General features: G+C 70.4%; 46 protein-coding genes and 1 pseudogene (2 of these 47 cut by a window edge). 18 read left to right on the top strand and 29 right to left on the bottom strand.

Annotated features, from left to right (window positions below):
- Positions 1-528, top strand: the 3' portion of a protein-coding gene (locus tag miv_RS20725; protein ID WP_053220765.1) for a LuxR family transcriptional regulator. 210 nt of this gene lie to the left of the window's left edge; the window shows 528 of its 738 coding nt (coding positions 211-738); its start codon lies beyond the left edge, outside the window; its stop codon occupies positions 526-528.
- Positions 529-559: 31 nt separating this feature from the next.
- Here miv_RS20725 and miv_RS20720 read toward each other — a convergent pair whose 3' ends face one another.
- From miv_RS20720 to miv_RS20710, 3 genes are read right to left on the bottom strand one after another with little or no spacing between them, the layout of a single operon-like run.
- Positions 560-1,639 (bottom strand): hypothetical protein, encoded by a 1,080-nt coding sequence (locus miv_RS20720; protein WP_048425924.1) that lies wholly within the window; start codon positions 1,637-1,639, stop codon positions 560-562.
- An 8-nt stretch (positions 1,640-1,647) separates the two neighbouring features.
- The gene (locus miv_RS20715; RefSeq protein ID WP_131800150.1) at positions 1,648-2,316 is read right to left on the bottom strand and encodes a hypothetical protein; all 669 of its coding nucleotides are present in this window, start codon (positions 2,314-2,316) and stop codon (positions 1,648-1,650) included.
- A 26-nt stretch (positions 2,317-2,342) separates the two neighbouring features.
- Positions 2,343-2,921, bottom strand: coding sequence for a hypothetical protein (locus miv_RS20710; protein WP_207178609.1), 579 nt, complete (start codon positions 2,919-2,921; stop codon positions 2,343-2,345).
- Positions 2,922-3,819: 898 nt separating this feature from the next.
- Here miv_RS20710 and miv_RS20705 point away from each other — a divergent pair.
- Positions 3,820-4,482: an acyl-homoserine-lactone synthase gene (locus miv_RS20705; protein WP_058617795.1), complete on the top strand. Its 663-nt coding sequence runs from the start codon at positions 3,820-3,822 to the stop codon at positions 4,480-4,482.
- Positions 4,483-4,589: 107 nt separating this feature from the next.
- Here the strand turns inward: miv_RS20705 and miv_RS20700 are convergent, their stop codons facing one another.
- The 10 genes and pseudogenes from miv_RS20700 to miv_RS20655 form a co-directional block, all read right to left on the bottom strand.
- A complete protein-coding gene (locus miv_RS20700; protein ID WP_048425927.1) occupies positions 4,590-5,255 on the bottom strand; it encodes a response regulator in 666 nt (221 codons plus the stop codon).
- A gap of 459 nt (positions 5,256-5,714) precedes the next feature.
- Positions 5,715-5,957 (bottom strand): hypothetical protein, encoded by a 243-nt coding sequence (locus miv_RS20695; protein WP_207178608.1) that lies wholly within the window; start codon positions 5,955-5,957, stop codon positions 5,715-5,717.
- A 298-nt stretch (positions 5,958-6,255) separates the two neighbouring features.
- A pseudogene (locus miv_RS20690) lies at positions 6,256-7,313 on the bottom strand (transposase).
- Positions 7,314-7,422: 109 nt separating this feature from the next.
- A complete protein-coding gene (locus miv_RS20685) occupies positions 7,423-7,821 on the bottom strand; it encodes a hypothetical protein (RefSeq protein ID WP_207178606.1) in 399 nt (132 codons plus the stop codon).
- A 178-nt stretch (positions 7,822-7,999) separates the two neighbouring features.
- Positions 8,000-8,293, bottom strand: a complete 294-nt coding sequence (locus miv_RS20680) for a hypothetical protein (RefSeq protein ID WP_048425929.1) — start codon at positions 8,291-8,293, stop codon at positions 8,000-8,002.
- 18 nt (positions 8,294-8,311) lie between these two features.
- Positions 8,312-10,558 carry a DNA topoisomerase IV subunit A gene (gene parC, locus miv_RS20675; protein ID WP_207178604.1) on the bottom strand — a complete coding sequence of 749 codons (2,247 nt, stop codon included), beginning with the start codon at positions 10,556-10,558 and terminating at the stop codon, positions 8,312-8,314.
- A gap of 96 nt (positions 10,559-10,654) precedes the next feature.
- Positions 10,655-11,395 carry a DNA repair protein RecO gene (gene recO, locus miv_RS20670; RefSeq protein WP_048425931.1) on the bottom strand — a complete coding sequence of 247 codons (741 nt, stop codon included), beginning with the start codon at positions 11,393-11,395 and terminating at the stop codon, positions 10,655-10,657.
- Positions 11,396-11,471: 76 nt separating this feature from the next.
- Entirely contained in the window at positions 11,472-12,164 is a 693-nt protein-coding gene (locus miv_RS20665; protein WP_244748630.1) for an HAD family hydrolase, read from the bottom strand.
- Positions 12,165-12,281: 117 nt separating this feature from the next.
- Positions 12,282-13,850, bottom strand: a complete 1,569-nt coding sequence (locus miv_RS20660) for a PAS domain-containing sensor histidine kinase (protein WP_207178602.1) — start codon at positions 13,848-13,850, stop codon at positions 12,282-12,284.
- A 391-nt stretch (positions 13,851-14,241) separates the two neighbouring features.
- Complete coding sequence (locus miv_RS20655; protein WP_207178600.1) at positions 14,242-14,967, bottom strand: SGNH/GDSL hydrolase family protein; 726 nt, start codon at positions 14,965-14,967, stop codon at positions 14,242-14,244.
- Between the two features lie 198 nt (positions 14,968-15,165).
- Here miv_RS20655 and miv_RS20650 point away from each other — a divergent pair, with 198 nt between their 5' ends.
- Complete coding sequence (locus miv_RS20650; protein ID WP_207178598.1) at positions 15,166-16,131, top strand: chemotaxis protein CheA; 966 nt, start codon at positions 15,166-15,168, stop codon at positions 16,129-16,131.
- Positions 16,132-16,209: 78 nt separating this feature from the next.
- On the opposite strand, the gene miv_RS20645 is transcribed toward miv_RS20650, so the two are convergent.
- The 4 genes from miv_RS20645 to miv_RS33745 all read right to left on the bottom strand — a co-directional run bounded on the left by miv_RS20645 (position 16,210) and on the right by miv_RS33745 (position 21,211).
- The gene (locus tag miv_RS20645) at positions 16,210-17,958 is read right to left on the bottom strand and encodes a calcineurin-like phosphoesterase C-terminal domain-containing protein (protein ID WP_207178596.1); all 1,749 of its coding nucleotides are present in this window, start codon (positions 17,956-17,958) and stop codon (positions 16,210-16,212) included.
- 316 nt (positions 17,959-18,274) lie between these two features.
- On the bottom strand, positions 18,275-20,407 hold the full coding sequence (locus miv_RS20640; protein ID WP_244748628.1) for a methyl-accepting chemotaxis protein: 2,133 nt from the start codon (positions 20,405-20,407) through the stop codon (positions 18,275-18,277).
- Positions 20,408-20,582: 175 nt separating this feature from the next.
- The gene (gene arfB / locus miv_RS20635; RefSeq protein WP_048425936.1) at positions 20,583-21,008 is read right to left on the bottom strand and encodes an alternative ribosome rescue aminoacyl-tRNA hydrolase ArfB; all 426 of its coding nucleotides are present in this window, start codon (positions 21,006-21,008) and stop codon (positions 20,583-20,585) included.
- 68 nt (positions 21,009-21,076) lie between these two features.
- On the bottom strand, positions 21,077-21,211 hold the full coding sequence (locus miv_RS33745; protein ID WP_280529452.1) for a hypothetical protein: 135 nt from the start codon (positions 21,209-21,211) through the stop codon (positions 21,077-21,079).
- Here miv_RS33745 and miv_RS20630 point away from each other — a divergent pair.
- Positions 21,201-23,699: a ligase-associated DNA damage response DEXH box helicase gene (locus tag miv_RS20630; protein ID WP_244748626.1), complete on the top strand. Its 2,499-nt coding sequence runs from the start codon at positions 21,201-21,203 to the stop codon at positions 23,697-23,699. The two genes, miv_RS33745 and miv_RS20630, sit on opposite strands and share 11 nt — an antisense overlap.
- A gap of 50 nt (positions 23,700-23,749) precedes the next feature.
- On the top strand, positions 23,750-24,463 hold the full coding sequence (pdeM, locus tag miv_RS20625; protein ID WP_207178594.1) for a ligase-associated DNA damage response endonuclease PdeM: 714 nt from the start codon (positions 23,750-23,752) through the stop codon (positions 24,461-24,463).
- A 343-nt stretch (positions 24,464-24,806) separates the two neighbouring features.
- Here the strand turns inward: pdeM and miv_RS20620 are convergent, their stop codons facing one another.
- The 4 genes from miv_RS20620 to miv_RS20605 all read right to left on the bottom strand — a co-directional run bounded on the left by miv_RS20620 (position 24,807) and on the right by miv_RS20605 (position 30,641).
- A complete protein-coding gene (locus tag miv_RS20620) occupies positions 24,807-25,244 on the bottom strand; it encodes a DUF3429 domain-containing protein (RefSeq protein WP_207178592.1) in 438 nt (145 codons plus the stop codon).
- The gene (locus tag miv_RS20615) at positions 25,244-25,987 is read right to left on the bottom strand and encodes a TIGR02186 family protein (RefSeq protein ID WP_207178590.1); all 744 of its coding nucleotides are present in this window, start codon (positions 25,985-25,987) and stop codon (positions 25,244-25,246) included. Before miv_RS20615 ends, miv_RS20620 begins: the two co-directional genes overlap by 1 nt.
- Before the next feature lie 80 nt (positions 25,988-26,067).
- On the bottom strand, positions 26,068-26,991 hold the full coding sequence (locus miv_RS20610) for a sulfite exporter TauE/SafE family protein (protein ID WP_207178588.1): 924 nt from the start codon (positions 26,989-26,991) through the stop codon (positions 26,068-26,070).
- Positions 26,992-27,143: 152 nt separating this feature from the next.
- Positions 27,144-30,641 carry an SEL1-like repeat protein gene (locus miv_RS20605; protein WP_207178586.1) on the bottom strand — a complete coding sequence of 1,166 codons (3,498 nt, stop codon included), beginning with the start codon at positions 30,639-30,641 and terminating at the stop codon, positions 27,144-27,146.
- A gap of 601 nt (positions 30,642-31,242) precedes the next feature.
- Here miv_RS20605 and miv_RS20600 point away from each other — a divergent pair.
- The 9 genes from miv_RS20600 (at position 31,243) to miv_RS20560 (ending at position 41,309) form a co-directional block, all read left to right on the top strand.
- Positions 31,243-31,590: a MerR family transcriptional regulator gene (locus miv_RS20600; RefSeq protein ID WP_244276290.1), complete on the top strand. Its 348-nt coding sequence runs from the start codon at positions 31,243-31,245 to the stop codon at positions 31,588-31,590.
- A gap of 222 nt (positions 31,591-31,812) precedes the next feature.
- A complete protein-coding gene (locus miv_RS20595; RefSeq protein WP_207178584.1) occupies positions 31,813-33,606 on the top strand; it encodes an acyl-CoA dehydrogenase C-terminal domain-containing protein in 1,794 nt (597 codons plus the stop codon).
- A 31-nt stretch (positions 33,607-33,637) separates the two neighbouring features.
- Positions 33,638-33,892 carry a hypothetical protein gene (locus miv_RS20590; RefSeq protein ID WP_207178582.1) on the top strand — a complete coding sequence of 85 codons (255 nt, stop codon included), beginning with the start codon at positions 33,638-33,640 and terminating at the stop codon, positions 33,890-33,892.
- A gap of 68 nt (positions 33,893-33,960) precedes the next feature.
- Positions 33,961-35,169, top strand: coding sequence for an acetyl-CoA C-acetyltransferase (locus miv_RS20585; RefSeq protein ID WP_207178580.1), 1,209 nt, complete (start codon positions 33,961-33,963; stop codon positions 35,167-35,169).
- Positions 35,170-35,174: 5 nt separating this feature from the next.
- Positions 35,175-35,699, top strand: coding sequence for a DUF2059 domain-containing protein (locus miv_RS20580; RefSeq protein ID WP_048425958.1), 525 nt, complete (start codon positions 35,175-35,177; stop codon positions 35,697-35,699).
- A gap of 22 nt (positions 35,700-35,721) precedes the next feature.
- Positions 35,722-37,923, top strand: coding sequence for a 3-hydroxyacyl-CoA dehydrogenase NAD-binding domain-containing protein (locus tag miv_RS20575; RefSeq protein ID WP_207178578.1), 2,202 nt, complete (start codon positions 35,722-35,724; stop codon positions 37,921-37,923).
- Positions 37,924-38,602: 679 nt separating this feature from the next.
- Positions 38,603-39,361: an SDR family NAD(P)-dependent oxidoreductase gene (locus miv_RS20570; protein ID WP_207178576.1), complete on the top strand. Its 759-nt coding sequence runs from the start codon at positions 38,603-38,605 to the stop codon at positions 39,359-39,361.
- Between the two features lie 11 nt (positions 39,362-39,372).
- A complete protein-coding gene (locus miv_RS20565; RefSeq protein WP_058617727.1) occupies positions 39,373-40,251 on the top strand; it encodes a beta-keto acid cleavage family enzyme in 879 nt (292 codons plus the stop codon).
- Positions 40,252-40,520: 269 nt separating this feature from the next.
- On the top strand, positions 40,521-41,309 hold the full coding sequence (locus miv_RS20560; RefSeq protein ID WP_048429908.1) for a lytic murein transglycosylase: 789 nt from the start codon (positions 40,521-40,523) through the stop codon (positions 41,307-41,309).
- An 85-nt stretch (positions 41,310-41,394) separates the two neighbouring features.
- On the opposite strand, the gene miv_RS20555 is transcribed toward miv_RS20560, so the two are convergent.
- From miv_RS20555 to glmU, 5 genes are all read right to left on the bottom strand, one after another.
- The gene (locus miv_RS20555; RefSeq protein ID WP_244748624.1) at positions 41,395-42,567 is read right to left on the bottom strand and encodes a DUF2778 domain-containing protein; all 1,173 of its coding nucleotides are present in this window, start codon (positions 42,565-42,567) and stop codon (positions 41,395-41,397) included.
- Positions 42,568-42,850: 283 nt separating this feature from the next.
- On the bottom strand, positions 42,851-43,111 hold the full coding sequence (locus miv_RS20550; RefSeq protein ID WP_048429894.1) for a hypothetical protein: 261 nt from the start codon (positions 43,109-43,111) through the stop codon (positions 42,851-42,853).
- Positions 43,112-43,188: 77 nt separating this feature from the next.
- Positions 43,189-44,538: a S8 family peptidase gene (locus miv_RS20545; protein ID WP_207178574.1), complete on the bottom strand. Its 1,350-nt coding sequence runs from the start codon at positions 44,536-44,538 to the stop codon at positions 43,189-43,191.
- A gap of 463 nt (positions 44,539-45,001) precedes the next feature.
- The gene (gene glmS, locus miv_RS20540) at positions 45,002-46,828 is read right to left on the bottom strand and encodes a glutamine--fructose-6-phosphate transaminase (isomerizing) (RefSeq protein WP_058617725.1); all 1,827 of its coding nucleotides are present in this window, start codon (positions 46,826-46,828) and stop codon (positions 45,002-45,004) included.
- A gap of 509 nt (positions 46,829-47,337) precedes the next feature.
- Positions 47,338-48,681: a bifunctional UDP-N-acetylglucosamine diphosphorylase/glucosamine-1-phosphate N-acetyltransferase GlmU gene (glmU, locus tag miv_RS20535; RefSeq protein WP_207178572.1), complete on the bottom strand. Its 1,344-nt coding sequence runs from the start codon at positions 48,679-48,681 to the stop codon at positions 47,338-47,340.
- A 195-nt stretch (positions 48,682-48,876) separates the two neighbouring features.
- Here glmU and miv_RS20530 point away from each other — a divergent pair, with 195 nt between their 5' ends.
- A complete protein-coding gene (locus miv_RS20530) occupies positions 48,877-50,469 on the top strand; it encodes an OpgD/OpgG family glucan biosynthesis protein (RefSeq protein WP_048429890.1) in 1,593 nt (530 codons plus the stop codon).
- A gap of 29 nt (positions 50,470-50,498) precedes the next feature.
- Positions 50,499-52,619 carry a glucans biosynthesis glucosyltransferase MdoH gene (gene mdoH, locus miv_RS20525; protein WP_207183574.1) on the top strand — a complete coding sequence of 707 codons (2,121 nt, stop codon included), beginning with the start codon at positions 50,499-50,501 and terminating at the stop codon, positions 52,617-52,619.
- Positions 52,620-52,784: 165 nt separating this feature from the next.
- Here mdoH and miv_RS20520 read toward each other — a convergent pair whose 3' ends face one another.
- Positions 52,785-54,032 (bottom strand): DNA topoisomerase IB, encoded by a 1,248-nt coding sequence (locus miv_RS20520; protein WP_207178570.1) that lies wholly within the window; start codon positions 54,030-54,032, stop codon positions 52,785-52,787.
- Positions 54,033-54,155: 123 nt separating this feature from the next.
- Here miv_RS20520 and miv_RS20515 point away from each other — a divergent pair, with 123 nt between their 5' ends.
- Positions 54,156-55,307 carry a glycosyltransferase family 4 protein gene (locus tag miv_RS20515; RefSeq protein ID WP_244748623.1) on the top strand — a complete coding sequence of 384 codons (1,152 nt, stop codon included), beginning with the start codon at positions 54,156-54,158 and terminating at the stop codon, positions 55,305-55,307.
- Positions 55,307-55,954, top strand: coding sequence for a class I SAM-dependent methyltransferase (locus miv_RS20510; RefSeq protein ID WP_048429887.1), 648 nt, complete (start codon positions 55,307-55,309; stop codon positions 55,952-55,954). Before miv_RS20515 ends, miv_RS20510 begins: the two co-directional genes overlap by 1 nt.
- Positions 55,955-56,002: 48 nt before the next feature.
- Here miv_RS20510 and miv_RS20505 read toward each other — a convergent pair whose 3' ends face one another.
- Both miv_RS20505 and miv_RS20500 read right to left on the bottom strand, forming a co-directional pair.
- Entirely contained in the window at positions 56,003-56,842 is an 840-nt protein-coding gene (locus miv_RS20505; protein WP_058617720.1) for an ABC transporter permease, read from the bottom strand.
- 7 nt (positions 56,843-56,849) lie between these two features.
- Positions 56,850-57,671, bottom strand: partial view of an ABC transporter permease gene (locus miv_RS20500; RefSeq protein WP_082711190.1) — the 3' portion only. It continues 99 nt past the right edge of the window; only the last 822 of its 921 coding nucleotides appear in the window; its start codon lies beyond the right edge, outside the window; its stop codon occupies positions 56,850-56,852.

The following is a 57,671-nucleotide window of genomic DNA, read 5'->3' as shown; positions in this document are numbered from 1 at the left end:
GTCGCGCGCGGCTACGTCCAGCACGACCCGGTGATGGCGCAGGTCCGGCGGACCACCGCGCCGTTCCTGTGGTCGGAGGTCGAGGTCGAGCGCGACGCCGCCCTGGCCCGGCGGGTCATGGACGAGGCCCCGGCCTTCGGCCTCGGCGACGGGCTCTGCGTGCCCATCCACGACATCGACGGCACCGAGACCGCGGCCTCGTTCGGCGGCGCCCGCATCGATCTCTCGGACGAGGCCAGGGCCGGGCTGCACCTGCTCGCCATCTACGCCCACCTCGCCTCGCGGGGCCTCGGTCCCGCCCTGCCTTCCCGGATCGCGCGGCCGGAGGGTGCCCCGCGCTGCACCCGGCGCGAGATCGAGTGCATCCGCTGGGCCGCCGCCGGCAAGACCGGCTGGGAGACCTCCGAGATCCTGTCCCTGTCCCAGCGCACGGTCGAGGATTACCTGAGCAACGCCGCCCGCAAGCTCGGCGCGGTCAACCGCGTGCAGCTCGTCGCGCTCGCGATGCGGGCGGGATTGATCGAGTGATGCTTCCGAAAGGGATCGTCCGGAAACGGTATCATGCCACCTTTTCGGCCTTCAGCGGTGTCATCAGGGGCGTACTCATCGAGACCGACGGGACCTCGGCACACAAGCTCATGCTGAAAGGCTCCGGCGCCCAGGCCTGAAACCGCATGACTCCTGGAATACGGGGGTTCAGTTCGTGGAGGAGATCGTCGAGAGCGTCGGCGACGAAGTCGTTGAGGATCTTTCCGGCCAGGTAACCCGCACCGAGGAGAACGACCGCCCCCAAGACGGGGCCGAGGGAGAGCGCACCGACCAGCGCGAGGCCCGCTGTCTCGCCGACCCAGGCCGCCGCGACGCCGAGACCGAGCCGGGCGGCTCCGACAGTCACCGTCCGCGTCGGATCCCAGGCCTCGCTCGCGTCCTGCGCGATCAGTACGACCGTCAGGACCAGCTGCGCCGGACGGACGACGCCTTGCAACGCCTTCACGGCGGTGCCGAAAGTGCCGGCCTTCCCCGATCGGTCGATGACCTGCTTGAGGACGTCGATCTTCTCGCTGTCGCTCATCGCTTCGTAGGGACGACCGTTGCTCACTTCGGCTACGAAGCGCGCAAGATCCTTCTTGACCACCGGCGAGACGAAAGACTTACAGACCTTGCCGGCCTGCCGATTGATCTCGGCCGCCCTGCCGGCATTATGCCAGAACGTCATCTCGCGGGTGATCTCCCGCATCGCGATCGCCTCGATCGCGAGGCTCTTGATCGCTGCGACGTCGTTCCCCTGGTGCTGAACTCGGTCGAGAAAGAACTTCGCGTTCTCGCGAATCGCCTGGATGTATTCCCGCCTCGCCTGGAAGTTGGAGATGCTTCCGACGGCCGAGAGAAGGCTCCCCTTCGCGTAGCGTTGGACATCGTCAACGACAGTCCGCGACGGGGCGGACGACCCGGCGTCGTGCCGGCCGTCCAGGTCCCTCAGGAGGCCCAACGCCTCGCTCGCGCCCTCGTCGATCTGTCGCCCTGCGCGGAGGCAATCCCCGGGTGCGAGACAACCGCTCAGCAGCAGAACCCGCTCGCGATCTCGGGTAAGGCCGACCAATCGGTGAAGGTCGGGCTCGGGCGAGGCCGTCACGCTCATGACTACACCTACTGGAGCGTATCGGAACGGCCGATGACGATGTCGGTGACGGGGCTCGTCCCGGCCGCCGTCAGCACCACCGCAACATAGTCGTGATCGACCTCGAATGGTCGTTCCTCGGCCTTGCCGGTATGCTCGGCCCGCGCGGATGCTCCACCACCATTGGTCAGGTTGCGCATGATGCCGAGATTGGTCTCGGCGTCGTAATGCCCGGGTTTGCGGATTTCGGCGCAAACCGTGTTCTTGTGGCTCGACGAGAACGGTCCGTCCCAGAACGGAACGTCCCAGCCGCAGAAGATGTCGGTCGGAACCTCTTCGGTCCTATACACGATACCACCAGCGACGCCTTCGAAGCGTGCAGCATGCACGACGAGGGCGATCGACCATTGTCCGTTCTCGATCACCAGATCGAGCGGGTATTTCCAGACCTTGCCGTGCCAATGCACGTCGGAGCGCAGGAACAGACGTCCGCCGGAGGCATTGAATACGCGCAGCAGCGTGGATGCACCGGAGGCGTACTCGTCCTTCATCCCATTGACGACTTTCATCACCTCGAAGTCGGTGGAGCCTCGCTGCTCCAGGGCGTAGGAGGACAGGAGCGTTGCGGTTGCCTTCGCATCGCGATAGCGCGCGTCGGTCTTCAACGTTGCAGAAGTGACGGCTGGCCCGAGGATCATAGGTTGCCTCCCGATGACGATTAAAATCAAGCAAATGGATATTGATTGCTTGTCGTATATAGTCCGTCGACAACAATTGTCTTACCCAGAAATCCGCGCATGATCGCCGCCACCCGATCGTCTCGCGAAGCCGCCATCGGCTGCGCTTTGCCCGATTCTTCACCTGTGCGCTTCATGGAAACGGAGCATCCGACAACCCCGCAACGCCAATGCGTCGTTATCCCGGAATCATTTCCACGATATCCAATGGTGAAATTGCCGTACACAATGTTGTTGGGAGCAACCTCATCCTTGGAAACAATGACACTCCACTGCCCTGGATCGACGATGTAGTCAGGCGGGTACTTGGCGATGGACGCTTTTCCCGTGTAGCTATCGCGATCCAGCCACAGTCGCTCGTCGCTGGCGTTGTAAAGGCGGAACGCGATCGAACCATCGCCCAGTTCGCCCAGCATCGCGTTGACGTGGCGCATCAATTCGAAGTCGCGCAGACCACGTCTTTCGAGAGCGATTCTGGCAAGGTCGTCGTTCGTGATTGTCTGGGCGTCAGCATATCGAGGGTCGAGCTTGATCTGTTCTCGAACCAAGGGAGTTGAGAATAGCATCGATCGTCCTTATTCGATAAGTCGATGAATATAAAGATACGCGATGACATCGCCTGCGGCAACCGATTTCCATCATCGGCAATTTACAAAAAATAGTTGCAAAATATATTCAATAAATTTTCTTATATTAACATTTATGTAAAAAAATTGTCTTTGGGCATCGCCTAACGAGGGCGCAGATGGGAATGATATCTTCCTTGGGGCGTCGCGCCCGCGACCACGCGATGGCGCCGTGCGGTGGACTGGCCTCGCGCCGGAGCGAGATCGAGAGCATCGCATGGGCCAGCGGCGCGACCGGCCGCGAGACCTGCGAAGTCCGGTCCCTGTCCCAGCGTACGGCCGAGGACGACCTGTGCGATGCCGCCCACACGCTCGTCGTCGTCGAACGCGGCCCCGCGTCGCCCAGGCGTTGCGGACGGGATCGATCGACCAGAGCGTTTCTGGACGGGGAAATGCCGACGCGCCGAAAGACGATGCCGGAAGACCGAGGAGCCGGGTTAGCACCCGATCGGTCTCGGCGAGCCCGCGAGGGCATGCCCCGCCGTCCAGAGCGGTCGCCCGTGCCGTCACGGCACGCGGGTACCGGAAAGACGATCGGGCTCGTCCCGCCGCGGTGACGCAGGGAACGCGACGGGGTTCGGATCACGGCCGGCCTTCGCGAGCTCCCTCCTACCCGAGAAACCTTCGCCGATTCGACAAAATCGCACCTTGAGTTGCATAATAGACCGATCTCCAGAGAAAAATACTTTTTTCTACAATTCACTGACGTTTCTATGTCGTATCCACACGCCCTGATCGCCATCCAGAACAAGACCATGCCGATCTCCCCGTAAATTTACGGGCTATCTCATTCTAGGTTCAAAGCTCAAGAAGTGCTCCAGAGCAAGGAGCCCTGATCTTGATCACGATCGTCGATCGCGACAACTGCCGCGACCACGCGGCGCTTCTCGACAGGATATACTGTTTTCGACACCGTCTCTTCGTCGAGACGATGCGGTGGGAGGCGTGCCGCAAGCCCGACGGGCGCGAGCGCGACCAGTTCGACGGGCCGGACGCCATCCACGTCGCCGGGATCGACGACGGCGAGGTGGTATCCTATTCGCGCCTGCTGCCGACGACCCGGCCGCATCTCCAGACCCACGTCTACCCGCAGCTGCTGCAGGGCGCGACCGCGCCGAGCGGGCCGCGCATCTTCGAGTGGACGCGCTGCGGTGCCGCGCCCTGGCGTCGCGCCTCCGCGACCGCCAAGGACCCGATCGCCGGGCGCCAGTTCGTGGCGGTGGCCGAGCTGACCGGACGGCTGGGCCTCGACGGCTACCTGATCCAGGCGCATCCGATCATGATCACCCACCTGGCGACCATGGGCTGGGACACCGAGCCGCTGGCGCTGCCGATGATGTACGACGGCAATCCCCTGGTGCCGTTCTTCGCCCGCTGGACGCCGGCCACCGCCGACACCACCCGGGCGGTGTTCGGGCTGGAGGGCACCGCCTACGACGTGCCGCGCGGCTTCGGCCGGAGCGACCGCGACCGGGCGCAGCCGGGCCTGCGTCTCGCCTGAGCGGGGCTTCGACTCGCAAGGGCAGGCGCCAGCTCGCGAGAGCGGCACCGGTTCGCAAGAACCAGCACCGGTTCGCAAGAACCGGCACCGGTTCGCAAGAACCGGCGCTATTCCACCCCGGCGGGGGGCTTGAGGGTGGCGCCGATCCGCGAGGAGACGATCACGGCCTGGGTCCGGCTCTCGACGCCGAGCTTCTGCAGGATCGCCGAGACGTGAGCCTTCACGGTCGCCTCCGAGACCCCGAGCTCGTAGGCGATCTGCTTGTTGAGCAGGCCCTCGGACAGCATCATCAGCACCCGCACCTGCTGCGGCGTGAGGGTGGCGAGGCGGCGCATCAGGTCCGCCGTCTCCTTGTCCTCGGAGGCCGACAGCTCGATGTCGGGCGGCGACCAGTTGCCGCCGGCCAGGACCTCGCCGATCGCCTCGCCGATGCGGTCGACCTCGAGGGATTTCGGGATGAAGCCGGCGGCACCGAAATCGAGGGCGCGGCGGATCACCACCGGGTCCTCGTTGGCCGAGACGATGACCACGGGAATCGCCGGGTGCTGCGCCCGCAGGTAGATCAGGCCGGAAAAGCCCTGGACGCCCGGCATGGTGAGATCGAGGAGCACGAGGTCGATCTCGTCCTCGGCGTCGAGGATCTTGGTGAGGGGTTCGAGCCCGCTCGCCTCGATGATCCGGGCGCCGGGCAGGATCGCCGTCACCGCACCCCTGAGGGCGCCGCGAAAGAGCGGGTGGTCGTCCGCGACGACGATGGTGGTCCCGGAACCCAACTCACTCCCCACCACGGCACCTGCGCTCCCGGCGCTCGTCTTCCGGCGCTCTTCGGCCTGCTTCTAATGTCTCTATAGCTTTTTCCGGCAGGCTTGAAACCTGAGGCCGCGCACTATCCACGCCGGCTCATGCTCCGGCGGATTGCGCAGATCACGGCGTGACGACGCCGGACACGACGCGTCTCGTCAAGAGTCGGGTTGCGGATGAAGGCGGGCTCGGAGGCACGGCCTCGACGAGATGCCGGGAATCGGGGCCGGCAGGCCATGGAGGCAGGGCCAGACGGGACAACCGGGCGATCTCAAGCCGCCGGTTGCCCCCGGCATCCGGAAGGCGCCACCGATCGTCGTCCCGAAAGAGTGTCGTGCGGGGAGGACGGCGCCCTCCCCGCGATATTGGGCGCGACGTCGTCGACGCCGGATGCGGCGCGCCGTGCAACGGGAGCCCGGCGCGGGCGAGGCTCAGTCGAGCGAGCCGGTGCGGGCCGCCGCGACGGGCTCGACGTAGCGCTGCGCCACCAGCTCGGGCTGGGTGGCGGGGCGGCGCGCCGCCGGGACCGGCTGGGGCGTCGTCACCAGGCCGGCCATGGGCTGCGCCGAGGCGGTCTCGCGGGCCATCTCGCGCATGATCGGCGGGAAGACGGTGACCGAGGATGCACGATCCTGCGCATTCGCCGGGAAGGCCGACAAGACAAGCAGAGACAATGCACAATAATTCAGTGCCGACACCATGATAGCCCCGCGATTTGATTGGATTTGATTGAAAAATACACGGCTTCTTGTGCGGCGCAATATGCCGAACGAATATTTCTGTTGGATGCCAGACCATGAACGATAACACGCTTCATGCGTCATGCCGGCATTAAAATGCCGACATCGCATGATGATCGATGCGCAACAACAAGCTTTGTGGAGTGAAGCTATCAGCCGGCATCGGAACGGGGTTCATCCGCACTTTCGGTACTGGCGGGCGCTCGTCCAGCTGAGCTCTGGGGGTCTCGGTTCACGCAGCATGCAGCACGCGCTGGCGGAGCAGGTCGAACCTGGCGCGACCATATAAGCTGCGCTTGATCACTTCGAGGCGGTTGACCTGCCCGTCACCCTGGCCGTTGCTCCAGGGCTCGGCGATCGCCGCGCGCACGGCCTCCTCGTCCTGCCGAAGCCCGGTGACGACGCCACCGAGTTCACCGGGAGCGGCAGCCTCCAGTCAAGGTGTCAGTCCGGCGGGATCGTCCCGATGCAGGAGATCCGCGGAGGCGCGGACGTCCTCGGCCGCCCGCTTCGAGCGCGGTGGCGCCGTGCAGAGCGCGTCGGTGAAGGCGCGAACCTCGGGCGACAACACGGCTGGACCGCCCGTCAGCCACCGGGTGATGCGGCGTGTCGAGGGGATCCGGGCGGAAGGCGGTCGAGCCGGGGCCCCCGACTTCTGCCGTGCGGCCCAGCGCCGGACGATGTCGTCGTCGCCCGTGAAGCCCTGCGCGCGCACCTCGCGATGGCGAACGGTGGCGCTGCGTTGACCTTGCTGCCGGCGTGCCTCGCCGAAGGAGATGGTAAGGTCGAGCCGGCTCGGGCCTGGGGCACGGCGGTAGGGCACGAACTGGCCGGCCCGGATCCGGCGACGCACGGCGTTGCGCGATGCTCCGAGACGGCGTGCGATCTCCTTGGTCGCTTGACCTGGTGTCGCCGCCGACAGGCATCGCCGGTCGTCGTGACGAACGAGCACCGGGCCCCCGCCGAGTACCATGCCGATGTCGGTCTGCGCCTCGGCCAATCGTTCGCTTCGGCGCGCTTTGCGTGACCCCAGCCCCGCTGCGGGTTCGGCAAGGATCCGCCCCGGGCAGTGGCCGCAGGGGGAGCGGCGCATGCGCAGGTGCCACGTCACGCTCCGATCTTGCCACGGCGGGTCCTCGAGTATTCGCCAATACGCGCTTGTGAGCGCGCGTCGAGGATCGGTCGCAACTCGGACAGGTTGCGGGGGCGCGGTGGTCTGGGCGGTGATCAGCAATCCGGCCGTTTCAGCGTCAGGTCATCGACGTGAAGGCCGTCCGGGACCAGCGGCATCGACGGGTGCGAGATCGGCCTCGTGCTGCCCTCCGGCTGCCCTGCACATCAACGCGCGATCCCATGAATCCGCACTCACAATGCGGATGAACCCGTGTTCCACGCCTCATCACAGCTCTCGACGACGCAGCGGATAGCCGGCCCGATGCCGTCGTCGCGCCAGTCCGGCAAAGAGCGGTGGAGCGAGGAGCAGAGCCGCGGCCGCCGCTCCGCTCTCCCACAGCAGGAACAGCGATTCGTCCCGCCGAATCTCGTCGAACCATTCCCAGACCGTCCAGAACTCGATCTGGCCCCAGATCAGGGTGACCGGCCACAACAGCAACCATCGGCGACCTCCGCTCGCCGCCGCGAGGGCGGTGATGAGCAGCAGGACGCCGGTGATGATCCCGTACTCCGCGCGTGTCTCGTCGATCTTGTCCGAGACTTCGGCGAGCGCCGGGTCGGCGGCGAGGATGACCGCCAGGACGACGGAGGCGCGACCGGCCATCCGCTTTCCGATGGTCAGCACCGAGCCACCCGCCTCACCGCTCCGGGACGCGCCTGTCGGCTCCGGGGTGGTGCGGCTTCGGCCCGGGCCGTCCGCCGGTCGAGCCGGGCGGCGGAGCGGCGCAGCGTCATCACGCCGAGAGCCGCCGCGCCTCCCACGAGGCAGGGGACCAGAACCAGGGCGTAGGTCGTCAGGCTCATCATCGCAGGGTCGTCAACGTCAGCCTCGCACCGAAGTGTAGACCAACGCCGAGCACGAACCAAACGGCCATCAGCGCGAGGGCGGGCGCAGTGACGCGGCCCGTCGCCATGGCGGCGGTGAGCGGGGCGACGATCCCCGTGATGGCGAAGCCCGCCGCGCCGATATTCATCAGGTTGGCGGTGAGCTTCACCTGCTCGTTGTGGACGAGGATGTCGCGGGCGAGCCGTGCCCGCTCGCGCTCCTCGTCGCCCTCCCCGTCAGCCTCTCCGCCGGGGCGCGGCCCGTTCGCCATGCGCGATCCGGGCCCCGGTCACGAACGGCCGGCTTTGGGGTAGCCCCGCGGCGCCATCGTGCCGGCGGTGCCGCGATGGCCGACCCACTTCGCCAGCTCCTCGCCCGCCACCGTCCGGGTGCGCCCGGCGCTGTCGGGCCAGGTGAGCCCGTCCGCGAGACGGAAGATCACGACGGAATCGAGGGCGCCGTCGCGGTACTTCTGCAGCCGCACGCCCTTGCCGCGGACCATCTCGGGGATCTCGGCGAGGGGGAAGACCGTCATCAGGCGGTTGGTGCCGCAGGCGGCGACGTGGTCGCCCTCCCCCACCTCGACGACGAGGCTCGCCTGCGCCGGCTCGTCGAGGCCGATCACCTGCTTGCCCTTGCGGGTATTGGCGACGAGCCCGTCCGCCGGCGTGACGAAGCCGCGCCCGTCGGTGGTGGCGAGCAGGAGCTTCACGCCCGGCTTGTGCGCCCAGACGGTGACGATCTCCGAGCCCTCGTCCATGTCGACCATCAGGCGGACCGGATCGCCGAAGCCGCGCCCGCCCGGAAGCTTGGCGGCTTCCAGGGTGAAGACCTTGCCGTTCGAGGCGAGCACCAGGATCTTGGCGGTGGTCTCGGTGAGCAGGCTCACCTTGAGGGTATCGTCGCCCTTGAACTGCACGCCCGAGAGGTCGGCGACGTGACCCTTGAGCGCGCGGATCCAGCCCTTCTGCGACACGATCACGGTGATCGGCTCGCGCTCGACCATCGCCTCCGAGAAGTCGATGCCGGAGGTGTCGGGCGGGTTCTCCAGGGTGGTGCGGCGGCGGCCGAGCGGGGTCTCGGGGCCGTAGGTCTTGCGCACGCCGCGGATCTGCTTGGTGATCGCCTTCCACTGCAGCTCGTCGGAGCCGAGCAGGCCGTCGAGGTCGGCCTTCTCGGCGGTCAGCGTGTCGAACTCGCGCTTCAGCTCCATCTCCTCCAGCTTGCGCAGGGAGCGCAGGCGGGTATCGAGGATGGCGTTGGCCTGCAGCTCGGTCAGCTCGAAGACCCGCATCAGCTCGGCCTTCGGCTCGTCCTCCTCGCGGATGATCTGGATCACCCGGTCGAGGTCGAGATAGACGATGAGCAGGCCGCCGAGGATTTCGAGCCGCCGCTCGATCTGGGCGAGGCGGTGGCGCGAGCGGCGCTGCAGCACGACCCGGCGGTGGTCGAGCCACTCGCGGAGCGCCTCCGCCAGGCCGATCACCCGCGGCACCGTCCCGCCGACGAGGACGTTCATGTTGAGCGAGATGCGGCTCTCGAGCTCGGTGAGCCGGAACAGCGATTCCATCAGCATGACGGGATCGACGGTGCGCGAGCGCGGCTCCAGCACCACCCGCACGTCCTCGGCCGATTCGTCGCGCACGTCGGCCAGCAGCGGCAGCTTCTTCTCGTGGAGAAGCTCGGCCATCTTCTCGATCAGCCGGGCCTTCGGCACGCCGTAGGGAATCTCGGTGACGACCACCACCCAGGTGCCGCGGCCGAGATCCTCCTTCTGCCAGCGCGCCCGGACCCGGAAGCCGCCGCGCCCCGTCCGGTAGGCCTCGGAGATCGAGGCGGCGGAATCGATGACGATGCCGCCGGTCGGGAAATCCGGTCCCTTGACGAAGGTGGTCAGCTGCTCCGACGTCGCGTCGCGATGGCCGATCAGGTAGAGCGCCGCGTCGCACAGCTCCGCCACGTTGTGGGGCGGGATCGAGGTCGCCATGCCGACCGCGATGCCCTGCGAGCCGTTGGCGAGCAGGTTCGGGAAGGCCGCCGGCAGGACGACCGGCTCCTCCTCCTGCCCGTCGTAGTTCGGGCGGAAATCGACCGCGTCCTCGTCCATCCCCTCCAGGAGGAGACGGGCGACCTCGGTCATCCGGCACTCGGTGTAGCGCTGGGCCGCCGGGTTGTCGCCGTCGATGTTGCCGAAATTGCCCTGGCCGTCGACGAGCGGATAGCGCTGGGCGAAGTCCTGGGCGAGGCGCACGAGCGCATCGTAGACCGCGACGTCGCCGTGGGGGTGGTACTTGCCGATCACGTCGCCGACGACGCGGGCGCACTTCTTGTAGGCGCTGCCGGGATCGAGGCGCAGCAGCCGCATCGCGTGCAGGATACGCCGGTGCACGGGCTTGAGGCCGTCGCGGGCGTCGGGCAGCGCCCGGTGCATGATGGTCGAGAGCGCGTAGGCGAGGTAGCGCTCCTCGAGCGCCGCCTTCAGGTCGACGTTCTCGATCCCGTCGCGGTCGGAGGGGGGCTCGAAGGGCTTTCCCATGGGCGCAGATCAACTCACGGTTTCGGCGGTCTCAAGACCAGAACATAGCACGAACATCGACCGATGACCAGGAAGCCGGCGGCCGTGCGCGAGGCGTCACTCGGCCCCGGCGGTCCCGTGGGCCACGAACCGGACCCGCTCCTCCGGCTCGGCGACGTCGCGCGGGCCCCAGATGTGCTGGTCGAGGAAATAACCCGTTAAGGTAAAGCCTTGCTTGACCTCCCGGGGCGTCGGCACGTTGAGGCCGCGGCGATCGGGCCGGTCGACCAGGAAGTCGGGCAGCGCCAGCAGCCGGTCGCGCCAGGGCTCGCCGGCCGCCGCGCTCACCGCCCGCCCGCTCTTCGGCGAGACATAGGCGAGGTATTCGTTGGTGCCGGTGGCGGCACAGGCCGAAAGATCGAGGCCGAAGCCGAGTTCGGCGAGCATCGCGAGCTCGAACCGCACCATCAGGGCGGGAGCGATTGCGGGCTCGTGCAGGTGCTCGATCAGCACTTTCGCCATCGCGAACAGGGCGGGATGGGGATCGCGCTCGGGCAGGAGCCGCAGCAGGCCGGCGGCGTAGCCGATGCCGTAGAGCGCGAGGCGCGAGCCGATCAGCCGCGCGCTGGCGCTCTCGATCGGCTCGACCGCATAGGCGCCCAGGCCCTCGTCGAGCCGCGCCCGCCACACCGCCCGCACCAGGTTGCCGGGCTGGAGCACCGGCTGCATCCGCCGCGAGCGCCCGCCATGAACGAGTCCGAGATGGCGCCCGTGCTCGGCGGTCATCAGTTCGAGGACGACGCCGGCCTCGCCGTGCCGCCGCGCCCCGAGAACCAGCCCGTCATCCGTCCACTGCATGAGACGGTCAATAGCCGCTCGGAGGGCGGAACTGAACCGGGTTTCGGCGCGACGTCGATCCGGGGTTGTGATGCCCTCATCCGAGCATTCGGCGAACGTCATGCAGGTCGGGCACGATACAACGGCAAAGACGCCGCATCTCGTCGGTGGCAGGGAGTAAGTCGGGGACCATCACGGTGCACATGCCCGCCGCCGCAGCTGATCTCACCCCGTTGTGGGAGTCTTCCAGGGCCAAGCACTCTTCGGGCTTCACGCCCAACACCTCTGCGGCGCGCAAGAAAGGGTCCGGGGCCGGCTTCCCATGCAGGTAATCGCCAGCGGCGACGATCGCCTGGAAACGACCGTCCAGACTATGTAATTCCAAGTTGAAATCGACATCGGAGCGACTGGACGACGTGCAAATGGCGCGAGGCAAACCCAGCGTGTCGAGCTGCGCCAGCAAGTCCATGACCCCCGGCTTCAAGGCGAGCGCAGGTCTCATGCCGAGCAAATGGCGGTCCCACGCGGTCTCGAACATTTCCACGCCGTCAGGCGAACTGATACGCTCTTGAAGCAATGCCCGGTTCGCGGACCATGGGCGTCCGACCAGAGTGATGAAATCCTCTGTCGAGAATCCGCACCCCAACTCTTCCGACGCCGCCATCATGGCGTTGTGAGAGAGCCTCTCGCTGTCGAAAAGCAGCCCGTCCATGTCGAAGATCACGGCGGCTGGCAGTGCCGATAGGCTGACCGGTCTCATCTGGACATCGACCCCATCTGTCTCAGCCATCGCCTCGCTCAGCCGGAGGGGAGCCTTCCGCCACCGGCAGTCCTTCGAACCGTCAGGTCGAGTGGGTTCGCGCCCTTGGCCCTTCGCCGGCGCCGGCCCTCAGGCCGGCCCCGGCCCTCAGGCCGGCGGCAGCATCACGGCGAACCAGATGCGGGTGCCGCGCCCGGGTTCGCTCGCGACGTCGATCCGGCCGCCCATCAACTCGACGAGGTGGCGGCAGATCACGAGGCCGAGCCCGCTGCCGCCGTAGCGGCGGCGGATCGATTCGTCGCCCTGGCCGAAGGGCACGAACAGACGCTCCTGCTGCGCCGCCGACATGCCGATGCCGGTGTCGCTCACCATGAACAGGATCCGCCCCTCCCCGCCCCGCCCGGTCTCCGGGCACACCGTCAGGACGACCCGGCCCGCCGGCGTGAACTTGACCGCGTTGGTGAGGAGGTTGAGCAGCACCTGGCGCAGGCGCCCGGTATCGCCGAGCACCAGGGCCGGGGTGGCGGGGTCGCGCACGACCTCCACCGCCACGCCCTTGCGGGCGGCCGCTCCCCGGGCCACGGCCGCGGTGCCCTCCAGGAGATCGGCGAGCACGAAGGCTTCCGGATCGAGGGTGACCTGGCCGGCCTCGATCTGCGCCACGTCGAGCACGTCGTCGACGACCCGGATCAGGATCTCGCCGGCTTCCTGCACGGCGGCGAGGTGGCGCAGGGTCTCGGGTTCGCGCGAGCGGCTGAGCATGTGCTCGGTGTAGCCGAGGACCGCGTTGAGGGGGTTGCGGATCTCGTGGCTCATCATCGCCAGGAAGTCCGACTTGGCGCGGTTGGCCTGCTCGGCGCCCTCCTTGGCGTTGGACAAGGCCTGCTCGGCGCGCTTGCGGGGCGTGATGTCGAGGGTGAGGCCGACGATGCGCCCGCTCATGCCGTGGGCGTCGTCCAGGACGCGGCCGAGGCTCTGGATCCAGCGGATGCCGCCGAGCTCCGAGGTCACCCGCACGTCGACCGAGAACGGGGTGCGGGTGGTGACCGCCCGGGTCACCGCATCCCACAGGGTCGCGCGGTCGTCGGCATGGACCAGGCCGGTCCAGGACGAGGAGGTGATCGTGCAGGCCTGGGCCGGGAGGCCGTGCAGGCGGGCGCCCTCCGCCGAGAGGGAGAGCGCGCCGGTGCGCATGTTCCAGTCCCACAACCCGACGCCGGCGGCCTTGTGGGTGAGGAGCAGCAGGTTGGTGGTGGCCTCGAGGGCCTGGTTGTCGGCCACGACGTCGTCGACGTCGGCCGCGGTCATCATCCAGCCGGCGATGTCCGCGCCCTCGCGGATCGGCACCAGGTCGGTCTGGTGCCAGTGCCAGCGCCCGCTGGCATCGCGCAGGCGGATCGTCAGGTCGTAGGGTTGGCCCGAGCGGATCGCCGCGACACGGGCGGCCACGACCCGGTTGCGATCCTTGGGGTGGATCGCCCCGTCCCACGAATCGGGCTCGCCGATCCCGGATCCGACCTCGCGGGCCGCCCGGTTGACGAACGACACCGCACCGGCCGTGTCGAGGACCCAGACTTTCTGCGGCAGGGCGTCGAGGAGGATGTGCGACGGCAGGTTTGCAGGTCCTCGGTGGCGCTCAGGCGGCGCGCGGCCGAGGGCGTTGTCCGGCCGCGAGACCGGAACGCCCTCGATCGGATGCGCGGTGCGCGCCATCATCTGTCTTCCCTCCGACCGCCCCCGGCTCGGGGGAGACCTGCGCTCCTTGCGGAACCGACCTCGATTGGCGCCCCGCTGCCGGACGCCCCGCGCGCACGACCGAATCGGATAAATCCCGATACTGCTTCTGCTAACCTAAGGGCGCGATTTGTCAAAGAGCTCCGGCGAGCATTCCAAAACTTTCCCGTGAAGAATCGCCGCGGTACCATGACCTGTCGGCCGAGCCCTAAAATCACCTGGGCACTTGCCAGCCGGGAGTCGGGAATAGGGTGCACCATCGGTGGCATGGCGCACCTCTACAGTCCCAGGGGATATCCTGGCCGGCGGCGAGGCCCGCAATTCAAGTATAAGTCGTCCCAATTCATGTCCTCGCCGCCGGCCATCCTCTCCGTCACAGCGTGCGCGCCGCAACACCCGGACAGGCGGCGGCTTCGAGGCGCGCGGCGACGCGATCGCGGGAATGTGAGCCGAGCCCGAGATGCACGCCGTCCGGCGACCGGGCGAGGCCGGCCGGGTTGCGTAGGTCGGCGAAGGCGTCAACGAAGCGGCATCCGGCCCGGCGGCACTCCTCCTCGATGATGCCCGAATAGGTGGCGGCGGCGGCGACGTCGTAGAAACGCGTCACGCCGGGCCGGCTGGAATCGAAGGGGGGAATCGGCGTCGCGACGACGGCGTGCGCTCTCGGTGCCAGCTCGGCGAACAGCGCCCGGATCTCGGTCCGAAAATGCTCGGTCGCCTCGGGATTTCCGGCGCGCTGGCGCTCCGTGAGGTCGTTGGTGCCGATCGTCACCACGATCGCGTCCGGCGGCCGCGGCAGCACGATCCATCCGGCCACGGCCCGCAATCCGGCCGTGCGGGTTCCCGCGATGGCGCCGTTGACGGCGGGGTGGCCGCACAGGGTCGGCAGGGAGAGCCGCTCCATCTGCGAATCGCCGAGGAGCAGGCTGTAGGGTCCCTCGACCTGCTTGAGCAGGCCGGAGACCGCGAAGGCCCGCGCCTCCCGGAACGCCGCCACGCCCTGCCCGCCATCGGACCGGTGCCCGAGGACGAGGTATCCGCCGAGTGCCGCCGCCGCCGCGACGGCCGCGATCGCGACTCCAAGAATTGTTTTCCGCACCCGCTGCGTCCGATCCCGACGCCCCCGCTCCGTGCGCACAAGCGCTGACACGTGGGGGCCTGTCAATCGCGGTGCGCGGCCGGTGCCGGATCGTCAACCGCACGTTATCCACAGGTCCGGGGCTTTTCCCCGACATCTTCACGCCTGATTCGGCGGTTCTGTTCATGGTTGAGGGCAGGTCAACGGAGAGCCCGCACCATGATGCCAGTGGAGATCGACCCGTCCGAGGTGCGCACGCCCCGCAACGATGCGTCGGAGCGCGCATTCCCGCGTCTCGGCCGTCCGGCGATGCTGGCTGCCCTGGCCGTGGTCGGGATCGGCGGCTGCGCGGGCCTCGCCGCCGCGGCCTATCCGTCGGTGAGCGCCCTGCTGCGGCCGCGGCCGAGTGAGGTCCATTTCGGCCGCGTCGCCGACATGCCCGAGATCAAGGACGGCATTCCGGCCCTGCGCACGACCCCTCCCCCGACCGTGCGCAAGGTCGAGATTCCGCCGGCGACGCCACCTTCCGCACCCGTCGCCCTGCTCGACCCGAAGCCGGCCGTGCCGCCCGTCCCCCTGGTATCGCCTGCCGCCGACGTGGCCGCGACAGGGACGGCCCTGGTGACGGCGCCGGCGACCGTCGCCAAGGTGCCGGAGACGCCCCGCCAGACCGTCGCGGCCCGGGATGTCGCCACCACACCCCGCGAGGCGGCATTCCCCCGCGAGGCGGCAGCGGGCCGCGAGGCCGTGACGCCCCGCGCGGTGCCGGCGCGTGCGCGTTCGGCGGAATCCACACCGCTGCCCCCGGCCCGGGCAGTTTCGGCGAAGCCCGCCACCCCACCGCGCGAGACGGTGGCCGAGGGGAAGGCCGCGAAGCCGGTCCATGCCCGGGAGGTGAAGGCCGAGACGCCCCGGCCCGCTTCGGCAAAGCTGGCCAGCGAGAAGACCGCCACCGAGAAGCGCCCGGTCGAGCGCGTCGCCGCGGAGAAGCCGGCGCCCCGGCGCGAGAAGCCGGAGGCGCACCAGCGCACCGCTGCCGCCCAACCTCCTGCCGCGGCCCCGGCCGAGGAGCCGACCCGCTTCCTCGGGGTGCCCCTGCCCGACCTCGCCCCGGCCGGCCGGGCGATCAAGGACACCGTGAAGGACACGGTGGACGCCGTGATCTCGTTCCCGAGCCGGCTCTGATCGGCGGCGTCCGATCGGCATCTCGGGAACCACCAGCCTCGCGAGAGCCGGCCGTGACGCGCTTCGGGGCTCGGCTCGCTATCCGGCTCGTGCCGCGCCGTCGACGAGTTCGAGCACCAGCCCGTCGCGATGCGGCCGTCCGTACTCGTCGGTCGCCTCGACGGTGAGGCGGTGGGTGCCGGCCCTCAGGTCCCGCGGCAGCCGCGCGACCCAGAGATGCGAGCACGGCTCGGCCTTCACCCAGCTCTTCTTGGAGGCGGCGTTGCGGGCATAGAGCGCAGCGACGAACGGGTCGGGCCGGCGCGTCCGGGTCATCGGCATCAGCGGCCCGTCGCCGATACGGAACGAAACCCGGCTGCGCGGCCCGCCGTCGAACAGGTTGACCACCACGTTCGTCCCCGCCGCGCTCTCGGCCGGAATCGTGGCGCCGAGAAGCTCGTAGAGCCGTGTGTCGGGCAGCCGGGCGAGGTCGTCGGCGTGGAACTGGCTCTCCAGCACGATCCGCATCTGGCGGCCCGCATCGTCGCTCGCCGGGACGTAGCGGGTGGTGTAGCGCCGGCCGCCGGTGATGCTGAGCACGTGGAAGCCGTGCGGCGTCCCGTCGCGGCTGTCGGCGGTGGCGATCCCGCGCCGGTCCGGCGGGCCGCTCCACCACGAGCCCGAGACGGCGGTGAGGATGTGGTGATGGTGGGCGTCGTCGCCGGTGGCACCGGCCCGGCCGTCCGGGCCGAGGTAATGGTGCTCGGTGGTGTGGGTGTGGCCCGAGACGCTGACCGACGGCCGCCCGGCGAGGAGCCGCAGCAGCTGCGCCCGGTCGGCGGTGCTGTTGGCGGGATCGTCCGGCCCGAGATCGTTCGTCAGCGGGATATGCATCGCCACCACCACGAGGCGGTCGGCGGGGGTCTGCCCCAACAGGTTCTCCACGAAGGCGAGCTGGCGCTCCCCGATCCGGCCCTCGTAGCGCCCGCCCCGTCCCGCATTGGCGGAGTGGGCGCCGAGATAATTCACGTTGTCGAGCATCAGGAACAGCACGCCGCCGTGTTCCAGCGCGTAGTACGGCGCCCCGAAGGTGCGCTTGAAGGTCTCGCGGGAATAATGGGCGTCCGGCGCCTCGAAGTTGAGGTCGTGGTTGCCGCCGAGATGGAACCACGGCACGCCGATCTGCGCGATGATCCGGTTCTGGCGCGGATAGAGCGAGAGGTCGTCGAACAGGATGTCGCCGGTGGTCATGCCGAAGGCGACCGTGTCGAACGCCCCGGGCGTGCCGAGCACCCGGGCGACCGCCGTGTCGCGCACGAAGGTCAGCTCGGCGTGGCTCTCCGGCTGCGGGTCGGTGAACAGCACGACCTCGAAGTCGCCGCTCTCCGGGCGGCGCACCAGGCCGAAATCGACGGAAGCCGGCAGCGGCCCGGTCGGCGCGATGCCGGGATAGCGCAGGGCGAGGTCCGGCGGGGTGCCGGCCGGCTGGTGCAGGCAGGAGAAGTGCGGCAGGCCGTCGGGCCCGAGCGGCAGGGCGAAGCCCGTCGGCTTGACGACGAAGATCACCACCTCGTCGCCGATCGGCAGGGTGTAGCGCCCCTGCGCGTCGGTGCGGACCACCTCGCGACCGTTCGAGACCAGCACGTCGGGCAGCCCCGGATCGTCGGGCCCGCGCCGGCCCTTGGCGCCGCGATCCTCGTAGACGAGGCCGGTGACCTGGGCGGGTCCTCGCCCGTTTGCCGGCCCGTCGGCCGGAGCGCCCTGCGCCAGGGCCGCGAGGGGAGCCAGGGCCAGGGCGGTCGCCCCGGCCAGGGTGGTGCGCCGGGTCAAGGTGGTGTGATCCGTCATCGCGGCCTCGTCGTCCGGTCGGCCCCGTCCGCCGGGGGCGGATCGGGACTGGACCTTTGTCGGTGCCGAGGCAATCACGCCTGCTTGACGGTTCGGTGACGGCCCGACGGGCCTTGAGCGGACTAGAGCGCTTCACGATCGCGTTGCAATCGCGAAGCTCTCTAAGTCTTTGTTTTGCCGTATTTTCTTCGACGAACCGGCATCCACTTCGTCGGAAAATGCTCTAGCGTTGGCAGGCCACCGCTCCGTCCGCTTAGATTCTTGTTTTATCGCAGATTTTTTTCGCCGAACCGGTGACCGCTTCGGCGACATCTGCTCACGCCGCCCGCACGCGCTCCAGGAAGCGGGAGACGCCCTGGCGCAGGTCCTCGGACTGGTGCGACAGGGCCGAGGCCGCGGCGAGCACGTGGTCGGCGGCCGTGCCGGTCTCGCCCGCCGTGGCGGCGACGCCGTCGATGGTCTGCGTCACCACCCGGGCGCCGTTCGCGGCATGCGAGGCGTTGTGGACGATGTCGCGGGTGGCGGCGCCCTGCTCCTCGACCGCGACGGCGATCGAGCGCGTCACGCTGCTGATCTCGCGGATGCGCGTGCCGAAGCCGCCGATCGCCGACACCGCCTGAGCGGTCGAATCCTGGATCCGGGCGATCTGCGAGGAGATCTCGTCGGTGGCCTTGGCGGTCTGGTTGGCGAGCTCCTTGACCTCGGCGGCGACGACCGAGAAGCCGCGCCCCGCCTCGCCGGCACGGGCCGCCTCGATGGTGGCGTTCAGCGCCAGCAGGTTGGTCTGGCCGGCGATGGAGGCGATGATGCCGACCACGTCGCCGATCTTGGCGACCGCGCCGTCCAGCTCCTGCACCAGGGCGGCGGTGCGGCCCGCCTCGTCGGTCGCGGTCCGGGCGAGATCCGCCGAGGCCGAGGCGCGCCGCCCGATCTCGGCGACGGATTGGCCGAGCCGCCCGGCGGCGTCGGCGACGCTGTCGATGCGGCCGGACACTGCCTGGGCGCCGCCCGAGGCCGCGCCGGATTCGTCCGTCGTGCGGGCCGCGACCGCGGTCATCGAGCGGGCGGTCGCCTGGAGCTGGGTCGCCGAGGTGGACACCGTGTCGACCACCTCGCCGACCGTCGCCTCGAGGCGGTCGGCCAGCTCGCGCATCCCGGCGAGGCGCTGCGCCTCCGCCGAGAGACGCGCCTGGGCGGCCTCGTCCTCAAGGCGGCGGGACTGGATCATCGTGGTCTTGAACACCTGCACGGCCGCGGCCATCGCGCCGATCTCGTCGCGACGATCGATCCCCGGGACCACGGCGTCGAGCCGGCCCGCGGCGAGGTCGCCCATGCTGCGGGTCATCGCCCGGATCGGCCGCAGCACGCCGCGGACGATGCAGAGAAGGCCGAGGACCGCCAGGAGCAGGGCGGCGGCGAGGATCGCGCCGTTGCGGATCACCGTCCGCTTCGCCTCGTCCGAGAGGATCCGGGCCCGGTCCACCATCGCGTCGAGGGCGACGTTGGCGAGGTCGACGATGGTGGCCTGGTTGTCGGTGTCGCGCCGGCGCAGGTCCTGGATCGCGATCCCGACCGGCCGTCCGGCGCCCAGGGCCTCGGCGAGGGCGCGGCGCTCCTCCTTGGCGGCGGCGGAGAAGTTGCGCGCCTGCGCGGTCTCGAAGGCGGCCCGGATCGGTCCATCGGGGACACGGGAGACGGCATCGACGGCGCCGGCCCAGGTCTGGTCGACCCGCCCGCGATCCTCGGCGGCCGCGAGCGTGCCGGCGGGCGACCACGAGGCCGGGTTCGCCACGCCGGTCTGGAGGCGCAGGGCCGCCCCGCCGGCCGCCACCCGGGTCGCCCAGGCCGACCGCTTGACCAGCCGGGCCGCCCGCATCGCCGGATCGGAAGAGCTGATCGCCGTATCGACCGCATCCGTCGTCGCCGACAGGCCGTCGAGGAGCGCGCCGTAGGCGGCCGTGGCGTCGGCGAGGATCGAGGCCTCCCGATCGGTCCGGGCCCGGTCCAGGGCGGTGTCGATGCGCGGGCGCAGGGCGACGAGGGCGGCCTGCACCTCGCGCAGCCGGCCGAGGGTGGCGGCGACCGTCGGCTGGTCGGTGCCCTCCAGGGCCGCCACGGTGTCGGCAAAACCCTTGTCCGCCGCCGCGCGTCCCTTGGCGAGGGCGGCCCGCATGTCCGGGGCCGCCGCGGCCTCGGTACCGAGCGCCGTCAGCGCGGTACCGCGCTCGAGCCGGTTCGCCAGCAGCGTGCCCAGGAGGGCGCGGCTGCCGACCGACAGGGTGACCACCTTGCCCGCCTCCGCCTGCTCGCGGGCGGCCCCGACGAGCGCGCCGGTGGCCTGGGCGAGCAGCAGCACACCCATCAACCCGACGACGAGGCAGAGGACCCAGGATACCGACATCCTGGCGAGGGGCGGCCGGGCGGCCGAGGAGGATGCCGAAATCTTCATGGCGGGGTCGCTGCGCAGGACGAGACTGCCGCGAAGCTTGGCCGCCTAAGCGTGAAGCTTCCCCTAAGGCATGTATCCTCGAAGTTCTGACAGATACCGAAATCACCGTGCGCGACCAGGACGACCGCGATCATGACGCCGGGGCGGCGTGACAGTCGCGGTGGCGGCGTCCCCGTCAGTCGAACCCCGGCTTGCCGCCCCGCAACTTCTTCACGTCGCCGCGGCGGCCCTTGTCCTCCAGCCGCCGCTTCTTCGAGGCCAGGGTCGGGCGGGTCGGGCGGCGCGGGGTCGGCGGCACCGCGGCCTCGCGGACGAGGTCGACGAGGCGCTCCCGCGCCTCGGCGCGGTTGCGCTCCTGAGTGCGGTGGTTCTGGGCGGTGATGACCAGGACGCCGTCCGCGGTGAGGCGGCGCCCGGCGAGCTTCATCAGGCGGATCGCCACGGCGTTGGGCAGCGAGGGCGAGCGGCGCACGTCGAAGCGCAGCTGCACCGCGGACGACACCTTGTTGACGTTCTGGCCGCCCGGGCCGGAGGCGCGCACGAAACTCTCGTCGAGTTCGGACTCGTCGAGGGTGATCCAGGGCGTGCATTCGAGACCCACGACGGGCGCTCCCGAGAACCTGTGCGAACGATCGATCGCGCCGCCATCCCACGAAACCGCCCCGCGCGCTACATCCCGGGCGTGCCCAAGACCTCCTCCCCCGCCGCACCGGCCCGCAAGTCCCGCTCGCGCAAGGCGCCCTCCGGCGCGCCGCCCGCGACCGGGACGACTGCGCCCGGGCCGTCGCCCGCCTTGCCTGCCACCTTGCCGGCCACCTTGCCGCCCGCCTTCGCGGATTGGTTCGCGGCGCGCGGCTGGGCCCCGCGGCCGCACCAGCTCGCCCTGCTGGCGGCGGCGCAGAGCCGGCGCTCGGCCCTGCTGGTGGCGCCGACCGGGGCCGGCAAGACGCTCGCCGGATTCCTGCCGACCCTGGTCGAACTGGCCGAGGGCAGCGGCAAGGGGGGCCTGCACACGCTCTACATCTCGCCCCTGAAGGCGCTCGCGGTCGACATCGCCCGCAACCTCGAGGCGCCGGTCGCGGGAATCGGGCTGGAGCCAAGAATCCGGATCGAGACCCGCACCGGCGACACCCCGTCGCACAAGCGGACCCGACAGGTCGCGCGCCCGCCCCACATCCTGCTCACCACGCCCGAGCAGCTGGCTTTGCTGATCGCCCACCGCGAGGCGGCCGAGCTGTTTCGCGGCCTCAAGCGGGTGGTGCTCGACGAGCTGCACGCCCTCGTCACCTCGAAGCGCGGCGACCTCCTGAGCCTCGGGCTGGCCCGGCTGCACCGGCTGGCGCCGGGGCTCTCCACCACCGGCCTGTCGGCGACGGTGCGCGAGCCCGACGCGCTGCGGCGCTACCTGGTGCCGCAATATCCGGACGCGGCGATGGCCGACCTCATCACCGTCGAGGGCGGGGCCCGCGCCGACCTGCACATGCTGGAGACCGGCCGCACCCTGCCGCTCGCCGGGCACACGGCCTGGCAGTCGATGCCGGCGGTCTACGACCTGATCCGGCGCCACAAGCTGGTCCTGGTCTTCGTCAACACGCGGCTCCAGGCCGAGTACACCTTCCAGGAACTCTGGAATCTCAACGACGACGGCTTAGCCATCGCGCTCCATCACGGCTCCCTCGACGCGACCCAGCGCCGGAAGGTCGAGGCGGCGATGGCGGCGGGCGTGCTCCGGGCCGTGGTCTGCACCGCGACCCTCGATCTCGGCATCGACTGGGGCGACGTCGACCTCGTGATCAATATCGGGGCGCCGAAGGGCGCGAGCCGGATCATGCAGCGGATCGGCCGGGCCAACCACCGGATGGACGAGCCGTCCAAGGCCTATCTGGTCCCCGCCAACCGCTTCGAGATGCTCGAATGCCGCGCCGCCCTCGACGCGGTCGAGGAGGCGGCGCAGGACACGCCCGATCCGCGCATCGGCGCCCTCGACGTGCTGGCCCAGCATGTCCTCGGCATGGCCTGCGCCGGAGCCTTCTCGGAGGACGACCTGTACGATGAGGTCCGGGCCGCCTCCCCCTATGCCGATCTGACCCGCGAGGATTTCGCCCTGGTTCTCGATTACGTCGCCACCGGCGGCTACGCCTTGCGGGCCTATGAGCGCTTCGCCAAGATCCTGCGCGGGTCCGACGGGCTGTGGCGGGTCCGCGACGCCCGGACCGCGCAACAATACCGGATGAATGTCGGCACGATCATCGAATCGACCAAGGTCAAGGTACGGCTCGCCCGGCGCAACCGGACCAAGCCCGGCGCCGTGCTGCCGGCGGGGGGCCGGGTGCTCGGCGAGATCGAGGAGGATTTCGCCGAGACGCTGACGGTCGGCGACACCTTCCTGTTCGCGGGCGAGATCCTGCGCTTCGAGGGCCTGCACGAGGACGAGGCGCTGGTCACCCGCGGCGCGCCCGGCACCGACCCGGCGATCCCGAGCTATGCCGGCTCCAAATTCCCGCTCTCGACCTTCCTCGCCGCCCGGGTGCGGGCCCTGATCGCCGATCCGTTCGAGTGGGACCGGCTGCCGGCGCAGGTCGCCGACTACCTGGTGCAGCAGCGCCGCCGCTCGGTGCTGCCCGGGCCGCGCGACCTCCTGGTCGAGACCTTTCCGCGGGCGAACCGCTACTACCTCGCCTGCTTCCCGTTCGAGGGGCGGCTCGCCCACCAGACCCTCGGCATGCTGCTGACGCGCCGCCTCGAGCGCTCCGGGATGCGGCCGCTGGGCTTTGCCGCCAACGATTACGGCCTCGCGGTGTTTTGCACCCGCGACCTGTCGGAGCGCATCGCCCGCGAGCCCGGCTTCCTCGACGGGTTGTTTGCCGAGGACATGCTCGGCGACGACCTGGAGGAATGGCTCGACGAATCGGCGATGATGAAGCGCACCTTCCGCCAATGCGCGGTGATCGCCGGCCTGATCGAGCGCCGGCATCCGGGCCTGCGCAAGACCGGGCGCCAGGTCACGATCTCGACCGACCTGATCTACGACGTGCTGCGCAAGCACCAGCCCGGCCACCTGCTCTTGCGGGCCGCCCGCCAGGATGCGGCAACCGGACTCCTCGACGTGACCCGCCTCGGTATGATGCTTGCGCGCATCCAGGGGCGAATCATCCACAAGGCCCTCGACCGGGTTTCTCCGCTCGCCGTCAACGTCATGCTCGAGATCGGGCGTGAGCGCGTCTACGGCGAGGGAGCGGACGAGATCCTGGCCGAAGCCGAGGCGGCTCTGCTCGGCGAGGCGCTGGCGTGACAGAACAGAGACCGGAGGGCGCCCCGCTCCGGCACAGGAAGACGATCACCGTGGCCGTTTCGCTGAAGCTCGAGAAGACCCACAAGACCCCCGGCGCGACGCTCGCCGGAGAGACCCTGATCCTCGACCTCAGCGGCGCCCTCTGGCTGCCGGAGCATCGGACCCTCGTCGTCTCCGACCTGCACCTCGAGAAGGGCTCGGCCTTCGCCGCCCGCTCGGGCCAGTTCCTGCCGCCCTACGACACCCGCGAGACCCTGGCGAACCTGCACGAGGCGGTGGCCCGCCTCGACCCGGCCCGCGTGGTGTGCTTGGGCGATTCCTTCCACGACGCGCAGGGGCCGGCCCGCCTCGACGTCGCCGACCGGGCGCTCATCGCCGCCCTTCAGGAGGGGCGCGACTGGGTCTGGATCTCCGGCAACCACGACCGGGCGGTGCAGGACGGCGTCGGCGGCCGCTTCGCCGACACCCTCGCGGTCGGCGGATTGATGCTCCGGCACGAGCCGGCGGACAAGCCGGAGACCGGCGAGGTCGCCGGCCACTTCCACCCGGTCGGCAAAGTGGCGATGCGCGGGCGTGCGGTGCGGCGGCGCTGCTTCGTCCTCGACGGCACCCGCCTGGTGATGCCGGCCTTCGGGTCGCTGACCGGCGGGCTCAACGTCCGCGACAAGGTGTTCGACGACCTCTTCCCCGGCGGGTTCACTGCGCACCTGATCGGGGACGGCCGGGTCTTCGCGATCAGCCGGACGATGCTGACGCGGGAGTGAGACGCATGTCGCGAAGTTTGCAGGTTTAGCGCGTCCCCCTCTCCCGTGTGGGAGAGGGGTTAGGGGTGAGGGTGGCTCGGGTTCCGCAATGACCGTGAACCGTCGAGCTGCGCAGCTCGACCTTTGGCGACTTGTTCTGAGCCGTCTCCACCCTGCGCGATCTTCGATCGCCCCTACCCCTCTCTCACACGGGAGAGGGGATCCCGCGATGTATTCCGATCGATCGATTGCAGGCAAAATACTAGAGCACTTCACGATCGCGTTGCAATCGCGAAGCTCTCTAGGTCTTTGATTTTGCCGCATTTTCTGCGACGAACCGGTATCCACTTCGTCGGAAAATGCTCTAAGCAACCGCCCAAACCCCCGCCGCCAGCAACGCCAACCCGGCCACGCCCGACAGCACCAGCCGCAAGCGTCCGAGCCACGCCGGGACCAACCCGCGCCGCGGCAGATCCTGGTCGACGAGACCCCAGGCGAGGACCAGGGCACCGAGCGCTCTGAGGTCCCAGGGGGCCGGCGCGAACAACGCCGCCCAGGCGAGAAGCGAGGGCACCACCGCGACGGCGTAATCGGCGCCCCGCCCCTCCGGCGAGGCGGCGGCCGCACCCCAGCGCAGGCCGCCGAGGAACGAGGCGATGACGGCGCCGTAGGCGGCGAGCAGCGGACGCGGCGCGACCCCGAACGGCGATTGGCCGAGGATCACCAGGGCGGAGAGGCCCAGGAACGGGATCAGGCCCGCAGCCCCGAGGATCAGGGCGGCGGGGGACGAGGTGCGGGGCATCAGTCTCTCCGGAAGATCACGCTGGCGAGCCAGCCGGAGATGAGCGCCAGCGCCCCGACGGCAAGCCCGTAGGCCAGCGACCAATCGCGGGCGAATGTCGCGATCCCCTGCTCGACCCCCGACTTGACGAGATCGAACCGCCCCTCGTGACGGGCGAGCGGCACGCCGCCGGCGAGCAGCACCACCTCGACGTCGTAGGCGCCGACCGGCGCGGTGGCCGGCAGCGGCGCGGTGGCGCGAAACACCGTGGGGGACAGGAAGCGCACCCCGGACGCGGTCTCGGTGAACAGGCGCTCGCGCCGGCGCAGGCGCAGCAGCGCCTCGCGGAAGGGGTCGTCCGGCACCGGCGCCGCCAGGGTCAGGTCCGGGGCGGCGACGATGGCCGAGAGGCCGAGCCGCAGGCGGCGGCGCGTCGCCGCGTCGGCGAGGTCGGGCAGGGCCCGCGAGGACAGGACCGCCAGGAAGCTCGGCACCTCGGCGAATTTCTGCTGGGCCCGGTTGATCCAGACCGGCCCGAGCGCTTCCTTCTCACGCACCGTGAGCGACTGGCGGGGCCCTCGGATCGTCACCACCACGTCGTAGCCGCCGGAGCGCGCCGCCGCCTGGCCGTCGCGCTCGACGGCACCGAACACCGCCACCGAGGTGCCGGTATAGGACGAGGTGACGGCGAGCCGATTGAACGACAGGCTCACCACCAGGGATTCGGCCTGCACCGGGCCGATGGAGAGGAGGCCCAGAACCATCAGGACCGCCCGGCAAACCAGCCGTGGACGGTGCTGGCGCGGGTTTCCCCCTCTCACGACGGGGGACGATCCGACGCGCATCAGCGCGCCTCCTGGACCACGATCGAGAACGGCTCCGCGGGCCGTAAGCCCAGCTCGACCGCGAAGCGCAGACCCACCGCCAGGACCAGGATCGCGAGCAGGAACCGGAAATATTCCGAGCGCAGGTTGCGGCCGGCCCGCGCGCCGAACTGCGCGCCGAAGACCCCGCCGACGATCAGGATCACCGCCAGCACGATGTCGACCGCTTGGTTCTGGGTCGCGTGCAGCACCAGGGCGACGAAGCTGGTGCACAGGATCTGGAACTGCGAGGTGCCCACCACCACGCCGGTCGGGACCCGCATGAGGTAGAGGAGCGCCGGCACCAGGATGAAGCCGCCGCCGATGCCCAGCACCGCACCGGCAAAGCCCACGAACAGGGCGAGGCCCAGGATCGGGATCACGCTGGCATAGAGCCGGGAGCGGGGAAACCGCATCCGCAGCGGCCAGGCCATGTAGGCGGCGTGATCGCCGCCGAGCCGCGCGGGCCGCGCCCGGCCGCGCCGCCTCGCCCAGAACCCGCGCACCGATTCGGCGAGCATCAGCCCGCCCACCACCGTGAACAGCGTGACGTAGGCGACCGTGATGACGAGGTCGAGCTGGCCGGCCCGCCGCATGGCGGCGAAGAACCAGACGCCGAGGCTCGTCCCGGCGAAGCCCCCCGAGACCAGGACGAGGCCGAGGCGCAGATCCAGGGCGTTGCGGCGGAGCGCCGCCAGCACGCTGGTCGCCGACGAGGCGACGATCGGCGCGGTCTGGGTCGCGACGGCGATGGCCGGCGGGATGCCCATCACGATCAGGATCGGCGTCATCAGGAAACCGCCGCCGATGCCGAACAGCCCGGAAATGAACCCCACCGCCGCGCCGAGCCCGATGAGGACGAGGACGCTGACCGGCATCTCGGCGATCGGAAGGTAGATCTGCAACGCGGGAGTGGTCCGGGACGGCGCGGGAGCCCGATCCTAGACCATGTTTTCGCCGCAGGGGAAACCGGACGAGGATCCGAGCCGGAAGCCCGGGATGCCGGAACGACGAAGGGCGCGGACTCCTCCGCGCCCTTCGTCGATCGTCCGCCCGATCAAACCTTTCCGGTTCCCCGGCCCGTCGTGAGGGGCGGCGGCGCGCCGATCAGCGACATGCCGCCGGTTGGCGAGGCGGTCTCGACCCGCATCGGCGGCGGATCGTTCACCGCCGGGTCCGGCGTCTTCGCCTTCCAGGCCTCGGCCGCGGCACGGGCGGCCGTCAGGTCCTTGGGCGCCAGCTTGCCGGCGACCTCGTCGCGCTTGCGGCCGGCATCGTCGTCGCCCTGCGCCGCGGCGGCTGAGAACCAGCCATAGGCCTGGGCCAGGTCCTGGTTGACGCCGAGGCCGCGGGCGAGGAGCACCGCGAGGTTGTACTGGCTGTCGCGCACGCCGTACTCGGCCGCCTTGCGGAACCAGTTCGACGCGGAGGCGTAATCGGGCTTGCCGCCGGCGGCCCCCGATTCGGCCAGCATCACCGCGAGGTTGTGCATGGCCCGGACATGGCCCTGGATCGCCGCGCGGCCATACCACAACCGGGCCTTCTCCTGGTCGCGGACGAGGCCGAGGCCCTTCTCGTACTGGCTGCCGAGGCGGTACTGCGCCGGGGCGTAGCCGGCGCTCGCCAGACGGTCGAACAGCTTGGCGGCGAGCGCGGCGTCCCGCGGCAGGCCGCGGCCGTCGACGGTGCGGCTGGCAAGCTCATAGATCGCGGCCCCGTCGCCCTCCAGGGCGGCCTTGCGCAGGGAGGCGGCGCCGGCCGGGATGCCGGACAGGTCGCCGCTCAAGGACGCCATGTCGGCCACCCGCGGCAGGGCGGACTTCGCGGGCTCCATCGGCTTGCCGAGATCGGCCGCCTTGCCAAGCTCCGCCGACTTGCCGAGATCGGCCGCTTTACCAAGCTCCGCCGCCTTGCCGAGATCCGCGGCCTTCGCCGCATCGGCCGACTGGGCAACCTCGCCGGGCTTTGCCGGGTCACCGGATTTGGACGGGTCGTCGGGCTTGGCGGCAGAAGCCTTCGCATCCGCCACGTCGCCGTGGGCACCGAGAGCCTTCGGGGTGGCATGCGCCGCCACCGACTGGGTCGTGGCCGGATCGGACGGCGCGGCCGCCTCGCGGGAGACCGTCGCGCTCCCGAGCCGGGCGCCCGAGCCCTGGAGGGCCTGCAGCGTCCCGAGGGCGAGCACGATCGCCGCGATGCCGAGGAGGAGCGGCCGGCGGCGGCGCTCGATCCCGGCCCGGAGCCGCTCGACGAGGCTGCCGCGGGCCTCGCCCTGGCGCTCGGCGGCCGGGAGAGCCGCATCGGTGCCGGCAGCCTCGGCGGCGGCGGCCTGGGCGGCACGGCGAGCGGCGGCGATGAAGCTCGCCTTGATGTCGCCGGCCGGCGTCTCGAGGGTCGCGGCGGTCTCGGATTGGACCGTTTGGGATGGGGCCGGTTGCGGCTGGCGCGGGCGCGACGCACCGGGCTCCAGCATCTCGTCGGCGGGGCTCGCCGGGCCGAGCCGCGGGGCCGGGCGCTCCGCCGGCGCGGCGCTCTCGCGCAGGGTCTCGCGGAGGTTTCGTCCGGTCCGGCGGGCGGGGGCGGCGAGGGCCGGCGCCGGCTCCTCAATGCGGGTCTCGACCGGGGCGAACCGGGCGACCAGCTGCTCGAGGGCGGCGTGGACCCCCTCCATCGTCGCCTGCATGCGCTTGTCGGACGCGGCCTGCTGCATCCGCATGTCGGCGAGCGCAGCCTGCAGCCCGCCGAGACCTTCGGCCGCCGCCGCGCCCTGACGTTCGGCGCCGAGGGAATCGGCGACGCTGCGGGCGGCGCGCTCGGCCGCGGCCTGGATCGGCGCCTCGTCGCGCAGGAGCGCGACCTGGGCCAGGAGGTCGCCCATGGTGCGCTCGAGGCCGGCGAGAGCCGGGTCGCTGCCGCGGGTGTCGATGCGGCCGGCCAGGGCCAGGACCTGACGCTCGAGGCCGTCGAGGGTCTCGCCGCCGGTCCCCGGTCCGACCCGGTCGAGCTTCTCGGCGAGGCTGCGCAGCATGCCGTGGATGGACGCGAGATCGCCGCTCGGCAAGGCCGGCTGACGCAGGGTCTCGCCGATCTGCTCGAGCCGCTCCATCACGTCGCCGACGGTGTTCACCGCCGCGACCTGATCGACCTTCGCCGAGAGGGCGTCGATGCGCCCGAGGATGTCGCCGGCGGCATCCGGCTGCTCGCGGCGCTCGGCGCGCAGGTCGTCGATCTTGCGGTCGAGGTCGGCGATGCCCTGGACCAAAGCCGGCGCATCGGCGGCCGGGGCGCGCACGCCCTCGCGGATCTCCTCCAGGAGGGGCCGCAGCTCGTTCATCAGCGCCGGGCTGTCGAGCATGCCGTTGCCGAGCCGGGTCACGGTCTCGGTCAGCTCGTCGACGGAGCGGGCCAGGTTCTGCACGCGGGCCGGCTCGGCCAGGATCGCGATCTGCGCGCGGATCTCGTCGAGCTCGCCGAAAAGCTTGGCCAGCGCGTCCCGGTCGGCAAGGCCGGCCCGGTCGGGATCGAGGGCACCGTCGGCCTGGCGGGCCAGGCGCTCGACGTCCTGCGTCACCCGGGCATGCACGTCGGCGGCGACCTCCTCGGCGAGGCGGCCGACCTGGACGCGCATCAGGTCGATCGGGCCGGCGACCGCCACGAGATCGGCGGGATCGCGAGCCCGCTGCACCTCGTCGGCGAGGGTGCGGACGGCCTGCTCGAGCGTGACGAGGTCGCCGCTCGTCGCGAGCGAACCGATCGATTCGCGCAGCCGCGACGTCTCGGCCTGCAGCCCCGCGATGGCCGGCGAAAGGGCGTCGGCGGTGGCCTCGGTGGTCTCCACGACCCGGGCGAGGTCGCGCCGCAGGCCGTCGACGAGGAGATCGCTCTCCTCCTCGGGGGAGCCCTCGTCGAGCTGCTGCTGGCGCTGGCGGATCTCCGCCACCGCGGCGGCGAGGCTGTCGGGCGCCGGGCGACCGCGCCGTCCGGCCGGCCGCGGGGCCGGCTCACGGGGCGCGGCCTCGGTCAGGCGGGTCTCGATGCCTTTCACCGCCTTGGCGACCACCTCGTCGGTGGCCTCCCGGCTCTCGGTGATGCGGCGGTCGATGGCATCGAGGCGCCGACCGATCGCCGCGACGGCCTCGATCAGGGCGGCGTCGCCCGCGATCGCCGCCGGGATCGCCGCGGCCGGGATGGCGGTGGCGGTGGCGGGAGCCGGCGCGGGAACGGGCTGGTGGCGGACCGGCTCGGCGACCGGGCCGCGCGCCGGACGCGGGCGATGGCCGCGGGGCGGCTCATGCTGCCAGGATCGGTCGCCCCGATGGCTCTCTCCGGTGTCCGCCGGCGCGAAGGGTTGAGCCGGAAACGCATCGCCGCGGCTGCGGCGGGACCCGGACGCGGCGCGGCGAGGCTGCTGCCGCACCCCCGCCCGGGCCGATCCTTCACTGATCGCTTCCGCCAGCCACTCGTCCACCGACAGACCGGCGCGCCGAGCTGCCTCCCGGGCCGCATCGCGCAGCTCCGGATCGAAAGCGTCGAGGGTAGGAGCGGTCCGTCGCATGGCGGGCTCTGCGCAAGGGTGGCCGAAGGGTCTCGCGGATAGGCACCGGCCGGGGCCGGTCGAAACCCGGCACCCTGCTCGATCGTGAAGATCCGGTCAGCGGCCGCGGCCTGAAAGGTTTCTTCGAGCACTTTCGTTCGACACGGTAAACAAGTGGTTAAAGCCCGCGCGAGGCACGGTCTTGGAGTGGGACCGCTGCCACTCCGTTGCGTGCGCAACCTGATTTTGGGCGATTTTTGTTCACAACTCTGACGCGCATTCGCACGGAGGAAACAGCCGAAAAGCCCGATTTTTGCCAACGATCCAGAATATAACGGTAAGCCGTTTTATCGCGTAAACGCTTGCTACATATCACTTTTTACCGTAAGTAACACACGCTCAAGTTGACGTTACCTTTCCCTTAGGGAGGTCATTTGACCTTCTTTGTGTCATCACGGGTCCGAAGGGCACCGGTGGTTCGGGGCGCGACGTGTGGTTCAACGGGGGAAACGGCATGGCTTATGATCGGCAGTCCGAGAGTGGCAGAGGAGCGTCGGTTCGCTCTGCTGGACCTGTGGCCCGTCCTGGTCGCCCGGCGGGGCGCTCGGCGTCCCCGGCAACCTTGACCATCGGCGACCTCGCCGAGGAATTCGGCGTCACCCTGCGGGCCTTGCGCTTCTACGAGGCGAAGGGCTTGCTGCATCCGCAACGCCGCGGCACGACCAGGCTCTATACCGAGGACGACCGTTCGCGCCTGGCCACCATCCTGCGGGGCAAGGAACTCGGCTTCACGCTGCGCGAGATCGCCGCGATGGTCGACGGCGACGAGTTGGCCGAGACCGGGGCCGGCGGTGCTCTCGCCCTCAGTCCCGCCCAGGTCGCCGAGCAGATCACCCATCTCGAAAACCAGAAGGCGGAAATCGAGCGGGCGCTCGAGGCGCTGCGGGGCTACGGCAAGACCGCCGCCTGAGACCGGGCAATCTGGCGGCATCCAGCGGGGGCAGGTGCCGCCCGGACACGAGCGCCGAGCCGACCGTCGGAGGACGTACCGGATTCGGCGATCTCACGCGTGAGTCCCGCGGCAGCCCACCGCCCCTCTTCCGTTCTCGATCGAGATAGTTTAGATATGAACTATCTCGCCGCGGCCGACGCCGTGCGCGACGAGGGAACGGATCCTGGGAGCGGGGGAAACATGCCGAGCTACAAGGCGCCGGTGGAGGACGTGCTGTTCCTCCTCAACGATGTGTTCGGATTCGCGCGCTACAGCAACCTGCCCGGCTTCGCCGAGGCGACGCCCGACGTGGTCGAGGCGGTGATCGCCGAGGGCGCGAAGCTGTGCGAGGAGGTGCTGGCCCCCCTCAACCGGGTCGGCGACAGCGAGGGTTGCACCCGCCACCCCGACGGCCGCGTGACGACGCCCAAGGGCTTCAAGGCCGGCTACGACGCCTATGCGGGCGGCGGCTGGATGGGCCTGTCGATGCCCGAGGCGTATGGCGGCCAGGGCCTGCCCCACACCCTCAACAGCGTGATGCAGGAATTCGTATCCGGCGCCAACACCGCGCTCGGCATGTATCCGGGCCTGACGCAGGGCGCTATGGCCGCGCTCCTGGTGCACGGCTCCGAGGAGCAGAAGCGCACCTACCTGCCCAAGATGGTCGAGGGCACCTGGACCGGGACGATGAACCTGACCGAGCCGCATTGCGGCACGGATCTCGGCCTCCTGAAGACCAAGGCGGTGCCGAACGGCGACGGTTCCTACGCGCTCACCGGCACCAAGATCTTCATCTCGGCCGGCGAGCACGACCTGTCGGAAAACATCATCCACCTGGTGATCGCCCGGATCGAGGGCGCGCCGGCCGGCACCAAGGGCATCTCACTCTTCGTGGTGCCGAAGTTCCTGGTCGGGCCCGACGGCACGGTCGGCGCTCGCAACGGGGTGTCGTGCGGCGCCATCGAGCACAAGATGGGCATCCACGGCAACGCCACCTGCGTGATGAACTACGACGGCGCCACCGGCTGGCTCGTCGGCGAGGCCAATCGCGGCCTCAACGCGATGTTCGTGATGATGAACGAGGCCCGGCTCGCCGTCGGCATCCAGGGGCTCGGCCAGTCCGAGGTCGCCTACCAGAACGCCGTCGCCTACGCCCGCGACCGGCTCCAGGGCCGGGCGCTCACCGGCGCCAAGGCGCCGGAAAAAGCCGCCGACCCGATCATCGTCCATCCGGACGTGCGCCGGACGCTGATGACCATCCGGTCCTTCAACGAGGCCGCCCGGGCGCTCGTGATCTGGACCGCGCTCCAGGCTGACATCGCCCACCGCTCCGAGGACCCGGCCGCGCGCCAGGCGGCGGAGGACCACATGGGCCTGCTCACCCCGGTGGTGAAGGGCGTGCTGACCGACCGGGGCTTTGCCAACGCGGTCGATGCCCAGCAGATGTTCGGCGGCCACGGCTACATCGAGGAATGGGGGATGTCGCAATTCGTGCGCGACGCCCGCATCGCCCAGATCTACGAGGGCGCCAACGGCATCCAGGCGATGGACCTCGTCGGCCGCAAGCTGCCGCGCGACGGCGGCCGGGCGATGATGCGCTTCCTCGCCGAGGTCGAGGGCTTCTGCAAGGAGAACGGCGAGGACGAGAGCCTCAAGCCGTTCTGCGCTCCCCTGATGAAGAGCCTCGGCCACCTTCAGCAGGCGACGATGTGGCTGATGCAGAACGCCATGGCGAAGCCCGACAATGCGGGCGCGGCGGCGACCGACTACATGCACCTGATGGGCCTCGTCGCCATGGGTTACATGTGGGGCCGGATCGCCAAGGCGACGGCCGAGAAGAAGAAGGCCGGCGAGGGCATCGCCGAGCGCCTCGACGCGCGGCTGGCCACCGGCCGGTTCTACGTCGAGCGCGTGCTGCCCGAGACCGGCACCCGGCTCGCCCGGATCTCGGCCGGGTCCGACGCCGTCATGGCGGTGCCGGCGGAGCTGTTCTAGGCTGCGGCTCGTATCCACGGAGCCTGCCGCGATGGCCGAACCCGAGAACCTGGTCCTCGAACATCTTCGCGCCATCCGCGGGTCGATCGAGCAGCTCGAACGCAAGGTCGAACGGCTGGAAGCCAAGGTCGAGAGCCGGTTCGACCATGTCGAGGCCCGCATCGACGAACTCGACACCCGCGTCACCGGCCTGACCCACGCGGTCGTGGCCGGGTTCGGGGCCCTCGTCCATCGCCTCGACGACCACGAGCGCCGTATCGCCCGCATCGAAGCGGAGCGCGCCTGACCGGCGCGCTCCTCCTCCCCGGCGCCCCGTTTCGGGGCCGCCGCACGATTATTCCGGGAAGACGCCCCATGCCCGACGCCTACATCTACGACCACGTCCGCACGCCCCGCGGCCGCGGCAAGCCCGACGGCTCGCTGCACGAGGTGACGGCGCTCCGCCTCGCCGAAACCGCCTTGCGCGCCCTCAAGGACCGCAACTCCCTCGACACCACGCTCGTCGACGACGTGGTACTCGGCTGCGTCGACCCGGTCGGCGAGGCCGGCGGCGACATCGCGCGCGCCGCGGCGCTCGTGGCCGATTACGGCATCCACGTCCCGGGCGTGCAGATCAACCGGTTCTGCGCCTCGGGCCTCGACGCGGTGAACTTCGCCGCCGCCCAGGTGATGAGCGGCCAGCACGACATGGCGGTCGGCGGCGGCGTCGAATCGATGAGCCGCATCGGCATCGGGGCGTCGGGCGGCGCCTGGCCGGTCGATCCGGCCATCGCCATCAAGTCGTACTTCATGCCGCAGGGCGTCTCGGCCGACCTGATCGCCACCAAGTACGGCTTCTCCCGCGACGAATGCGACGCCTACGCGGTCGAATCGCAAAAGCGCGCCGCCCGCTCCTGGGAGGACGGCCGGTTCAAGAACTCGGTCGTGCCGGTGCGCGACGTCAACGGCCTGACGCTGCTCGACCACGACGAGCACCGCCGCCCGAGCACCGACATGCAGTCGCTCGCCGCTCTCAAGCCCTCCTTCGTCCAGATGGGCCAGATGGGCGGGTTCGACGCCGTGGCCATCGACGCGCATCCGGACGTCGAGGCGGTCGAGCACGTCCACCATGCCGGCAATTCGTCGGGCATCGTCGACGGCGCCGCCGCGGTGCTGATCGGCTCGCAAGAGGCCGGTGCGAAGGCGGGGCTCAAGCCCCGCGCCCGCATCCGGGCCTTCGCCAATATCGGCTCGGACCCGGCCCTGATGCTGACCGGCCCGGTCGACGTGACCCGCAAGGTGCTGGCCCGCGCCGGCATGAGCATCGGTGACATCGACCTGTTCGAGGTGAACGAGGCCTTCGCGGCGGTGGTCCTGCGCTTCCTCCAGGCCTTCGACGTCGACCCGGCCAAGGTCAACGTCAATGGCGGAGCTATCGCGCTCGGCCATCCGCTCGGCGCCACCGGCGCGATGATCCTCGGCACCGTGCTCGACGAGCTGGAGCGGACGGGCAAGCAGACTGCGCTCGTCACCCTCTGCATCGGTGCCGGCATGGGCACCGCCACCATCATCGAGCGGGTGTGAGCCTGATGCGTCCCCTCCCCCCCCTCGCCGCCGGCCTCGCCCTCGCGCTGGTCCTCGCCGGTCCGGCCCGGGCCGACGACGACCGTCTGGCACTCGCCCGCGACATCGTCACCAAGACGGTCGCCCGTAACCTGACGCAGGCGTTCAAGCAGGCCGAGGAGAAGACCCTCTCGGGAATGAGCGCCGAGCAGGCCGGCAAGCTGCGGCCCGAGCTGGAGAAGACCTTCGCGCAGGAGCGCGACGGCCTCGTCGACGGACTCGCCAAGGAATACGCCCAAAAATTCGATGCGGCCGAGCTGAAGCGGCTGGCGGCGATCTACGACGACCCGGTCTACCAGAAGTTCCAGGCCCTCAACGCCGACCCGACCTCGATGGTCACCACGATCACCAAGGACGCGGTGACCAAGATGATGAACCTGCTCTCGCTGGCGGCCCTGTCGCAGCAGGGCAACGGCCAGGCCCCCGCGCCCGGGGCGGCGCCCGCCCCCGCTCCGGTGCCTGCGCCTTCTCCGGCACCGGCCAAGCCGTAATCGCTCTCACGAGGCCTTCGCCATGAACCTCACGAATTTCCGCTTCGAGACCGATGCCGACGGCGTGGCCCTCGCCACCTGGGACATGCCCAGCCGCTCGATGAACGTCGTCACCCCGGAGGTGATGGACGAGCTCAACCAGATCGTCGACGCCGTGGTGGCGGATGCCGCCATCAAGGGCTGCGTGATCACCTCGGGCAAGGACACCTTCTCGGGCGGCGCCGACCTGACGATGCTCCAAGGCCTCGGCGTCGAGCACGCGCGGCTCGCGCGCGAGCGCGGCGAGGAGGAAGCGATGACCTTCTTCTTCGAGGAATCGCGCCGGCTGACGCTCCTCTACCGCAAGCTCGAGACCTGCGGGAAGCCGTTCGCGGCCGCCGTGCACGGCACCTGCCTCGGCGGCGCCTTCGAGCTGGCGCTCGCCTGCCACCACCGGGTGCTGTCGGATGACGACAAGACCCGGGTCGGCCTGCCGGAGATCAAGGTCGGGCTGTTTCCGGGTGCCGGCGGCACCCAGCGCGTCGCCCGCCTGATGCAGACCGGCGACGCCCTCCAGATGCTGTTCAAGGGCGAGCAGATCCGCCCGCTGATGGCCCGCAACATGGGCCTCGCCCACGCGGTGGCGCCGCGGGCCGAGATCGTCGCAAAGGCGAAGGAGTGGATCAAGGCCGGCGGCTCCGCCGTTGCGCCCTGGGACCAGCCCAAGTTCAAGGCGCCGTCGGGCAAGGTCTACTCGCCCGCCGGCATGATGACCTGGCCGCCGGCCAACGCCATCTACCGCCGCGAGACCCACGACAACTACCCCGCCGCGAAGGCGATCCTGCACGCCGTCTACGAGGGCCTGCAACTCCCGATGGATCTGGCGCTCAAGGTCGAGAGCCGGTACTTCGCCAAGATCCTGCGCTCGCCGGAAGCGGCGGCGATGATCCGCACCCTCTTTCTGTCGATGGGCGAGCTCAACAAGGGCGCCCGCCGGCCGAAGGGCGTCGGCGCGGTCTCGCTCAAGAAGGTCGGCGTCGTCGGCGCCGGCTTCATGGGGGCAGGCATCGCCTATGTCTCGGCCAATGCCGGGCTCGAGGTCGTGCTGGTCGACCAGTCGGCGGACGCCGCCGAGAAGGGCAAGGCTTACGCCCACAAGCTCGTCTCCGACCAGATCATGAAAGGCCGCGCCAAGACCGCCGACCGCGACGCGCTGCTGTCCCGCATCACCGCGACCGGCGACTATTCGGCGCTCGCCGGCTGCGATCTCGTGGTCGAGGCGGTGTTCGAGGATCCGAAGGTCAAGGCCGAGGTCATCGCCAAGGTCGAGGCGGTGATCGGGCCGGACGCGATCTTCGCCTCCAACACCTCGACCCTGCCGATCAGCGGGCTCGCCAAGGCCTCGTCGCGGCCTGAGCAGTTCATCGGCATCCACTTCTTCTCGCCGGTCGAGAAGATGATGCTGGTCGAGATCATCATGGGGAAGGCCACGGGCGAGCGGGCGCTGGCGGTGGCCCTCGACTACGTCCGGGCGATCAAGAAGACCCCGATCGTCGTCAACGACGCCCGCGGCTTCTTCGCCAATCGCTGCGTCGGCGCCTACATCCTCGAAGGGCACCTGATGCTGGCCGAGGGCGTGCCGGCGGCGATGATCGAGAATGCCGGGCGTCAAGCCGGCATGCCGGTGGGGCCCCTCTCGCTCAACGACGAGGTCGGCGTCGACCTCGCCCTCAAGATCGTCAAGGCGACGAAGGCGCAGGTCGGCGAGGCCGCCGTGAACCCGCATCAGGAGCGCCTGCTCACCGCCCTCGTCGAGGGCGAGGGCCGGCTCGGGCGCAAGAACCGCAAGGGCTTCTACGACTATCCCGAGCAGGGATCGAAGAAGCTCTGGCCGGGCCTTCGCGACCTTCAGGAGACGACACTCGATCCGGAGGCGGTGAATTTTTCGGAGCTGAGGCAGCGCCTCCTCGTCACCCAGGCCCTGGAGGCGGCCCGCACGTTCGGCGAGGGCGTCGTGACTGACCCGCGCGAGGCCGATGTCGGCTCGATCCTCGGCTTCGGCTTCGCGCCGTTCACCGGGGGCGCCCTGTCCTACATCGACTTCATGGGGGCGGCCCGGTTCGTGGACCTCTGCCGCACGCTGGAAGCCAAGCACGGCGCCCGCTTCACCCCACCGGCGACCCTGGTGGCGATGGCCGAGAAGGGCGGGACCTTCTACGGCGAGGCGGCAAAGAACGCCGCCTAGAGCATCGTCCGACGAAGCGGGTCCCGGTTCGTCATAGAAAATGCGGCAAAATCAAAGACCTAGATCCGCGGCCGATCGCAACGTGATCGGGCGCGGATCTAGCAAGCAGAAGACGTGAGAATCGACCCTCTCACGTCATCCCGACCACGACGTCATCTGAAATGCCGCATGGCAGCCTCGGAGGATAACCTCGAAGAGCGCGGAGACCTCTCGAGCCCTCCTCCGGACGCCGGTCCGGCGTCAACGAAACCGCGATCCCCGATCGAGACAACCGCGGGATGAGGTTGTAGGCAAAATCGAATTGCCCGGTTTATTCTCAGCGTCGCGAAGCAGCTTGGCTCAGGCGATCGAGTTGCTTCCTTTTTCGTGACGTCTCGATCCGGCGATCTTGCATGTCGAGATTGCGGCGGCCGAAAATCGCACGCGGCCTTCGGTCGGCCGAACCTCCTGCGACGGCTCCCTGCAACCTCCCCCCGGAAGGGACACCGCATCGGAGGGACGGCCCTCGGTCGGCATCGCTCCGAGCCTCCGATATGCCGCTCGACCCGCGATCTTGGCACGTCACCCGGCCCCGTCGAGCCACGCGGCAGCGCACCCCCGATGCGTTCGGCGGCTCTGGACAAGCCCCTCCCCGCCCGCCACTCTCCCGCGAAACAACATTTCGCAGGGTGGAAACGACATGATCAGTGCGGATCTGCACGGGCGCCGCGTGCTCGTCACCGGCGGCGCTTCGGGGATCGGGCTCGCCGCCGTCACGCTCTTCGCGCGCTGCGGCGCCGAGGTGATGCTCAACCATCTCGCCGAGGACGGGCGCGGGCCGGACGCCGCCGCGCGGCTCGCCGCCGAGGGGCTGAAGGTCCGGGCGCTCGCCGGTAACGTCTCGGTGCCGGGCGAGGCCGAGGCCATGGTCGCACGCGGGATCGACGATCTCGGCGGCCTCGACATCCTCATCAACAATGCCGGCACCCCGGCCTCGGCCACGCCGGTCGAGTTCGCCGACCTCGACGCGATGACCGAGGATTTCTGGCAGACCATCCTGTCGACGAACCTGATCGGGCCCTATCGCTGCGCTCACGCGGCGGCGCCGGCCCTGCGCCAATCGAAAGGCGCCATCGTCAACACCGCCTCGGTGGCCGGGCTCGGCCGGCGCGGCTCCAGCATCGCCTACTCGGCGAGCAAGGCGGGCCTCGTGAACCTCACCCGCAGCCTCGCCCGGGCGCTCGCCCCGGAGGTCCGGGTCAACGCCGTGGCGCCGGGCCTCGTCGAGACGCCCTGGACCCAGGGCTGGCCCGAGGCGCGCAAGGCCGACACCCTGTCGCGCACCCTGCTGGCGCGGCTCGCCAAGCCCGAGGATATCGCCGAGGCGATGCTCTTCCTGGCCGCCGGCGCCGCCTACGTCACCGGCGAGACCCTGGTGGTCGACGGCGGCATGCTCTGAGGGAGGACCGGATGTCCCGCAAGACCGTCATCACCTGCGCCCTCACCGGCTCGTTCGATACTGCGTCCAAGAACCCGGCGGTGCCGGTGAGCCCGCAGGCCATCGCGCAATCGGCCCTCGAGGCGGCCGAGGCCGGCGCCGCGATCGTCCACATCCACGTCCGCGACCCCGCGACGGGCAAGCCCAGCATGGAGCTTGCCCTCTATCGCGAGGTGGTGGAGCGGATCCGGGAGCGGAACGCCGAGGTCGTCCTCAACCTGACCACCGGTGCCGGTGGGCGCTACGTCGCGGGCGATCCCGATCCGGCGGTGGCGGGGCCCGGGACGACGCTGGCCTCGCCCGAGGCGCGCACCCGCCACGTCACGGCGTTGCGCCCCGAGATCTGCACCCTCGACGTCGCGACGATGAATTTCGGCGAGCACGCCTTCATGAACACGCCCGCGCACCTGCGGGCGATGGCGGCGATGATCCGCGAGGCGGGGGCGAAGCCCGAGATCGAGGTGTTCGACCTCGGCCAGATCGAGCTCGCCCGTCACCTCCTGGCGGAGGGGCACCTCGATTCGCCGCCCCTGTTCCAGATCTGCCTCGGCATCCCGTGGGGCGCACCGGCGACGCCCGAGACGCTGCTGCAGATGCGCGACCGTCTGCCCAAGGACGCGCTGTGGTCGGCCTTCGGCATCTCGCGGGCCGAATTTCCGATGGTAGCGCTCGCCGCCACCGCGGGCGGCCACGTCCGGGTCGGGCTCGAGGACAACCTGTACCTGTCGCGCGGGACCCTCGCCCCGAGCAACGCGGCCCTGGTCGAGAAGGCGGTGAGCCTGCTCGCCCACCTCGACTGCACCCCGGCGAGCCCCGCCGAGGCGCGGGCGATCTTCGGCCTGCCGGCCTGATTCCGTCGTCCAGGGCGTGGCGCTAACGCCACGCCGGCGGAGTTTTCTCCTCTCCCGCTCCGGCCTCACCCTAGATCCTGCTCGACGGTTCCGATCGCGTTCCAGAGGCGGCGGTCGGGATCCGGGCGCGTTGCAGTTCCGCCGTAAAGCTTTCGCAGAGGGCGGGATCGTAGCATCGCCCATCGGGCAGGCAGGTAGTGTCGAGAATGGGAGCCGCGGGCGGCCCGACGTCCGAAGGCCGGCGGCGCGGCTCCGAGGGAGAGATCGAGATGATCGGTAACGGTTACGGGAGGGCCCTGATCGCCGCGGGCCTCGCGGTGCTGGCCGGCGGGGCTGAGGCCGCGCAATGCGGCAACTCCGCCGCCGGGTTCGAGGCCTGGAAGCGCGAATTCGCCGACGAGGCCCGTGGGCGCGCCAGCCCCGCCGCCCTCTCGGCGCTGATGGGCACCTCGTATTCCTCCGCCACCATCGCGGCGGACCGGGGCCAGAAGAGCTTCAAGCTCTCCCTCGACCAGTTCATGGCCAAGCGCGGCGCCGCCGCCATCGTCTCCCGCGGCCGGGCGATGAAGCGCTCGCAGGCCGCCCTGTTCGATTCGATCGAGCAGCGCTACGGCGTCCCGCCGGGCCCGCTCCTGGCGATCTGGGGCATGGAGACCGGCTTCGGCGCCGTGAAGGGCAACGTCAACACCCTCTCGGCGGTGGCGACGCTGGCCTATGATTGCCGCCGCTCGGCCTTCTTTACCGACCAGCTCTACGCGGCGCTGACCCTGGTCGATCGCGGCGTGCTCAATTCCGGCACCCGCGGCGCGGCCCATGGCGAGGTCGGCCACACCCAGTTCCTGCCCAAGAACGTGCTGAACTACGGCACCGGCGGCAGCCTCGACAACGCCTCGGTGGCGCTGAACTCCACCGCGAACTTCCTCAAGGCCCATGGCTGGCGGGCCGGTGCCGGCTACCAGCCCGGCGAGCCGAACTTCGCGGCGATCCAGGGCTGGAACGCCGCCTCGGTCTACCAGCGCGCCATCGCGATCATCGGGGCCAGGATCGACGGCGAGTGATCGACGGCGAGTGATCGGGAGCGCCTGAGCGGACGCCGAGCGGCACGGCCTCCGGGACATCCCCCCGGAGGCCGTTTTCCGATGCTCAACCCCGCGTGGCGCGGTCGGCCGGGCCACCGCGCCCGATCCGCGGCAGGTCGCTCGTTCCCGCGCCCGGCACGACGACGAGACGGCGCACCTCGCCGCGCAGGAAGGCCTGGAGGAAGCGGTCGTAGTTGCGGAACGAGACGCAGCCGTTCGAGGCGCCGCTCGGGCCCAGCATGTAGGTGTGGGCGAGGAGCCCGACGCGGCCGTGGATGGAGCCGCTGCCGCCGACCGGGTTGAGCCGGATCGCCCGCACGCCGTGAAACAGCGCCTCGCGCTCGGTGAGGTCGTAGGTGCCGGGCGGCGTGGCGCCGCGCATCTTGAGGTGGACGTTGCGCGGATCGTCCATGTGCGGCCCGAGGCCCGAATGCGCCTCCAGCGACTCGCCGCTCGGCAGCGTGACGGTTCGGGCGCTGATGTCGTAGACGGCGATGCCCGGGCTGGCGCTCAGGCGGGGCCGCGGGGTGCTCGCCTCGAGCCCGCCGGGCGAGGCGTAGGCGAGGGTCTGGGTCGGGGCGGAGCCCCCTCCCCCGAAGATCCGGTCGAACAGCGACGGCTCCTCGGGCAGGGCGGCCTTGAACACGCTCTCGGTGGAGGCCATGGCGCGGACCGGGCGCCGCGGCGCCCGGGTCGCCAGCACGGTCGGCGTCGGGCGCAATTCGGGCGGGCGCGGCACCGGCAGGGGTGCGAGGGCGAGGGGGCCGGGCGCCGCGGCGAGGGCTTCGGGCGTCGCGAGGGGACCAGCCGTCGAGGCGAGCGGACCGGGCGCGGACGCCGCGGGAACGACGGCGGCGCGCAGGGCCGCGACGGTGGGTGCCGCCTCGGCGAGGCGCCCGGTCTCGGGAGCCGACGGCGTCAGGGCCGCGACCGCCCGGCTCGCCTCGGGGAGAACGTCGCGGGTGAAGCTCGCCGCGTCGCGCCCCAGCGTCGGCAGCGGCGCCAGCATCCAGCCGAGCTCGGCCTGCGCCAGGACGGATCGGGACGTCGCGGCCTGCGGGACCGCGGGCGCCGCCGTCTCCGCCACCGTCAAGCGGGTGTCCTCGCGCGGCACCAGCCCGGCGGCGGCGCCGATCCCGGCGAGCGCCGCGGCGATGCCGAGGAGCCGCCGGTTGCGGCGGCGGCGACGGAGGGAGCCCGGGGCGAGGCGACCGGACGAATACGCGACGAGGTCCATGCGGCCTGTACTCGATGGCTTGTCCCGCACGGACCCGCCCGGCCGGCCGCCGGCGCATGGGGACGCGGCAGGCCGGCGAGTTCGGCCGTTTAGGAAAGGATCAACCTTAAGCCTCCGTATTGAGGCGGTTTTTGGTTAATCCCGGCTAAATGACATCGAGGAAATCCGAAGAATTCGCACCGGACCGACTGCGGTCGTGAGGGCGGTGAGCCCGGACGGGCCTCGCGCGACCGGGCGCACGGGCCGGCACCGCCGCGCCCCGGGGCGGGCGGTACCGGGACTCTCAATCGGCGATGACGGCCTTGACCCGGGACGCCCGCTCGATCCGGGCCGCGAGGCGCGGTGTCGCGACGAGCTCCACCATGCCGAACGCGGTCGGTTCGCCGAACCGCCCCAGCTCTTCCTGCAGGTGTTCCCGAACGACGAGCGCTCGGAGGGACTTCAGGTCATCCTCCGTCTTGCGCACCTGCTCGTTGACCAAGGCGGTGCGCTCCTGCTCGGCCTTGGCGGCACGCCCCTTGAACACGACCAGGTAGTGGTTCATGCCCTCGCCGTTCTGCCTGGAACCGGGAAGGCGGGCAGGCCGGGCCGCCTGCCTGGGATTGCGGCGGGGCGTCGTCATCAGACGTACCGCGCGATCAAGGCCGAGCGCCGGCCGGTCTTGACGGTCTGCGCGTTGGTCAGAAGGGTGGTCCGCAGCGCCGCCGCGGACATGCGGGACCGGCACAGATACAGCGCCGCGATCCCGGCGACGAAGGGTGCCGCCATGCTGGTGCCGTCGAGACGGCCGTAGAACGACTGGTTCGCCATATCGCGCTCGAGGCTGGAGTAGATGCCCACGCCGTACCCATAGATATCGGGCTTCCGCGTGCGCGACGAGGTGCGGCTGCCGGAAAAAGGCGCGATGACGCCGCCATGATCCACAGCGCCGACGCCGAGGGCGTTCCGGAAGCCACCGGGATACCCGAAGCGTCCCGGCCCGTCGTTGCCGATCGCGACGATCGGCAGGACGTTGGCTTGGATGAGCAGATTCAAGACCGCCTCCATGGCGCGCAGGCGCGTCTTGTACTCCTTGAGCGGCACGTTCAGTACCCCGGTCGACGGGAAGCCCAGGGACAGGTTGACGACCGCCGGCTTGGTCGCGTTCGCAGGTGCCTTGAATTCATGCAGCAGCCAGTTCAACCCGTAGACGACCCGGATGAGGCTCGTGCGCGCGGTCTCGCTCTCGATCACCGAGGCAACCACCAGTTCCGCCTCGGGGGCGACGCCGACCGTCGATCCGGCGATGATGCCGCAGACATGCGTTCCGTGGCCGTCGAGATCGAAGCCGCGCACGTCCCGCGGCGGGCTCGCCGGGTTGTTGGGATCGAAGGAGACGTAACGGAACGGAATGGTCCTGGCGTGGAACTGCTGGTGGTCGGCGTCGATGCCGGTATCGAGCACGCCGACCAGGACGCCGGCCCCCCGCACGTTCTGGCGATGCGCGGTGTCGATGCCGGAGACTGTCGGCCAGCCCGTCCCGACCGGCATCGACGTCGCGTGCATCAGGCGTGCGCCCGGCGCCCGGAGCCGGGTCGGCAAGGCGAGACTGAAGTTCGTCACGACCTCGAAATCATCCTGCAGCGCGCCGCGGGCGGCCGCGATCCGGCTCTCGTCCCGGAAGTACGCGGCGGTGAGGCCGAGCGCGGTGAAGCGGGCGAAGACGCCCTGCGTCTCGCTGAGGGGCGCCGTCGGCTGGGCGACCAGATCCGAGGTGGCGACCTCCTGAAGACCGAGACGCTCGAGACGGCGGGCCGCCGTCTCCTCGACATGGCCCAGACCCCGCCGCGCCGACGGCGAGGTACGGTAGGCGGCAACTCTCGCCGTGGTGACGATGCCGTCCGAATCGAAGGCGGATTTCGGCACCAGCAGCACACCGGTTCCGTCGCTGCCCGCCGTGAGGATGTCGGCCTGGGAGAAGAGCGTCGTCATATCGGGCCAATCGGTTCAAACGAAAACATGCCCGACGGAAATTAAGGGATCGCTTTCGCTTGGGAAGAAGTAAACCGATGCGACTGCGTCACACGATTCAAAAACAATTCAATACTCTGAAAAACACTTTTCCATCGATGATTTTTACCGAAGATATGACATGCATTTCATGTAAATAAATTGTGCATCTATCTACTTGATTTTTCATATTATATTTTGGCGTAGATGATATGGGAATCGACAGCGAGAACCCGATGCAGCTGTCATTTGAACAGTGTTCGTCACGACAAGGCCGGCAACACCTTCGCGGCGTTGCCGGCCTTGTAAGATTGCGGGGATCATCCGGCAGCCGTGGATAGGCGCAGCTGCGACCCAAGTGCCTGCGCATCGCCGCACCAGCGCCGGATCACGGTCGGGGCTTGGCCCGGCGCCGCCGAACGGAGCCGGTCGAAGGCGCTGCGTATCACTCCACCGTGACGGATTTCGCGAGATTGCGCGGCTGGTCGACGTCTTTCCCGAGCACCACGGCGGTATGGTAGGCGAGAAGCTGGACCGGCACCGCGTAGACGATCGGCGCCACCACCGGATCGACCTCCGGCATCATCAGGGTGGCCAGCGTGTCGAGTCCGGCCGCGGCGGCGCCGCGGGCGTCGCCGATCAGCACGATCCGGCCGCCGCGGGCCGCCACCTCCTGCATGTTCGACACCGTCTTCTCGAAGGTCGCATCGTGCGGCGCGATCACGACGACCGGGACGGCGTCGTCGATGAGGGCGATCGGACCGTGCTTGAGCTCGCCCGCCGCGTAGCCCTCGGCGTGGATGTAGGAGATCTCCTTGAGCTTCAGCGCGCCTTCGAGCGCCATCGGGTAGGCGGTGCCGCGGCCGAGATAGAGCACGTCCCGGGCCTTGGCGATCTCGCGCGACAGGACCTCGATCTCGTCCTCGCGCTTCAGGGCCTCGGCCATCAGGCCCGGCACCTTGATCAGCGCGTCGACGAGCCGCTTCTCCTCGGCCTCGTCGAGGGTGCCCCGCGCCCGGCCGGCCGCGAGCGCCAGGCAGAGCAGCACCGTCAGCTGGCACGAGAACGCCTTGGTGGACGCCACCCCGATCTCGGGTCCGGCGAGCGTCGGCACCACCGCGGAAGCCTCGCGGGCGATGGTCGAGGTCGGCACGTTGACCACCGCCAGCGTGTGCTGGCCTTGCGACTTCGCGTAGCGCAGCGAGGCCAGGGTGTCGGCGGTCTCACCCGATTGCGAGATGACGATCGTCAGCCCGCCCTTCTCCAACGGCGGCTCGCGGTAGCGGGTCTCGGAGGCGACGTCGATCTCGACCGGCAGGCGGGCGAGCTTCTCGAACCAGTACTTGGCGACGAGACCGGCATAGTAGGCGGTGCCGCAGGCGGTGATCGAGATCCGGTTGAGCTTGGCGAAGTCGAAGGGAAAGGCGTCGGGCAGGGCGACGCGGCCGGCGGCGAGGTCGACGTAGTGGGCGAAGGTGCGGCCCACCACCTCCGGCTGGTCGTAGATCTCCTTGGCCATGAAGTGGCGGTAATTGCCCTTGTCGACCAGGAAAGCTTGCGTCGCGATCCTCTGGCGCGGCCGGGCGACGACGTTGCCGGCGAGATCGCGGATCTCTGCACCGTCGCGGGTCAGGATCGTCCAGTCGCCCTCGTCGAGATAGGTGATCTCGTCGGTGAAGGGGGCGAGCGCGAGGGCGTCGGAGCCGAGATAGGTCTCGCCGTCGCCGAAACCGACCGCGAGCGGCGCGCCGTGGCGGGCGCCGATCAAGAAGTCCTCTTCGCCGGCGAACAGGAACGCGAGCGCGAAGGCGCCGCGCAGGCGCGGCAGGGCCGCCTCGACCGCGGCGACCGGGCCGAGCCCGGAGCGCATCAGGTGGCTGACGAGCTGAGCCACCACCTCGGTGTCGGTCTCGGTCTCGAAGACGCAGCCCTCGGCCTGGAGCTCGCCCTTCAGCTCGCGAAAATTCTCGATGATGCCGTTATGCACCACCGCCAGGCGCTCGGTGGCGTGCGGGTGGGCGTTGGTCTCGTTGGGCCGCCCGTGCGTGGCCCAGCGGGTGTGGCCGATGCCGATGGCGCCCGAAAGCGGACTCTGCACCAGCTTCAGCTGAAGGTTCGACAGCTTGCCCTCGGCGCGCCGCCGCTCGAGACGGCCGGCTTCCAGCGTGGCGATGCCGGCGGAGTCATAGCCGCGATATTCGAGCCGGCGCAACGCGTCGACCACCTGTCCCGCCACGGCATTCCGGCCGACGATTCCTACGATCCCGCACATGCTTACGCCTCAGATGTCGCTCGGCCGCGCGTCCCACTCGGGGACAGGCAAGCCATATGGGGAATGGTGCTGCAGAATTCCTGCCGCTTTCCACCGCCACGCTCTGGCGCCGTTCTACCGGACCGGCCGGTCCCGAGGCGAGTCAACTTCCGTAACGGATTGTGACGGCCGAGGTTCGTGGGTGGTATGCAGGGCTGGATTCCCTGCGATAATCCCGGGGCCATGCGGCATGATCGCCGGGAACGCCCGCGCGGACCGATGCGGGCAAGGAGCCCCGCCCATGATCGCCGCATCGCCGCACGACTCGCGCCGTTGCCCCGCATCCCGGTCGAGACCCTCACGGCCCTGGCCAATTGCTACCGGGCCGAGATCGCCAAGGTCGCCGCTGGCGCGACCGGTCCGACCGCGCACCCACCGGGCGATCACCCTGATCGCCGCGATGCTGCCGGTCTCGCTCCCGACGCCGATGGCGCATCACGGCGTATACTTGTTCGTGAAGAGGCCGGGCGCTACCCCTTCGTCGGCTTCGCCCACCCGCTCTTCACCACCTGCCGGCCCCGCCCGATCGCGAGCGTACCGGGCGGCACGTCGTCGGTGATGACCGACCCCGACCCCACGAAAGCCCCTTCGCCGATCGTCACCGGCGCCACCAGCGCCGAGTTCGACCCGATGAAAGCCCCGGCGCCGACCACCGTGCGATGCTTGTTCACGCCGTCGTAGTTGCAGGTGATGGTGCCGGCCCCGAGATTGGCGCGCGCGCCGATCTCGGCGTCGCCCACGTAGGACAGGTGGTTGACCTTGGCACCGGCCCGGATCGCCGCGTTCTTCACCTCGACGAAGTTGCCGATGCGGGCGCCCTGCTCCAGCACCGCGCCGGGCCGTAGGCGGGCATAGGGGCCGATCTGGACACTCTCGGCGAGCGTCGCTTTCTCGAGATGCGAGAAGGCATGGATGGTGCAGCCGTCCCCGACGACGACGCCGGGGCCGAACACGACGTGGGGCTCCACCGTCACGTCGCGGCCGAGCACCGTGTCGTGGCTGAAGAACACGGTCTCGGGGGCGATCAGCGTGGCGCCCGCCAGCATGGCGGATCGGCGCAGGCGCGCCTGGATGGTCGCCTCGGCGACGCCGAGCTGCACCCGGTCGTTGACGCCCTGCGCCTCGGCCTCGTCCACCGGCACCACCGCGACCCGGTGCCCATCGGCGACCGCCAGCGCCACGGCGTCGGGCAGGTAGTACTCGCCCGCCGCGTTGGCGTTCCCGATCCGCTCCAGAAGGCCCAGCGCCAGCGGGCCCGACAGCGCCATCAGCCCGGCATTGCTCAGGGTGACGCGGCGCTCGGCCGGGCTCGCGTCCTTCTCCTCGCGGATCGCCGCCACCCGGCCGTCCTCGACCAGCACCCGGCCGTAGCCGGCCGGATCCGCGGCCTCGAAGGCCAGGACCGCGACCGCCGCACCCTCGGCCAGGGGCGCGCGCAGGCGGGCATAGGTCTCGGCGGTGACGAGCGGCGTGTCGCCGAAGGCCACCACCACGTCGTCGGCGCCGCCTGCCAGGGCCTCGCGGGCCGCCAGGACCGCATGAGCGGTGCCGAGGCGCTCGGCCTGCGAAAAGGTCTCGGCGCCGGAAAAACCCGCGACCACCTCGGCGACGTCGTCGCGGCCGGGCTCGACCACCACGGCGAGGCGCCCCGCCCCGGCTTCCGTCACGGCGGCGAGCACGTGGGCGAGCATCGAACGACCGGCGATCGGGTGAAGCACCTTCGGCAGGGCGGAGCGCATCCGCGTGCCCTTGCCGGCGGCGAGGACCACGGCGAGGAGCGAGCGGGTCCCGGCGGGCTTCGGAGTGGAGGTCATCGGCGGCCCATGGGGTCGAGGGGAGACGGTGTCGGGGTCACGTGTCAGCCCGTCTAGCCGATCGTCCCGCCAGGGCAAGTCCCGGCGCGCCGGTCCGCGACGGCGCCGGGCAAACGAATCTTAACCCCCGGTTCACGCAGGATCGTGGTAAACGGCCGGCGCCCCCCACGACCCGGTACGGTATCCCTCGCCTCGATGACGCAGCTTCCGCCCGCCCCCCCCTCCTGCTCAGACCTCGACCGGCGCGCGGTGCTGGCGCTCGCCGGCGGCGGACTCACGCTCGCCGCGATCGGCGCGGCGCAGGCGCAGCCGACGGAGCCGACGCCCCTGTCGGACGGGCAGCGCTTCGATCCCGGCCAGGTGGTCGATCTCGCCCGGGCACTGGCCAAGAAACCCTTCGTCGCGCCGGCCGCCGACCTGCCGGACGCCTTCAAGACCCTCACCTACGAGCAGTATATCGGGGTGCGGGCGCAACCCACCGCCCTGCTCTGGGCCGGCGAGGGGCGCGGCTTCGTGGTCGAGCCGCTGCACCGCGGCTTCGTGTTCACCACGCCGGTGGCGCTCCACGCGGTCGAGGACGGGGTGGTGCGCCGCGTCGGCTACGACCGCAACCGCTTCAGCTTCGGCAAGGTGCCGCCTCCCGAGGAGGGCCGCGACATCGGCTTCTCGGGCTTCCGGCTCTACGCGAGCTTCAACGGTGCGGCTCCGTCCGATTGCGCGATCTTCCAGGGCGCATCGTTCTTCCGGGCGCTCGCCGCCGGCCAGAGCTACGGCGTCACCGCGCGTGCCCTCACGCTGAAGCCCGCGGAGGCCAAGGGCGAGGAATTCCCGCTGTTTCGCGCCTTCTGGCTCGAGCGGCCGGGCCCCGGCACCGGGCAGATCGTGATCCACGCGCTCGTCGATTCCGACTCCGCCACCGCGGCGATGCGCATGACCCTGCGCCCGGGCGACGCCACCATCGTGGACGTCGAGGCGACTTTGTGCCCGCGCACGCCGCTGGAGCACGTCGGCATCGCCGGCATGACCGGCGCCTACCTGTTCGGGCCGACCGACCGCCGGGGCGTCGACGACGCCCGGCTCGCCGCCCACGAGATCGACGGGCTGCAGATCCGCAACGGCTGGGGCGAGGCGATCTGGCGCCCGGTGCAGAACCCCGAGACGCTGCAGATCTCGGCCTTCATGGACCAGGACCCGAAGGGCTTCGGCCTGGTCCAGCGCGCCCGCGCCTACGGCGACTATCAGGACGACGTGCAGCGCTGGGAGAAGCGTCCGAGCCTGTGGATCGAGCCGCTCGGCAGCTGGGGGCCGGGCGTGCCGCAGCACGGCTGGGGTGCGGGCGCGGTCCAGCTCATCGAGATCCCGAGCGAATCCGAGGTCAACGAGAACATCCTGACCTACTGGCGCCCGAAGGAGCCGGTCGCCAAGGAGACCGCCTTCAGCTACCGCCAGTTCTGGTGCTGGACCGTCCCGGGCGCGCCGCCGCTCGCCGCCTGCTCGGGCACCCGGGTCGGCAAGGGCGCGGGCGGCAAGCGCCGGCTCTTCCTCGTCGACTTCACCGGCGAGGCGCCGTTCGCCGAGGGGATCGATCCCGCCACGCTGCAAGTCGCGCTGAACACCGCCCCCGGCACCCTCGCGCGCCAGCGCCTCTACGCCTACCCGGAGCGCAAGACCCTGCGGGTGGTGTTCGAACTCGATCCCGGCAACGACACGGCCTGCGAACTGCGCCTGGTCGTCAAGGCCGGCGACAAACCCGTGACTGAGACATGGCTATACCGGTGGACCCCGTGACCCTCGACCTCGCCGCGCCGCCGCGCCCCATGCCGCAGACTGCCGCCGCCCCGGTCGCCCCCGCGGTCCCACCGGAATCGCCCCTGGCGATGCCGGTGCAGGACCTGCGCCGGTGGTCGGACGCGGACGCCCACCCGGTGCCCGGCCGCCGGTCGCCCTGGGGGGCGCGCGCCTTCGTGTTCGGCGGCGGCGCCCTGCTCACCGCCTACGGCGCGGTGCAGATGTACGAGGTCGTGTCGGTCGCCGGCTCGACGACCTGGCTGCAGTGGCTGCTGCTCGCGCTGTTTGCGCTCAACTTCTCGTGGATCGCGCTCGCCTTCACCTCGGGCCTGCTCGGCTTCCTGGCGCTGCTGCGCCGGCGCCGGCCTGAGGTGCCGCAAGGACCCCTCACCACCCGCACCGCCGTGGTGATGCCGGTCTACAACGAAGCCACCGCCCGCACCTTCGCGGCGGTCGAGGCGATCCGCGCCTCGATCGAGGCGACGGGCGAGGGTAACGCCTTCGACTACTGGATTCTGTCCGACTCGACCCAGGCCGATGCCTGGATCGCCGAGGAGCGGGCCTATCTGGCTTTACGCGCCCGCCTCGGCGACGGGGCGCGCCTGTATTACCGCCACCGGCAGAAGAACCATCACCGCAAGGCCGGCAACATCGCCGACTTCGTCACCCGCTGGGGCGGCCATTACGACCACATGCTGGTCCTCGACGCCGACAGCCTGATGAGCGGCGACTGCGTGGTGACCTTGGCCCGCGCCATGGAGGCCGATCCGGATTCCGGCATCATCCAGTCGCTGCCCCTGATCATCAACCGCAACACCCTGTTCGCCCGGGTGCAGCAATTCGCGGCGCGGATCTACGGCCCGGTCATCGCCACCGGCCTCGCCCTGTGGTCGGGCCGCGACGGCAATTACTGGGGCCACAACGCGATCATCCGCACGAAGGCCTTCGCCGACCATTGCGGCCTGCCCGACCTCTCCGGCAAGCCGCCCTTCGGCGGCCACGTGCTGAGCCACGACTTCGTCGAGGCGGCCTTGATCCGGCGGGCCGGCTGGAGCGTGTACATGCTCCCGGAACTCCAGGGCTCCTACGAGGAGAGCCCGCCCTCGCTGATCGACGTCGCGATCCGCGACCGGCGCTGGGCGCAAGGTAACCTGCAACACAGTCGCATCATCGGCACGGCGGGCCTCAAGCTCGCCTCGCGCCAGCACTTCGCCACCGGCATCGCCGGCTACCTCGCCTCGCCGCTCTGGGCGGCGCAGCTGGTCGTCGGTATCGCGCTGGCCCTCCAGACCGCCTATATCCGCCCCGAATATTTCTCCACCGAGTTCCGCCTCTACCCGGTCTGGCCGCGCTTCGACCCCGTCCGCGCGCTCCAGCTCTTCGGGATCACCATGGCGATCCTGCTCGCGCCCAAATTGTTCGGCCTGATCCTCGGCCTCCTCGACCGCGAGGTGCGGCGGGCGAGCGGCGGCGGGGTCCGGCTCGTGCTGTCGGCGCTCATCGAGACCCTGCTCTCGGCGCTGATCGCCCCGATCGCGATGCTGGTCCAGTCCGGCTCGGTGATCCAGATCCTGCTGCGGCGCGATGCCGGCTGGAACCCGCAGCGGCGCGACGACGGCTCGATCCCGCTCTCGGACATCGTGCGCCGGCACCGCTGGCACATGATCCTCGGCCTCGTCGCGGGCGTCTCGGCCTTCGCCATCGCCACCTCGCTCTTCCTCTGGATGTCGCCGACGATTCTCGGCCTCGTCCTGGCGATCCCGATCTCCTGGGCGAGCGGGCAGCTCTTCCTCGGCCTCGCACTCAAGCGCGCCGGCCTGCTGATGACGCCCGAGGAACGCGAGCCCCCGGCGATCGCCACAGCAGCCAAGGCGATCGAGGAGCGCAACGCGGCGCTCGGCTACGACGACGCCGACGGCCTGCGGGCGCTCCATGCCGACCCGGACCTCCAGGCCGGCCACCTCGTCTTCCTGCCCCCGGCCGAGCGCCGGTCCCGCGGCGCGCCGCAAGCCGATCACGTCATGGCCCAGGCCAAGGTGGTCGAGGCCGAGACCATCGACGAGGCGGCCGCGTGGCTGAACGCCAAGGAGAAGATGGTGCTGCTGCACGACCGGGCGCTGCTCGACCGGCTGGCGCGACTGGGGGGTTAATGTCCCCGCCCTCGCTGATCCGTTCTCGCCCCCGGGAACGATGCCAAATGCGTCGTGCGAATCGGCCATCAGATGACCGGCTCGCACGACGACGCTCGGGATACAGCGCGTCGGCACGACCTTGCATCCGGCAGGATCGCCGGAATGTGCATTGCGCGTCGAACCTCACGCCGCCTTGCGCGACGTCGCTCGTCCGGTGCGGGACTTGACGCTTCGCACGCTGCCGGACTTCGACCCGGTCGCCGCCGTGCCGGTCTTCGCCTCGCTCTCGACGGACCGCCCCTTCCGGGCCTTCGCACGGGTAGCGGATGTCGCCGCCTGCGCGATCCGGGTGAGGCGGCCCTGAAGCAGGGCGAGCACGGCCGTCTCTTCAGGGCGCAAGGTGGCGATGTCGTCGCGGAGCGCAGCCTGCACCTCGTCCTTGACCCGGAGCAGCAACTCGCCCTCCAGGTAGCAATCCAGGATCTCCGGGTGGACGTAGCACTTGCGGCAGATCGTCGGTGTGTTGCCGAGGCGCTCGGCCACCCGTTCGATCGCCGTGCGCACGTTGCGCTTGGCCATCGCCTCGCTGTCGAACGCCTCGAACTCGCGGAGCGCCATGGCGGCCAGCACCGTGCCGGACCAGGTGCGGAAGTCCTTGGCGGTGATGTCGCGGCCGGTGATCTCGCGGAGATACGCGTTCACGTCGGCCGAGGTCACGTCCCGCTGAACCCCGTCCTCGTCGAGGTACTGGAAGAGTTCCTGGCCGGGCAGGTCCTGGCAGGCCTTGACGATCTTCGCGACCCGGCGGTCGTGGACCGACAATTCCCAGATCTTGTTGCTCTTGCCCTTGAATCGGAAGGTCAGCGCCTTGCCGTCGACCGTGACGTGCGGGTCGCGCAGGGTGGTGAGGCCGTAGCTCTTGTTCTGCTTCGCGTAATCGTCGTTGCCGACCCGGATCAGGGTGGTCTCGAGGAGGTGCACCACCGTCGCCAGAACCTTTTCGCGGGGGAGCCCGCGCCGGCCCATATGCGCGTGGACCGTCGCGCGCAGGCCCGGCAGCGCCTCGGCGAAGCTCATCATGTGGGTGAACTTGGTGCTCTCCCGGGCCTGGCGGAACTCGGGATGGTAGCGATACTGCTTGCGCCCGCGGGCATCGCGCCCGGTCGCCTGGATGTGGCCGTTGGCGTGGCGGCAGATCCACACGTCGGTATAGGCCGGCGGGATCGCCAGGGACTTGATGCGGGCGAGCGCGCCCTCGTCCCGCACCCGCGCGCCTTTGGCGTCGACATAGGTGAAGCCGCGGCCGCTGCGCTTGCGGCGGAAGCCCGGCTCCTCGTCGCTGACGTAGCGCAGGCCCGCCTCGCGGGCGGCATCGCGGGTGTCGACGCGATCCTCGGCGGCGCTCGCCGCCATCTCGGGATCCGACAGCATGGGCTTTCCAACCTCGCGGGCTTCAGGTCGGGTTCAACCGGCTCCCGCCCGCCCCGGTTCCGGGGCGTTCCCCCGCGCCGCCCCTGCCTGTAGGGAGAGAGCGGGACGAGCAGGAGAGACCGGGTGCAGCCACGGAACGACGGCGGAGACGGGGCGCGGGCGCATATCGCCTTCGTGGTCACGGAGGATTGGTTCTTCGCCTCGCATTTCCTGCCGATGGCCCGGGCCGCGGTCGCGGCCGGCCATCCGGTCTCGGTCGTCACCCGCGTGCGGGCGCACCGGGACGCGATCGCCGCGACCGGCGCCCGGGTGGTGGAGCTCGAAGCCGAGCGTTCGAGCCTGAACCCGATGGCGGCGGGCTACGCCGCCGGTCAGCTCGCGGCGATCCTGAAGGCCCTCAAGGCCGACATCGTCCACTGCATCGCGCTTCGCGGCATCCTGATCGGCGGGGCGGCGGCGATGCTCGCCGGCATCCCGTCCCGGGTCTACGCCCTGACCGGCCTCGGGCTGATCGGCGCGCGGCAGGACCGGGCCGGGCGGCTCGCCCGCACCGCCCTGCGACTCCTGATCCGCGGTCCGCTCGAGACCGCCCGCACCCGCTACCTGTTCGAGAATCCGGACGATGCGCGGCTGCTCGGCCTGCCCCCCGACGATTCCCGCGTCACGATCGTGGGCGGCGCCGGCATCGACCCGCAGGCATGGACGCCCCAGCCCCTGCCGCCCCACCCGCCGCTCAGGATCGCGCTCACCGCCCGGATGCTGTGGTCGAAGGGGGTCGACACCGCGGTCGAGGCCGCCCGCCTCGCCCGCAGCCAGGGCGCCGACCTCGACCTCGCGCTCCACGGCGCGCCCGATCCCTCGAACCGCCGCGCGATCCCCGAGGCGACCCTGCGGGACTGGTCGCGGGACGGCGTCACCTGGCACGGGCCGACCGACGACGTCGCCGGCGCCCTGGCGCAGGCCCATGTCGCCTGCCTGCCCTCGCGGGGCGGCGAGGGCCTGCCGCGCGCCCTGCTCGAAGCCGCGGCGAGCGGCCGGGCGATCCTCACCACCGACGTGCCGGGCTGCCGGAGCCTGGTGCGCGACGGGATCGAGGGGCTGGTCGTGCCACCCGACGATCCCCGAGCGCTCGCCACCGCGATGGCGCGGCTCGCCGCCGATCCGGCCCTCGTCGCCCGAATGGGTGCGGCGGCCCGCGCCCGCATCTGCGAAGGCGGCTTCACCGAGGCGGCAGTGACGCAAGCCGTGCTCGCGCTCTATGCGGATCTCGCCTGATGGAGCCCGAAGCCTTCATCCGCACCCACACCGCGCTCCGCCCGGTGCCGCACGCCCCGGCGATCCGCCTCCACGTCGCCGACGAGGCGACGGAATTGTGGGGCCGCACCGAGGAGGAGCTGGGCGAGATCGGCCTGCCGCCGCCGTTCTGGGCCTTCGCCTGGGCCGGTGGGCAAGCGCTCGCGGCCTACGTGCTGGAGCACCCTGAGACGGTCGCGGGCGCCCGGGTGCTCGACTTCGCCTCGGGCTCGGGCCTCGTCGCCATCGCGGCGGCGATGGCGGGGGCAGCCTCGGTCGCGGCGAGCGACCTCGATCCCTTCGCGCATGCGGCCATCGCCCTCAACGCCGCCGAGAACGGCGTCGCGGATCGGATCACCGCGATGAGCGCCGACCTGATCGGCCGCGACGAGGGCTGGGACTGCGTGCTCGCCGCCGACATCTTCTACGAGCGCGACCTCGCCGCACGAGTCGGCGACTGGCTCGCGACCCTGCACGCCCGCGGCGCCCGGGTGCTGCTGGGCGATCCCGGCCGGGCCTACCTGCCGAAGGACAGGCTGGAGAACCTCGCGACCTACGCAGTGCCGGTGACCCGGGCGCTGGAGGATGCGGAGATCAAGCGGACGGGGGTGTGGCGGTTTCGGGCGTGAGGCGGCAGCCGCCCCCGGACTCGCGCCTCTGGATCCGCGCCTCTGGATTCACACCTCCTGGCGCTTCGCCCGCGCCACGATCTGCGTCGGGTTGACGAAGCGCAGGGCCACGATCAGCCAGACCAGGGTCAGCGCCATGTAGACCACCGCCATCGCGTCGATCGACTGTCCGGCCCGCACGCCGGCGGCGAAGACCGCGTAGTAGAGCGCCACCACCAGGGTCTGGCTCGTCGGCCCGGCGACCAGGAAGGTCAGCTCGAACATCGCGATGGTGCGCACCAGCACCAGCAGCAGGGCGGCCAGGATGCCGGGGATCAGCAGCGGCAGCAGCACCCGCAGGAAGAGCTGCCCCGTGCCGGCGCCGAAGACCCGGGCCGCCGCCTCGATGCGCGGATCGATCTGCTCGATGAACGGGATCATCACCAGCACCACGAAGGGAATGCTCGGCACGAGGTTGGCCAGCACCACGCCCCAGAGCGTGCCGGCGAGCCCGGCCCGGTAGAGCACGGTGGCGAGCGGGATGCCGTAGGTGATCGGCGGCACCAGGAGCGGCAGCAGGAAGACCAGCATCACCAGCCGCTTGCCCGGAAAATCGCGCCGCGCCAGCGCGTAGGCCGCCGTGACCCCGAGGGCGCCGGAGAGCACTACCACCAGGGCGACCACCTGGAGGGTGACCACCAGCACGTCGCCGAGCTGGAACTCGTCCCAGGCCGAGGCGTACCAGCGGGTGGTGAAGCCGAGCGGCAGCCAGGTGCCGAGCCAGCGCGTGGCGAAGGAGTTGAGCACCACCGCGGCGATCGTCGCCAGGAGGTTGAGGCAGAACAGCAGCGTGACGGCCCAGACCGCCATGCGCCACAGGCGCGAGCCGGGGCCGGTATCGCGGATCATCGCTCGATCATCCCTTGGTGCCCCCGACCGGGCCGGTATAGAGCAGGCTGCGTCCCCACAGCACGGCCGCCACGATGGCGAGCTGGACCGCCCCCATGATCATCGCGATCGCGGAGGCCAGCGAGTAGTCGTACTCCTCGAACGCCGCCTGGTAGGCGGCGATCGAGATCACCCGCGTGGCGCCGGCCGGCGCGCCGAGGAGCACCGCGGACGGAAACACCGAGAAGGCCTGGACGAAGGACAGGCAGAAGGTCACGGCGAGGCCCGGCAGGATCAGCGGCAGGATCACCGCCTTGAAGCGCTGCCAGGCATTGGCGCCGTGGGTCGCCGCCGCCTGTTCGAGCGCCGGATCGATGCCGGTGACCGCCGAGAGCGTCAGCAGGAACGCGAACGGGAACCCGGTGATCAGGAGCGAGGCGAAGACGCCCCAGTAGTTGTTGGTGAGCTTGAGCGGGCTGCCGATCACCCCGAGCCAGATCAGCGAGCGGTTGAACCAGCCCTGCGGCCCGAGGAAGTTCAGGAGGCCCTCCGCCACCAGAACGGTGCCCAGCGTGATCGGCAGGACCAGGATCGTGGTCAGCAGGCGCTGGCGGCGCATCAGCCGCACCCGCAGCGCGATCGGCACCGCCAGCACGAGGTTGAGCACCGTGACCGGCAAAGCCAGGCGCAGCGTCGCCGCGATCGTGTCGTACAGGAACGGGTCGGAGAAGAAGCGGGCGTAGTTCGCCCACCAGGCTCCGGCCTTTGGCTGGACCGACAGCACCAGCCCGTAGGCGAAGGGATAGACGAACAGGCCGAGGATCGCGAGGAGCGCCGGCAGCACCAGGAG

It is taken from the genome of Methylobacterium indicum (assembly GCF_017347565.1).
GTDB lineage: Bacteria > Pseudomonadota > Alphaproteobacteria > Rhizobiales > Beijerinckiaceae > Methylobacterium > Methylobacterium indicum.
Note: the sequence above shows the minus strand (reverse complement) of the source record. Positions and strands in the feature narration are given on the sequence as shown.

Coding starts and splice junctions, on each gene's coding strand:
- recO (WP_048425931.1), bottom strand. CDS start 11,395: ATGCAGTGGACGGATGACGGGCTGGTTCTCGGGGCGCGGCGGCACGGC.
- miv_RS20570 (WP_207178576.1), top strand. CDS start 38,603: ATGATCAGTGCGGATCTGCACGGGCGCCGCGTGCTCGTCACCGGCGGC.
- miv_RS20555 (WP_244748624.1), bottom strand. CDS start 42,567: ATGGACCTCGTCGCGTATTCGTCCGGTCGCCTCGCCCCGGGCTCCCTC.
- miv_RS20710 (WP_207178609.1), bottom strand. CDS start 2,921: ATGCTATTCTCAACTCCCTTGGTTCGAGAACAGATCAAGCTCGACCCT.
- miv_RS20605 (WP_207178586.1), bottom strand. CDS start 30,641: ATGCGACGGACCGCTCCTACCCTCGACGCTTTCGATCCGGAGCTGCGC.
- miv_RS20640 (WP_244748628.1), bottom strand. CDS start 20,407: ATGAAGATTTCGGCATCCTCCTCGGCCGCCCGGCCGCCCCTCGCCAGG.
- miv_RS20580 (WP_048425958.1), top strand. CDS start 35,175: ATGCGTCCCCTCCCCCCCCTCGCCGCCGGCCTCGCCCTCGCGCTGGTC.
- miv_RS20565 (WP_058617727.1), top strand. CDS start 39,373: ATGTCCCGCAAGACCGTCATCACCTGCGCCCTCACCGGCTCGTTCGAT.
- miv_RS20505 (WP_058617720.1), bottom strand. CDS start 56,842: ATGATCCGCGATACCGGCCCCGGCTCGCGCCTGTGGCGCATGGCGGTC.
- mdoH (WP_207183574.1), top strand. CDS start 50,499: ATGCCGCAGACTGCCGCCGCCCCGGTCGCCCCCGCGGTCCCACCGGAA.
- parC (WP_207178604.1), bottom strand. CDS start 10,558: ATGGGAAAGCCCTTCGAGCCCCCCTCCGACCGCGACGGGATCGAGAAC.
- miv_RS20680 (WP_048425929.1), bottom strand. CDS start 8,293: ATGGCGAACGGGCCGCGCCCCGGCGGAGAGGCTGACGGGGAGGGCGAC.
- miv_RS20615 (WP_207178590.1), bottom strand. CDS start 25,987: ATGGTTCTGGGCCTCCTCTCCATCGGCCCGGTGCAGGCCGAATCCCTG.
- miv_RS20590 (WP_207178582.1), top strand. CDS start 33,638: ATGGCCGAACCCGAGAACCTGGTCCTCGAACATCTTCGCGCCATCCGC.
- glmS (WP_058617725.1), bottom strand. CDS start 46,828: ATGTGCGGGATCGTAGGAATCGTCGGCCGGAATGCCGTGGCGGGACAG.
- miv_RS20575 (WP_207178578.1), top strand. CDS start 35,722: ATGAACCTCACGAATTTCCGCTTCGAGACCGATGCCGACGGCGTGGCC.
- miv_RS20530 (WP_048429890.1), top strand. CDS start 48,877: ATGACGCAGCTTCCGCCCGCCCCCCCCTCCTGCTCAGACCTCGACCGG.
- miv_RS20595 (WP_207178584.1), top strand. CDS start 31,813: ATGCCGAGCTACAAGGCGCCGGTGGAGGACGTGCTGTTCCTCCTCAAC.
- miv_RS20510 (WP_048429887.1), top strand. CDS start 55,307: ATGGAGCCCGAAGCCTTCATCCGCACCCACACCGCGCTCCGCCCGGTG.
- miv_RS20645 (WP_207178596.1), bottom strand. CDS start 17,958: ATGACGGATCACACCACCTTGACCCGGCGCACCACCCTGGCCGGGGCG.
- miv_RS20720 (WP_048425924.1), bottom strand. CDS start 1,639: ATGAGCGTGACGGCCTCGCCCGAGCCCGACCTTCACCGATTGGTCGGC.
- miv_RS20585 (WP_207178580.1), top strand. CDS start 33,961: ATGCCCGACGCCTACATCTACGACCACGTCCGCACGCCCCGCGGCCGC.
- miv_RS20660 (WP_207178602.1), bottom strand. CDS start 13,850: ATGATGGCGCGCACCGCGCATCCGATCGAGGGCGTTCCGGTCTCGCGG.
- miv_RS20520 (WP_207178570.1), bottom strand. CDS start 54,032: ATGCTGTCGGATCCCGAGATGGCGGCGAGCGCCGCCGAGGATCGCGTC.
- miv_RS20715 (WP_131800150.1), bottom strand. CDS start 2,316: ATGATCCTCGGGCCAGCCGTCACTTCTGCAACGTTGAAGACCGACGCG.
- miv_RS20665 (WP_244748630.1), bottom strand. CDS start 12,164: ATGGCTGAGACAGATGGGGTCGATGTCCAGATGAGACCGGTCAGCCTA.
- miv_RS20560 (WP_048429908.1), top strand. CDS start 40,521: ATGATCGGTAACGGTTACGGGAGGGCCCTGATCGCCGCGGGCCTCGCG.
- glmU (WP_207178572.1), bottom strand. CDS start 48,681: ATGACCTCCACTCCGAAGCCCGCCGGGACCCGCTCGCTCCTCGCCGTG.
- miv_RS20650 (WP_207178598.1), top strand. CDS start 15,166: ATGATGCCAGTGGAGATCGACCCGTCCGAGGTGCGCACGCCCCGCAAC.
- miv_RS20550 (WP_048429894.1), bottom strand. CDS start 43,111: ATGAACCACTACCTGGTCGTGTTCAAGGGGCGTGCCGCCAAGGCCGAG.
- miv_RS20620 (WP_207178592.1), bottom strand. CDS start 25,244: ATGCCCCGCACCTCGTCCCCCGCCGCCCTGATCCTCGGGGCTGCGGGC.
- miv_RS20545 (WP_207178574.1), bottom strand. CDS start 44,538: ATGACGACGCTCTTCTCCCAGGCCGACATCCTCACGGCGGGCAGCGAC.